At 60.2% G+C, this 55,893-nt stretch carries 56 protein-coding genes (2 of these 56 running past the window's edge); 25 read left to right on the plus strand and 31 right to left on the minus strand.

Features of this window, described 5'->3' with window-relative positions:
* From ptsG to ACVDHI_RS02880, 3 genes are all read right to left on the minus strand, one after another.
* Window positions 1–849, minus strand: partial view of a PTS glucose transporter subunit IIBC gene (gene ptsG / locus ACVDHI_RS02870; protein WP_277856155.1) — the 5' portion only. Its footprint begins 585 nt before the window's first position; only the first 849 of its 1,434 coding nucleotides appear in the window; its start codon is at window positions 847–849; its stop codon lies off the left edge, out of view.
* A gap of 429 nt (window positions 850–1,278) precedes the next feature.
* A complete protein-coding gene (locus tag ACVDHI_RS02875; protein ID WP_277856156.1) occupies window positions 1,279–2,250 on the minus strand; it encodes a MalM family protein in 972 nt (323 codons plus the stop codon).
* A gap of 90 nt (window positions 2,251–2,340) precedes the next feature.
* Complete coding sequence (locus ACVDHI_RS02880) at window positions 2,341–3,663, minus strand: maltoporin (protein WP_041214686.1); 1,323 nt, start codon at window positions 3,661–3,663, stop codon at window positions 2,341–2,343.
* 315 nt (window positions 3,664–3,978) lie between these two features.
* On the opposite strand from ACVDHI_RS02880, the gene ACVDHI_RS02885 reads away from it, so the two are divergent.
* The gene (locus ACVDHI_RS02885; RefSeq protein ID WP_010673395.1) at window positions 3,979–4,119 is read left to right on the plus strand and encodes a hypothetical protein; all 141 of its coding nucleotides are present in this window, start codon (window positions 3,979–3,981) and stop codon (window positions 4,117–4,119) included.
* Between the two features lie 71 nt (window positions 4,120–4,190).
* Here ACVDHI_RS02885 and ACVDHI_RS02890 read toward each other — a convergent pair whose 3' ends face one another.
* From ACVDHI_RS02890 to ACVDHI_RS02900, 3 genes are all read right to left on the minus strand, one after another.
* The gene (locus ACVDHI_RS02890; protein WP_210556118.1) at window positions 4,191–4,631 is read right to left on the minus strand and encodes a flavodoxin; all 441 of its coding nucleotides are present in this window, start codon (window positions 4,629–4,631) and stop codon (window positions 4,191–4,193) included.
* A 184-nt stretch (window positions 4,632–4,815) separates the two neighbouring features.
* On the minus strand, window positions 4,816–5,592 hold the full coding sequence (truC, locus tag ACVDHI_RS02895) for a tRNA pseudouridine(65) synthase TruC (protein WP_324046314.1): 777 nt from the start codon (window positions 5,590–5,592) through the stop codon (window positions 4,816–4,818).
* Entirely contained in the window at window positions 5,592–5,927 is a 336-nt protein-coding gene (locus ACVDHI_RS02900) for a YqcC family protein (protein ID WP_134997583.1), read from the minus strand. The genes truC and ACVDHI_RS02900 overlap by 1 nt, the downstream gene beginning before the upstream one ends.
* A 197-nt stretch (window positions 5,928–6,124) precedes the next feature.
* Here ACVDHI_RS02900 and ACVDHI_RS02905 point away from each other — a divergent pair, with 197 nt between their 5' ends.
* The 5 genes from ACVDHI_RS02905 (at window position 6,125) to ACVDHI_RS02925 (ending at window position 9,073) form a co-directional block, all read left to right on the plus strand.
* On the plus strand, window positions 6,125–7,153 hold the full coding sequence (locus tag ACVDHI_RS02905) for a DUF3549 family protein (protein ID WP_447211663.1): 1,029 nt from the start codon (window positions 6,125–6,127) through the stop codon (window positions 7,151–7,153).
* A 68-nt stretch (window positions 7,154–7,221) separates the two neighbouring features.
* The gene (locus ACVDHI_RS02910; RefSeq protein ID WP_039039421.1) at window positions 7,222–7,518 is read left to right on the plus strand and encodes a DUF3301 domain-containing protein; all 297 of its coding nucleotides are present in this window, start codon (window positions 7,222–7,224) and stop codon (window positions 7,516–7,518) included.
* Between the two features lie 59 nt (window positions 7,519–7,577).
* Window positions 7,578–7,814, plus strand: coding sequence for a DUF2789 domain-containing protein (locus ACVDHI_RS02915; RefSeq protein WP_042877865.1), 237 nt, complete (start codon window positions 7,578–7,580; stop codon window positions 7,812–7,814).
* Window positions 7,815–7,972: 158 nt separating this feature from the next.
* A complete protein-coding gene (locus tag ACVDHI_RS02920) occupies window positions 7,973–8,278 on the plus strand; it encodes a hypothetical protein (RefSeq protein WP_447211664.1) in 306 nt (101 codons plus the stop codon).
* A gap of 9 nt (window positions 8,279–8,287) precedes the next feature.
* A complete protein-coding gene (locus ACVDHI_RS02925) occupies window positions 8,288–9,073 on the plus strand; it encodes a Zn-ribbon-containing protein (RefSeq protein WP_103244422.1) in 786 nt (261 codons plus the stop codon).
* A gap of 73 nt (window positions 9,074–9,146) precedes the next feature.
* Here the strand turns inward: ACVDHI_RS02925 and syd are convergent, their stop codons facing one another.
* On the minus strand, window positions 9,147–9,695 hold the full coding sequence (gene syd, locus ACVDHI_RS02930; RefSeq protein ID WP_010673386.1) for a SecY-interacting protein: 549 nt from the start codon (window positions 9,693–9,695) through the stop codon (window positions 9,147–9,149).
* A gap of 105 nt (window positions 9,696–9,800) precedes the next feature.
* Here syd and queF point away from each other — a divergent pair, with 105 nt between their 5' ends.
* From queF to ACVDHI_RS02965, 7 genes are all read left to right on the plus strand, one after another.
* Window positions 9,801–10,649: an NADPH-dependent 7-cyano-7-deazaguanine reductase QueF gene (gene queF, locus ACVDHI_RS02935; RefSeq protein ID WP_042864268.1), complete on the plus strand. Its 849-nt coding sequence runs from the start codon at window positions 9,801–9,803 to the stop codon at window positions 10,647–10,649.
* A 116-nt stretch (window positions 10,650–10,765) separates the two neighbouring features.
* A complete protein-coding gene (locus ACVDHI_RS02940; protein WP_324057219.1) occupies window positions 10,766–13,036 on the plus strand; it encodes a hypothetical protein in 2,271 nt (756 codons plus the stop codon).
* Between the two features lie 85 nt (window positions 13,037–13,121).
* Complete coding sequence (locus ACVDHI_RS02945) at window positions 13,122–14,723, plus strand: GGDEF domain-containing protein (protein ID WP_041214681.1); 1,602 nt, start codon at window positions 13,122–13,124, stop codon at window positions 14,721–14,723.
* 158 nt (window positions 14,724–14,881) lie between these two features.
* A complete protein-coding gene (gene ppnN, locus ACVDHI_RS02950; protein ID WP_010673382.1) occupies window positions 14,882–16,237 on the plus strand; it encodes a nucleotide 5'-monophosphate nucleosidase PpnN in 1,356 nt (451 codons plus the stop codon).
* A 127-nt stretch (window positions 16,238–16,364) separates the two neighbouring features.
* Window positions 16,365–17,162 (plus strand): flap endonuclease Xni, encoded by a 798-nt coding sequence (gene xni, locus ACVDHI_RS02955; RefSeq protein WP_323892891.1) that lies wholly within the window; start codon window positions 16,365–16,367, stop codon window positions 17,160–17,162.
* A gap of 142 nt (window positions 17,163–17,304) precedes the next feature.
* Complete coding sequence (locus tag ACVDHI_RS02960; protein WP_010673380.1) at window positions 17,305–18,312, plus strand: isocitrate dehydrogenase; 1,008 nt, start codon at window positions 17,305–17,307, stop codon at window positions 18,310–18,312.
* Between the two features lie 120 nt (window positions 18,313–18,432).
* Window positions 18,433–18,876 carry a hypothetical protein gene (locus ACVDHI_RS02965; protein ID WP_041211281.1) on the plus strand — a complete coding sequence of 148 codons (444 nt, stop codon included), beginning with the start codon at window positions 18,433–18,435 and terminating at the stop codon, window positions 18,874–18,876.
* A 66-nt stretch (window positions 18,877–18,942) separates the two neighbouring features.
* Here ACVDHI_RS02965 and rlmM read toward each other — a convergent pair whose 3' ends face one another.
* The 6 genes from rlmM to dinB all read right to left on the minus strand — a co-directional run bounded on the left by rlmM (window position 18,943) and on the right by dinB (window position 25,570).
* The gene (rlmM, locus tag ACVDHI_RS02970) at window positions 18,943–20,037 is read right to left on the minus strand and encodes a 23S rRNA (cytidine(2498)-2'-O)-methyltransferase RlmM (protein ID WP_042864272.1); all 1,095 of its coding nucleotides are present in this window, start codon (window positions 20,035–20,037) and stop codon (window positions 18,943–18,945) included.
* The gene (locus tag ACVDHI_RS02975) at window positions 20,030–20,416 is read right to left on the minus strand and encodes a DUF423 domain-containing protein (RefSeq protein ID WP_010673377.1); all 387 of its coding nucleotides are present in this window, start codon (window positions 20,414–20,416) and stop codon (window positions 20,030–20,032) included. Before ACVDHI_RS02975 ends, rlmM begins: the two co-directional genes overlap by 8 nt.
* 43 nt (window positions 20,417–20,459) lie before the next feature.
* Window positions 20,460–21,095, minus strand: a complete 636-nt coding sequence (locus tag ACVDHI_RS02980) for an alpha/beta fold hydrolase (protein ID WP_447211665.1) — start codon at window positions 21,093–21,095, stop codon at window positions 20,460–20,462.
* A 12-nt stretch (window positions 21,096–21,107) separates the two neighbouring features.
* The gene (locus ACVDHI_RS02985; protein WP_029313926.1) at window positions 21,108–22,028 is read right to left on the minus strand and encodes a transcriptional regulator GcvA; all 921 of its coding nucleotides are present in this window, start codon (window positions 22,026–22,028) and stop codon (window positions 21,108–21,110) included.
* A 286-nt stretch (window positions 22,029–22,314) separates the two neighbouring features.
* A complete protein-coding gene (locus tag ACVDHI_RS02990; RefSeq protein WP_447211666.1) occupies window positions 22,315–24,450 on the minus strand; it encodes a methyl-accepting chemotaxis protein in 2,136 nt (711 codons plus the stop codon).
* Between the two features lie 67 nt (window positions 24,451–24,517).
* Complete coding sequence (gene dinB, locus ACVDHI_RS02995; protein WP_447211667.1) at window positions 24,518–25,570, minus strand: DNA polymerase IV; 1,053 nt, start codon at window positions 25,568–25,570, stop codon at window positions 24,518–24,520.
* A 218-nt stretch (window positions 25,571–25,788) separates the two neighbouring features.
* On the opposite strand from dinB, the gene ACVDHI_RS03000 reads away from it, so the two are divergent.
* Window positions 25,789–26,001 (plus strand): hypothetical protein, encoded by a 213-nt coding sequence (locus tag ACVDHI_RS03000; RefSeq protein ID WP_039040708.1) that lies wholly within the window; start codon window positions 25,789–25,791, stop codon window positions 25,999–26,001.
* An 80-nt stretch (window positions 26,002–26,081) separates the two neighbouring features.
* Here ACVDHI_RS03000 and nqrM read toward each other — a convergent pair whose 3' ends face one another.
* From nqrM to ACVDHI_RS03045, 9 genes are all read right to left on the minus strand, one after another.
* Window positions 26,082–26,306: a (Na+)-NQR maturation NqrM gene (gene nqrM, locus ACVDHI_RS03005; protein WP_010673371.1), complete on the minus strand. Its 225-nt coding sequence runs from the start codon at window positions 26,304–26,306 to the stop codon at window positions 26,082–26,084.
* A gap of 11 nt (window positions 26,307–26,317) precedes the next feature.
* The gene (locus ACVDHI_RS03010) at window positions 26,318–27,355 is read right to left on the minus strand and encodes an FAD:protein FMN transferase (protein WP_029313924.1); all 1,038 of its coding nucleotides are present in this window, start codon (window positions 27,353–27,355) and stop codon (window positions 26,318–26,320) included.
* Window positions 27,356–27,358: 3 nt separating this feature from the next.
* Window positions 27,359–28,582, minus strand: coding sequence for an NADH:ubiquinone reductase (Na(+)-transporting) subunit F (nqrF, locus tag ACVDHI_RS03015; protein ID WP_010673369.1), 1,224 nt, complete (start codon window positions 28,580–28,582; stop codon window positions 27,359–27,361).
* 17 nt (window positions 28,583–28,599) lie between these two features.
* Window positions 28,600–29,196: an NADH:ubiquinone reductase (Na(+)-transporting) subunit E gene (nqrE, locus tag ACVDHI_RS03020; protein WP_005303538.1), complete on the minus strand. Its 597-nt coding sequence runs from the start codon at window positions 29,194–29,196 to the stop codon at window positions 28,600–28,602.
* A 3-nt stretch (window positions 29,197–29,199) separates the two neighbouring features.
* Window positions 29,200–29,832 carry an NADH:ubiquinone reductase (Na(+)-transporting) subunit D gene (locus ACVDHI_RS03025; protein WP_005303545.1) on the minus strand — a complete coding sequence of 211 codons (633 nt, stop codon included), beginning with the start codon at window positions 29,830–29,832 and terminating at the stop codon, window positions 29,200–29,202.
* Window positions 29,825–30,613, minus strand: coding sequence for a Na(+)-translocating NADH-quinone reductase subunit C (locus ACVDHI_RS03030; protein WP_039040709.1), 789 nt, complete (start codon window positions 30,611–30,613; stop codon window positions 29,825–29,827). Before ACVDHI_RS03030 ends, ACVDHI_RS03025 begins: the two co-directional genes overlap by 8 nt.
* Window positions 30,603–31,832 carry an NADH:ubiquinone reductase (Na(+)-transporting) subunit B gene (locus tag ACVDHI_RS03035; protein ID WP_010673367.1) on the minus strand — a complete coding sequence of 410 codons (1,230 nt, stop codon included), beginning with the start codon at window positions 31,830–31,832 and terminating at the stop codon, window positions 30,603–30,605. The genes ACVDHI_RS03030 and ACVDHI_RS03035 overlap by 11 nt, the downstream gene beginning before the upstream one ends.
* 3 nt (window positions 31,833–31,835) lie before the next feature.
* Window positions 31,836–33,179 (minus strand): Na(+)-translocating NADH-quinone reductase subunit A, encoded by a 1,344-nt coding sequence (locus ACVDHI_RS03040; protein ID WP_029313920.1) that lies wholly within the window; start codon window positions 33,177–33,179, stop codon window positions 31,836–31,838.
* Between the two features lie 418 nt (window positions 33,180–33,597).
* Entirely contained in the window at window positions 33,598–33,906 is a 309-nt protein-coding gene (locus ACVDHI_RS03045; RefSeq protein WP_010673364.1) for a BolA family protein, read from the minus strand.
* A gap of 207 nt (window positions 33,907–34,113) precedes the next feature.
* Here ACVDHI_RS03045 and ACVDHI_RS03050 point away from each other — a divergent pair, with 207 nt between their 5' ends.
* The 6 genes from ACVDHI_RS03050 (at window position 34,114) to ACVDHI_RS03075 (ending at window position 39,306) form a co-directional block, all read left to right on the plus strand.
* Window positions 34,114–35,247, plus strand: a complete 1,134-nt coding sequence (locus tag ACVDHI_RS03050; protein WP_010673363.1) for a methyltransferase — start codon at window positions 34,114–34,116, stop codon at window positions 35,245–35,247.
* 24 nt (window positions 35,248–35,271) lie between these two features.
* Complete coding sequence (locus ACVDHI_RS03055) at window positions 35,272–35,844, plus strand: YajG family lipoprotein (RefSeq protein ID WP_010673362.1); 573 nt, start codon at window positions 35,272–35,274, stop codon at window positions 35,842–35,844.
* 14 nt (window positions 35,845–35,858) lie between these two features.
* Window positions 35,859–36,410, plus strand: coding sequence for a peptidylprolyl isomerase (locus ACVDHI_RS03060; protein ID WP_010673361.1), 552 nt, complete (start codon window positions 35,859–35,861; stop codon window positions 36,408–36,410).
* 114 nt (window positions 36,411–36,524) lie between these two features.
* A complete protein-coding gene (locus tag ACVDHI_RS03065; RefSeq protein WP_214002747.1) occupies window positions 36,525–36,854 on the plus strand; it encodes a hypothetical protein in 330 nt (109 codons plus the stop codon).
* 85 nt (window positions 36,855–36,939) lie between these two features.
* Window positions 36,940–38,343, plus strand: a complete 1,404-nt coding sequence (locus tag ACVDHI_RS03070) for an AmpG family muropeptide MFS transporter (RefSeq protein WP_447211668.1) — start codon at window positions 36,940–36,942, stop codon at window positions 38,341–38,343.
* A 156-nt stretch (window positions 38,344–38,499) separates the two neighbouring features.
* Window positions 38,500–39,306: a nucleoside-specific channel-forming Tsx family protein gene (locus tag ACVDHI_RS03075; RefSeq protein ID WP_039040713.1), complete on the plus strand. Its 807-nt coding sequence runs from the start codon at window positions 38,500–38,502 to the stop codon at window positions 39,304–39,306.
* 104 nt (window positions 39,307–39,410) lie between these two features.
* Here the strand turns inward: ACVDHI_RS03075 and ACVDHI_RS03080 are convergent, their stop codons facing one another.
* A complete protein-coding gene (locus ACVDHI_RS03080; RefSeq protein WP_010673357.1) occupies window positions 39,411–39,893 on the minus strand; it encodes a YajQ family cyclic di-GMP-binding protein in 483 nt (160 codons plus the stop codon).
* 358 nt (window positions 39,894–40,251) lie between these two features.
* On the opposite strand from ACVDHI_RS03080, the gene ACVDHI_RS03085 reads away from it, so the two are divergent.
* Window positions 40,252–41,199 carry a ketopantoate reductase family protein gene (locus tag ACVDHI_RS03085; RefSeq protein WP_048208192.1) on the plus strand — a complete coding sequence of 316 codons (948 nt, stop codon included), beginning with the start codon at window positions 40,252–40,254 and terminating at the stop codon, window positions 41,197–41,199.
* Between the two features lie 30 nt (window positions 41,200–41,229).
* Window positions 41,230–41,805: a DJ-1 family glyoxalase III gene (locus ACVDHI_RS03090; protein WP_201894478.1), complete on the plus strand. Its 576-nt coding sequence runs from the start codon at window positions 41,230–41,232 to the stop codon at window positions 41,803–41,805.
* 117 nt (window positions 41,806–41,922) lie between these two features.
* Here ACVDHI_RS03090 and ACVDHI_RS03095 read toward each other — a convergent pair whose 3' ends face one another.
* Genes ACVDHI_RS03095 through ACVDHI_RS03110 form a run of 4 tightly spaced genes read right to left on the minus strand, consistent with a single transcriptional unit; the run spans window position 41,923 to window position 48,756 of the window.
* Window positions 41,923–42,666, minus strand: coding sequence for a hypothetical protein (locus ACVDHI_RS03095; protein ID WP_201932704.1), 744 nt, complete (start codon window positions 42,664–42,666; stop codon window positions 41,923–41,925).
* The gene (locus ACVDHI_RS03100) at window positions 42,666–45,845 is read right to left on the minus strand and encodes a toxin VasX (protein WP_447211669.1); all 3,180 of its coding nucleotides are present in this window, start codon (window positions 45,843–45,845) and stop codon (window positions 42,666–42,668) included. Before ACVDHI_RS03100 ends, ACVDHI_RS03095 begins: the two co-directional genes overlap by 1 nt.
* The gene (locus ACVDHI_RS03105) at window positions 45,842–46,711 is read right to left on the minus strand and encodes a DUF4123 domain-containing protein (RefSeq protein ID WP_447211670.1); all 870 of its coding nucleotides are present in this window, start codon (window positions 46,709–46,711) and stop codon (window positions 45,842–45,844) included. Before ACVDHI_RS03105 ends, ACVDHI_RS03100 begins: the two co-directional genes overlap by 4 nt.
* On the minus strand, window positions 46,711–48,756 hold the full coding sequence (locus ACVDHI_RS03110; protein ID WP_447211671.1) for a type VI secretion system Vgr family protein: 2,046 nt from the start codon (window positions 48,754–48,756) through the stop codon (window positions 46,711–46,713). Before ACVDHI_RS03110 ends, ACVDHI_RS03105 begins: the two co-directional genes overlap by 1 nt.
* Before the next feature lie 45 nt (window positions 48,757–48,801).
* Between ACVDHI_RS03110 and ACVDHI_RS03115 the strand changes: the two genes are divergently transcribed.
* Window positions 48,802–49,047, plus strand: coding sequence for a hypothetical protein (locus tag ACVDHI_RS03115; protein WP_041211262.1), 246 nt, complete (start codon window positions 48,802–48,804; stop codon window positions 49,045–49,047).
* A 62-nt stretch (window positions 49,048–49,109) separates the two neighbouring features.
* On the opposite strand, the gene hcp1 is transcribed toward ACVDHI_RS03115, so the two are convergent.
* Together hcp1 and ACVDHI_RS03125 are read right to left on the minus strand one after the other, a co-directional pair.
* Window positions 49,110–49,628 carry a type VI secretion system effector Hcp1 gene (gene hcp1, locus ACVDHI_RS03120; RefSeq protein WP_005332563.1) on the minus strand — a complete coding sequence of 173 codons (519 nt, stop codon included), beginning with the start codon at window positions 49,626–49,628 and terminating at the stop codon, window positions 49,110–49,112.
* 231 nt (window positions 49,629–49,859) lie between these two features.
* Window positions 49,860–50,624 carry a LuxR family transcriptional regulator gene (locus ACVDHI_RS03125; RefSeq protein WP_041214665.1) on the minus strand — a complete coding sequence of 255 codons (765 nt, stop codon included), beginning with the start codon at window positions 50,622–50,624 and terminating at the stop codon, window positions 49,860–49,862.
* Window positions 50,625–51,199: 575 nt separating this feature from the next.
* Between ACVDHI_RS03125 and ACVDHI_RS03130 the strand changes: the two genes are divergently transcribed.
* Window positions 51,200–52,690 carry a SulP family inorganic anion transporter gene (locus ACVDHI_RS03130; protein WP_042877848.1) on the plus strand — a complete coding sequence of 497 codons (1,491 nt, stop codon included), beginning with the start codon at window positions 51,200–51,202 and terminating at the stop codon, window positions 52,688–52,690.
* Window positions 52,691–52,835: 145 nt separating this feature from the next.
* On the opposite strand, the gene ACVDHI_RS03135 is transcribed toward ACVDHI_RS03130, so the two are convergent.
* Window positions 52,836–53,915: an ATP-binding protein gene (locus tag ACVDHI_RS03135; protein ID WP_447211672.1), complete on the minus strand. Its 1,080-nt coding sequence runs from the start codon at window positions 53,913–53,915 to the stop codon at window positions 52,836–52,838.
* Window positions 53,912–54,640 (minus strand): response regulator, encoded by a 729-nt coding sequence (locus tag ACVDHI_RS03140; RefSeq protein WP_042864283.1) that lies wholly within the window; start codon window positions 54,638–54,640, stop codon window positions 53,912–53,914. Before ACVDHI_RS03140 ends, ACVDHI_RS03135 begins: the two co-directional genes overlap by 4 nt.
* Before the next feature lie 155 nt (window positions 54,641–54,795).
* Between ACVDHI_RS03140 and ACVDHI_RS03145 the strand changes: the two genes are divergently transcribed.
* Window positions 54,796–55,893 carry the 5' portion of an efflux RND transporter periplasmic adaptor subunit gene (locus tag ACVDHI_RS03145; RefSeq protein ID WP_447211673.1) on the plus strand. The gene runs 60 nt beyond the window's last position, so only the first 1,098 of its 1,158 coding nucleotides appear in the window; the start codon lies at window positions 54,796–54,798; its stop codon lies off the right edge, out of view.

Here is a 55,893-nt window from a genome sequence, read left to right on the forward strand (position 1 = left end):
AGCCATGATACCTACGATCTTGGCGCGGTTTTCCGGCTTGGCGGAGTGCGCAATGGCGAATGCAGCAGCAGGCAGACCGAACATCTTGAACAGGTAGCCACCCGCCAGCTGACCGAAGCCGTTGCCGGCAGCACGGGAAGCGTCATCAGCAGTCAGGAAACAGGTCATGATGCCGTGTACGGTTTCACCGGCGGCGTTGACGCAAGTACCAGCCTGATAGAAGAACGGCACGTTCCAGATGTGGTGCAGACCGAACGGGATCAGGGAGCGCTCAACCACGCCGTAGATACCGAAGGCCAGGACCGGGTTCTGGTTGGCAGCCCAGTCGGAGAAGGCACCGATGGCACCACCAATCGGCGGCCAGATGAAGGAGAGCACGACACCCAGACCGATGGAAACAAAACCGGTGATGATGGGCACGGCACGCTTGCCAGCGAAGAAGCCAAGGTACTCTGGCAGCTGGATCTTGTAGAAGCGGTTGAACGCCCAGGCAGCCACGCCACCGGCGAGGATACCACCCAGCACACCGGTATCGATCTTCTCGACACCCATCACAGGCGCCATCACGGTCAGGGTAGCGGTCATGATGCCGTAGCCGACGATGGCGGACAGGCCGGACACACCGTCGTTATTGGTGAAGCCAAGGGCGACGCCCACGGCGAACAGCAGAGCCATCTGGCCGAATACGGAACCACCGGCCTGCTCCATCAGTTGGGAGACGATCTCCGGCAACCAGCTGAAGTGGGCAGCACCCACCCCCAGCAGAATACCTGCAACGGGCAAGACCGATACGGGCAGCATCAGCGCCTTACCGACCTTTTGCAGATTAGAGAAAGCATTTTTTAACATGTGTGCGCTCCTGAATGGATTTTTTTCCGACAACGACTCAGGGCAGTTTATTGATGACGATGTGCTTCATCCGTCACTGCGCCAAGTGCGTTTTCCGGGTTGCTTATTTTGACCAGCAGAATATAACCCAGCGGGGGTGGAAATGCCTCCGTCGGAAACAAGGGAATAATAAATTTGGAGGAGAGATCACAAGATAATAAATAAGCAGAGAGGGGACTGTCTTGAATATTATTTCGAATTGTTATAGCTTCGCCGCAAAAAGAAATAAACCACTTCAAAATAAATCACAAAGAAACCAAATAATACCCAACGATACTCACTGTAACTGAATGTAACTTATTGCGGATTTATATTATCCAGTCTACCGATTAAAAAGGCCTCCAACAAGGGAGGCCTCCAATAAATATCGATTTTAATAAACCGAGATATTTAGTTCTTCTGTGAACGTTTCACTGCGTCAATAAAGACCGATTTCGCCTTGGTTGAACCGGCACGCTCGGCTTCATTCACGAGTTGCATCGCCTTGTCGATGTCACCGGCCTTCACCGCTTTCTCGATCTGGGCGTTGTAGAAGCTCTCGGTCTCGCTCAGCATGGCGGGAGCCGGTTTGCTCGGCGCTGCGGCAACGGCTGCCGTGGTAGCCGTCGCAGCCACCGCAGTGGTAGCAGGCTTGGCCTGGCTCATCGCCACCTTGTCGGCGTATTCAGGCTTGAACACGGCTTCCAGGCCTTGTCCCTTGGCCATGTCCGTGACCTTGATCTGTACCAGACCCCAGGGCGAATGGGGGATCACGGGGTCCTTGATATCCGGCTCGACCGTGCCGTTGGCACGAGCAAAGGCCTTCGCGGGGTGCAAGATGGTGGTGCTGCCCGCCGTCTCGTTGGCCGGCGCATAGACCACCATATAGGTTTCAGTGGCGGGATTGCCCGGCATGCTGCGGTCCACAAACACACGCCCCTCAATCCTGTCGTTGTCGAGCAGGTGGGCTGGTTGATAGGCAAAGACCGACTCACCCAGCACGCGAGTCACCTTGAACTGGGCATCCAGCATGATCACCTTGGGAACCAGGACCGTCTTGCTGACCTGGGAGGCCAGGGTGATGGCCAGATTGCCGGTATTGGCCGGCAGACGATAAGCGGCAAAATAGCTCATGCCCTCGTCAAACTGATAACTGGGCTGCTTGCCGTCGATGGCCAGCAGCGTCTCGCCTTCCGGCAGGGAGACATAATTGAATTCGTTGAACCCTGTGCAACAACTGGTTGCCTGGGAGAGCGCCTGCTTGGCCTGATCGGCATTACTCAGAATGGAGGCGTGCTCCTGCACGGGCACCACCATGCTACCGGAACAACCGGCCAGCAGCGCGGTAACCATGGCCGCGATAGACATCTTTACCAGTTTCATTCTTCTTATCTCCATAACCCGGTTGCCACATCATGCGAAACAAAACTGCCCCCATAAGGGGGCAGTGACTAACTTAACTGAAGATATTGCTTACCACCAGGCTTCTGCTTGTACGCCAACCTGATAGGTGTCTTTGGAGGTGTTGCCTTCAAAGGCGTTCTGGTCTTCGGTGTTCTTCAGGTAGGTGGCGAACACGCGGATTTCCGGACGGGCCCAGAAGCTGGAGCCGGCAGACCAGGCCTGAGCCAGGGTCAGCTTGTAAGCGCCATCTTTGTCGGTGGTACCGGAAGTGGACTTGTTCTTGTCCTGGAAGTAGCCGCCTTCGAAGATGGTCTTGTTGAAGTCATCCCACTTGTACATCGGGCGAGCGACGACAGACATGGTTTCGTACTTGTCGTTGCCGTTCCACATCTCGTTGCCTACCCCGTAGACCAGCTGGTGACCCATTTCCCAGGAGTTGCCCATCGGGATGACGCCCCAGTTGATGATACGGTAGCCATCGGCACCAGCTTTGGCTTCGGCACCATACCAGGAACCGTCACCGTAGAAGGCCATGGTCTTGGAGTAGCCTTCGGTACCGTACTGCAGCACGGTCTTGTTGAAGCCACCGAAGATGCCTTGGGTCAGTTCGGCGGTCAGCATGACGCCGTTCTTCATGTTGTCGTTCTTCAGATCTTTCTGGGCGTCTGTCTCATTGACCAGGGCATACATGGCGCCCACTTCCAGAGAACCGTCCTGCCACAGCGGGATGCCGGCATAACGCACGTCCAGGGTGTTGACGTTCAGATCTTCGTTCTTCTGATAAACCGGATCACCGTTGCCATCTACACCGGTCTGGGTGTACTGACCGAAGACATCACCCGCGCTGCGGTCGTTGCGGACCCAGGCCAGGGAGAGCTTGCCAGGACCAGCCTGGATGCCTTCGATACCGGCACCGGCACCGGAGATGTTCCAGTAGTAGAAGTCAGAGATGTGGATGTCGTGACGTTGGTAGTAACGCTTACCGGCCCACAGAGTGGCTTCCGGCGCGAAGCCCAGCAGCCCCTTGGCTTGCACGTTGAACTGACGCAGGGCGAAGTCGGAGTCGCCGTTGCACTGCTTGGCATCGAAGTTACAGACGGTGCCGGTACCTTCCCAGTCGTTGGAGCCGTTGGACGCCATGGCGAACATGGAGTCTACGTAGAAAGTCTTGCCATCTTTGTTGAAGACTTCCTGACCCAGCTGGACTTCGCCGTAGGTATCATTTTCGTTACCCAGACGACCAACCTTGTTGACGTTGTATTTGACCATGTCCCCGTCACCGGAAACACCGACACCTGAACGGAAGTAGCCGTGGAAATCAACGGCGAAGGCGGCTTGGGAAGCCAGGGCTGCGGTTACTGCTGCAGCGATCGGGAGCCACTTTGCTTTCATTTTCATTTTCCTTATTCCCGCTGAGAGGAGTGTGATCCTGATATTCAAGTTCTTATCACCGGAAAAACGTTTTGGTGATAACCGAGGTCGATTATATGTACCCAAATTCCCTGCAAACATGAGCTGATTCACAAAACGATGACAAATCGCACGCCACCCGCAACCGCAGCAACAACAACCCAATAAATTTTCACTTTATGGCATTAAAAACCCCATGAACAACAAAAAGAGGAGCAACAACACCAAAGAAAGCGCTTTCAAATATTAATTCGCGACGAGAGTTAAGTGATAAATCCGTGTCGCAGTAGCAAAAACATGACTGAAATCGCTTTCAATGCGGAACTTTTAATTTTTCAATTTGTCGTGGGTGATGATGAATATGGCCAACCGGTTATCATCATTGGCGAGAAAAATAACCGGACGAAAGAGAGGATATATTTGGGGGCTGAGGCGTGACGCCCCAAAAATAAAACACCCCCGTCAGCACACTCACGGAGGTGAATTTATTCTCGGGGAGAAGGGTCTGGCTACAGTCTATTTTCCCAGGTTTTCAACCAGGCCAGCGCTGCCACTTCAGGCTCATCCTCCACCGTTGCATCTATCTCCAGACGCGGCACCAGGGCGTCGGCGGCCAGCTCCTGCAGCAGTTCATCGAGCCGGCGCCCTGCCCCGCAGAAATGTTCATAGCTGCTGTCCCCCATGGCGATGAGGGCATAGCGCCATCCCTTCATATAAGGAGCACGATCGGCCAGGGCACTGGCAAAGGGCTGCAAATTGGGCGGTATATCCCCCTGCCCCGTGGTGGCGGTCACGATGAGCAGAAAGCGGGAGGCATCGATGTCGGTCAGCGCCGCGTCATCGAAGATCTGGCAGACATGGCCATTGGCTTGCAGGTGGTCACAGAGGGTCTCGGCCACCAGCATGGCAGAGCCGTAGACGGTGCCGACCAGGATGTCGATCTCGGCCATCAGCGACTCCTCAGGGACAGATATTGGACCCGGCAAGACCGGGATGGGTAGGAAGAGCCCCCCTGAACAGGCGGGGGGCACGCGATTGCGCAGGCGATATCTCGTTGAGCCATAAGTCATTCCTCTGACGTACCTGGGCTACAGCATGCCACAGCCCGGTCAGAGGCAACAGATGGAAAGAGGCTCAGGCGCCGTAGTCTTGCTCGCTGGCAGGCCAGCCCAGACGGGCGAACAGACCCAGCACCTCGGGGCCCAGGGGCGCCTGGATCCGCATCGGCACCTTGAGCACCGGATGCTCGAAGCTCAGACGGTGCGCGATCAGCAGCAGGCGGTCGCACCCGTAATGCTCGCGAAAGAAGCGGTTGTGCCGGCCATCCCCGTGGGTGGTATCACCAACGATGGGGTGGAACAGGTGATCCAGATGGCGGCGCAGCTGGTGCTTGCGCCCCGTCTTGGGAAAGAGGCGGACCAGGCTGTAGCGACTGGTGGGATGCTTCTTGGAGACGGCGAAGGGCAACTCGACCTGATGCAGACGACGAAACGCGGTCACCGCCTCCTGGGCGGGGCGATCCGGGTCGCTGAAGGCATCGGCAATCTTGTCCAGCTGCTCCTTGAGCGGATAGTCGATGAGCCCCTCTTCGGGGGCCCATCCCCGCACCAGTGCCAGGTACTCCTTGTGGACCTGACGGGCAGCAAAGGCCTCGGTCAGGGTGCGGGCCACGGCAGGATCGAGAGCAAACAGCAGCACACCCGAAGTGGGCCTGTCCAGTCGGTGCACGGGGTAGACATGACGACCCCCGATCAGATCCCGGGTCATCTGCATGGCGAAACGGGTCTCGGCCTTGTCGAGCCAACTGCGGTGCACCAGGAGACCGGACGGTTTGTTCACCGCCACCAGCCAGTCATCCTGATAAAGCAGTGTCGGCTGCAAGGCATCCGCTGTCCGGGTCTGCTCGTCCATCATTGTTCGACCACTTTGCCGGAGAGCAGCAGATCGAAACGGGCGATCAGACGAAGCAGGGCCTCGACCTCCGCCAGCTCCTCTTTATAGACCTCACTCGCCATGGGATAGAGGGAGACGCTGGTCGGCAGCGGTGCCTGCAGCACCACCAGCTGCTCCATGCGCGGGATCAGCACGAACTGCAGCCACTGATCGAAACTCAGGGTATCGACACAGAACGGCAGCTCGCTTGCCAGCGCCTCGCTCCCCGGATGGTCGGCTTGCCAGCGTTCCAGACGTTGCAACTCGGCAGTCAGCTCTCCCAGCAGACCGGCAACCAGCAGATATTGATTCATCTCGCTCACTTCCTCATCGCGGGCCCGGTCTGCGACGGGGCCCCACTCAATACGGCCATCCAAAAGGGGCGCTACTATACACCGACCCCGCAATGGCTGCCATGTTGCCGTCACCTTCATACCCTGCATCACCGCCTCTGGCTATCTGGTGCAGCCCCCTTATAATCGCCCGCATTATCTTCAAGCAGGATCTCTTCATGTCTTCCATCAACACCCTGACCGAGTTTCTGACCCAGGCCGATACCCAGTTCCAGCTGTTCGATCTGGGCCGCCAGGTGCGCCCGCTCCCCAGCGACCTCTTCGTGCGCATCGAGCAGCAGCAGGAGCCCTACCCCTGGCCGTTGCAGCAGCACGCCTGGCTCGGCGTGCACTTCTTCCAGCCAACCGAATCCAGGCACTACCTCTGGTTCCTCAAGTTCGCCCTCGATGAACGCGGCCTGCTCATCTCCAGCGGCCCCAAGCATTTCATGGATCAGGTGGTAGAGACTCTGGGCTACAAGCTCACCGGTGAACTGGACGAAGAGAAGGCTCAGCGTCTGGCGGACAACCCCTACACCTTCCGTCCGGCCGAGGCCAAGATGGCCAGTGTGCACGCCAAGCTGGCCCGCCAGCTGGAACAAGCCCCTTCCGCTTACTACGAGGCCCTCTGCCACTATCTGGCGGCACCGGGGGAAGAGGGGTGGCAGGCCCTGGGACTGCAAGGGTTTGCAGATCTCGCGGAGCGGCTGCAGGTTGAACGCAACCAGGCACTGGTCTGCAAGGCCTTGCCCGTACTGCCGCAGGCCCCCCTCTACGCCCTGTGCCAGAGCCTGGAGAACGCCCCCCTGCCTCCTGCCCTGCAAGGCGCATTGCTGGAGCGCATCGGCAAGGAGCAGGAGTGCGCCGAGCCTGACCCCGAAACCCTGGCCTATCTGTGCCGGGCACTGGCCTCCTGCCCGGGCAACGGACTGCGCACCAACAAGCTGCTGACCCTGCTGCAAACCCGGCCAAGTCCCTCCCTGCTCCTCGCCATCGCTGGCCGCCTCTGGCCCGATCTGAAACACCCCGAACTGCTCGGCCTGTTTCTGGAGCAGCTCGCCCTGCAACCCACCCAGTTCTTCAACCAGGTATTTGCCGAGCTCGTCACGCTACCGGCCTTGCGCAATGATATGCTGGCAAAACTGCGTGACCCCGAACGCAGCGAGGCCCTGGGTCTGGCCATCGGTCGCCTGTTCGCTGCCACCTAGGCCCGGCACGACGGCCCTGTTGCCTGAGGTGAACAGGGCCCCACACACATCACAGAAGGAACCCGCTGATGGGAGAAATGCTTGGGATCTTGCTGCTCGGCCTCGTTGGCTGGGCCTTCTGGCAACAGCGCCGCCAGGCGGAGCTGGCCTGGCAATACATGCGCCGCTACTGCCAGCACCACGACCTGCAACTGCTGTCGCTGGCGCGGACACACCGCGCCCTGGGGCACAAGCCCCTGCGCCTGCTCACCTACTACCAGTTCGAGTTCTCCAGCGACGGAGAGAGCCATTATCAGGGGCAGCTCTGCATGCAGGGGCTGCATGTCGCCGGTGTCGAGCTGCCACCCCATCGTCTCCCCTCCTAGATTTGAGAGCACGGGGGCTGGCTATACTCTTCCACAGCCCCCTTCCAAGGAGTACCGACATGGAATTGCTCACCCATGACATGGCCGCCCTGTTTGCCCAGCTGGGGCTGGCCAGTGACGACATCAGCCAGCAGCGTTTTATCCGCAACCATCCCATCGATCGCCATACCCAGTTGCCCGACGCGCCGTTCTGGACGCCTTCCCAGGCAGGCTTTCTGCGCGATGCCCTCAGCCACGACGCCGACTGGGCGGAAGCCATCGACCAGCTGGATGTGATGCTGCGCCAGGGGACCTGATCCCCGCACTCCCGGCGGCCAGCGTTGGGTAGACGCGGAGCCGCCAATCCCCTCCCTCTCGCCACCCACGCCCTTCGCTCCGCTTTCCTGATGGACAGGCTTTGATTAAGCTCTGTGCCACTATCCACCCGCAGCAAGACGGCCGTGCAGGAGCCAAGATGTCAGCCCAAGAGATCATCCAGATAGCCAACGAACTCAGTGCCAGGGGGATCACCCCCTCTACCGCCATGGTCAAGGCCCGCCTCAGCCATCCCGTGCCCATGGCCGAGCTGCTCAAGGTGTTCAGCCAGTGGAAGCAACAACCCCAGCCCGCGGCGACAGCGCCCGCCCCCGCCAGTGCCCCCGAGGCGTCCCCCTTGGCCACGGAAAGCGTCACTCTTCAGCAACTGAGTGAACAGCTCGCCCGGCTGGAGCAGAAGGTCGATCGCCTCACCGATCTGCTGCTCAACCAGAAGCCGGATTGACCCATCGCCATGTATATCCTCGAACTCACCTTTGAGTGCTACCGCGATACCTCCCTCGGGGAGGCCGAACGGGCCATCGTCCACTACCTCGACATGCTGCGCTATCAGGGGCAGATCCTGGGGCGGGAGTTTCCCACCAGCATGCACGAAGGCTATTTCGTCAGCCGGGTGGTCTGCCCGGAGCAGGACAGCCTGCACCCTGACAACCAGAGCGAGCTGGTCACCCTTGCCGAGCAAGGTCTGCACCAGGCGGGCCTGCTCGCCCCCAAACTTCACCTGCAAGGGGCGGATCTGCTCTCGGACAGCACGGACCCGTGCGCAGAGCAGGGGGAGCGTCCCAGCTGGATGCTGCTCTACACCAGCTTCCTGCACAGTTGCTCTCCCCTGCGCTGCGGCGATCACTTCTCTCCCATCCCGCTCTATCGGCTGCCCGCCGTCGCCAACGGTGACCACAAGCAGATCATCAAGTGGCAGGAAGATTGGGAAGCCTGCGATCAGTTGCAGATGAACGGCTCCATCGCCGAGCACGCCGCCCTGCACGAAATCGGCGAGGTGGGCAGCCGCCTTCATCGCCGGGGCAGTGATCTCGCCAGACGGCTGGAGGTCCTGAGCGGCATCCCCACCTATTACTATCTCTACCGGGTAGGTGGCCTGAGCGCTGCCGAAGAGCGGGCTCGCCCCTGCCCTGGCTGTGGTGGCCCATGGGCGCTGGCCGCCCCCCTGCACGAGATCTTCGACTTCAGGTGCGAGCCTTGCAGGCTGGTGTCCAACCTCTCCTGGGACTTCAAGGAATAGGAGCCTACCGCGCACAATGGCGCAATAAAAAGAGAGGGCCTTACCAGGTGGCAAGGCCCTCTCTTTTGGAGCATCACTGGGGCAAAGTTTCCAGTCGCGCCAGAAAGGCCGGCAACGAGGGGGCCAGCGTCAGGCGCCGCCCGGAGTCCAGCCACTCCAGCCACACCTGGCCGCTCTCGTTATCGAGGGACACCAGCGTCATCTCGTTGCGGGTCGTGGCAATGAAGAGTGAAGGGGATCGCTTCAACTTGCGCAGCATCAGCAGGTGGCCGATGAGGTTCTCCTTGAGCAGATCCAGATCGGCGTCGTTCCACGGCAGGATGAGTTCGATGCGCAGCCCCTTGAAAGAGCAGGGCAGAGGGCGGCTGAACCAGTGACCAAACAGGGCGATGGCGCTGGGATGCAGGGTCAGCTCCAGGGCGTTCGCCATGGCCGTGAAGTCGGCTGCCTGCTCCCGCTGGAACGGACGCCAGGCGACCCGACCCTCCCTGGGTTCATCCAGCTCGCAAGGAGAGCGCCAGTCGGCCTCCCAGTCACACAGGGGCAGCCCCCGCCTTCCTTCGCCATCGCGCTGCCAGCGTAAAAAGAACTGCTCCAGGGCAGACAGGACTTGATCCGACATCGATATTCCCCACAATAGCGGCCTCTGATGGCCGCAAGTACCTGATCGAAAAATCGGGCCATTGCACCATCAAACCCCTTATCAGACAAGCGTGAGCAAACCAGCATGAGCAAACAAGAGAGATACGCCGGCGCCAGTGCGCTGCAAGGCCTGAGCCTGGGGCAGCAGTCCGCCTACATCAGCCAGTACACCCCGAGTCTGCTGCAGCCCGTGCCACGCAGCCTGAACCGCGACGATCTTGGCCTGAGAGGTGAACTGCCCTTCCAGGGGTGCGACGTCTGGACCCTGTATGAACTCTCCTGGCTCAATGCCAAAGGCAAGCCCGTGGTTGCCATCGGGGAGGTCTTTGTGCCGGCCACCAGCCCGAATCTCATCGAGTCCAAGTCGTTCAAGCTTTACCTGAACTCCTTCAACCAGACCCGTTGCGACTCCCTGGAGGCGGTGCAGGCGCTGCTGGTTCAGGACCTGAGTGGCTGCGCTGGTGCCCCGGTGAGCGTCACCCTCTTCACGCTCGACCAGGCCCCCCACCAGATAGCCCAGTTGCCCGGTGAGTGCATCGACAGCCTGGATATCGAGGTGGACAGCTACGAGTTTGACGAGACCCTGCTGCAAGGGGCCGCCGGTCACGAGATCGTGGAGGAGACCCTGCACAGCCACCTCCTCAAGTCCAACTGCCTGGTGACCAGCCAGCCGGACTGGGGATCCGTGGTGATCCACTATCGCGGCCCGCGCCTCGACCGGGAGAAGCTGTTGCGCTACCTCATCTCGTTCCGCCAGCACAACGAGTTCCACGAGCAGTGCATCGAGCGCATCTTTACCGATCTCAAGCACTTCTGCGCCCCGGAACAACTGACCGTCCATGCCCGTTACACCCGCCGCGGCGGCCTGGACATCAACCCCTTCCGCAGCGACTGGGAGCCAGTTCCGGCGAACCTGCGCCTCATTCGCCAGTAATCACCGGCGCCGCCATCCTGCGGGCTGCGGCCCGCTGCGCATCACCTCAGTAAACTCTGGACGGGCGGGGGTGGGCTTGGATAACATGCCTGCACCTCCGTGCCGTTCTTAATCCAATGAATCAACTGTTTTTTCTGGCAATGATGATGTCCTCCCTGTCGGCTCCTGATCTGGATCTGGCCAAGGAGCAGTTGTCCATCGACCTGCAGCAGGCCCAGACCCTGGTGCTGACCGATCCCGCCAGATGTGCCCAGATTGCCACCTCCTTCCTCGAACGCACGGCCAACAATCCCAAGCAGATCATCAGCAACCGTCAGGAGTACGGCTATCGCGAGCCGATGCTGAACTACGGTACCGCCACCCAGACCACGGGCGCCTATCTGCTCAAGGGGGAGTGTCTGCAGCAGCTAGGGCAGTTCGCCCAGGCACAGGAGTCCTTCGAGCAGGGCATCGCCATGGCCGAGAAAGAGCAGCAGTTCGAGCTGCAGGCCCATGGGCTCTATCTGCTGGTTCGAAGCCGCAACCTGCAACAGCATACCCATGGCGCCGCGGCCCCCCTGCTCGACAAACTCGACAAACTGCTGGCCAATCCCGACCTCAAGGAGAGCCAGTTGCAGGTCTACAGCCGCTTGCTGCGCGTCAACGCCAGCATAGAGGAGCGGCAATTCGATCTCGCCAAACAGCAGCTGGCCGAGACCCGCAAATGGGCGGATCACGCCAAACAGCCTCTGGCCAGGGCCTGGACCAGCGCCGTGGGCGGGGATCTCTATCAGGCTCTGGGTCAGCCCCAGCTTGCACTGGGGGAGTACATCGAAGCACAACAGCAAGCCAAGCCCCTGCAGGATCCCCTCTTCCTCGGCCTGCTCTCGAACCAGATGGTCAGCCTCTATCAGGAAGAGCAGGAGCCACAAAAAGCGCTGCAATACGCCAGCGAGGCGGCCAACTATTTTCATGCTCTCGGCAATCCTTCCATGCTGAGCGACGCCCTGATCGTGCTCGCCCGCCTCAACCGGGATCAGGGCGAGATGAACATGGCGCTGGTCTATTTCTTCAATGCCCTCGACCTTCTGGACGAGAGCAGCAACCGCACCCGCATCGCCCACCTCAAGTTCGAGATAGGCAAGACCTACCTGCAGACCGGCAATCTCAACCTGGCGCGAAACTACCTGAACGCCGCACGCCAGTCCCATGAGCTGGGGGATGACAAGGAGTCGCTCATCGACACCCTGCTGTTGCTGGGAGAGCTGCACCTCAAGCAGCAGGAGGCGGGCATCGCCATCCTGCAGTTGGAGAACGCTCTCACCCTGGCCAACCGGATTGGGGACATCCGGCGCCAATTCGAGATCTTCCGCCTGCTCTCCGTCGCCTATGAGCAGAAGGGTTACCTCCAGCAGGCCCTGGAGAGCTACAAGAATTACCACCAGCGCAGCGAACTGGTTCGCCAGCAACAGCTGGCGCTGGAGCAGGAGGCGGTGCGCGACAACTACGCCCAGGTGGAGCGGGTGCAACAGGTCAAGGAGCTGGAGCAGCAACTCGACGTCAGCCAGCACCAGCAGGAACGATACCTCTGGACCAGCGTCAGCACCGGGCTGCTGCTGGCACTCTTCATCTATCTGTTCTTCACCCTCTGGCTGAAACTGCGGGTCGCACGCCTTCATGCCAAACAGCTGGGAGAGGCCCTGCTGGTAGAGCCGCGCAGCGGCCTGGCCAACTGGCAGCGACTGATGAGCCGCTGGCCGCGGGAGATGGCCAAGCGCCAGCAGAAATCCGAGCGCTGGTACCTGAGCGAACGCCCCACCAGCGAATTTGACGACAAGCTGCACTACCTGCTGTTCCGGGTTCCCTTCCTGATCAACAGCCTGGAGCAACACGGCTATCAGGTCAGCCGCGAGATAGAGCAGGCCTTCGGCCGCTACGTCAACGAACTGACCCCGCAGGATGGCCGCATCTACGACCTGCGCGAAGGCCACCTGCTCTATGTGGTGCCCCAGCGTCACGTGGCCCAGTTGCATCAGCTGGCCCAGACCCTGCTCGACACCCTGGCAGCCTTCCCCTGCGAGCACCCGCTGGACAGGCGCATCAGCCTCGGCATCGTCAGTCATCCCTTCCTGCCCAAGGCGGCCATGGCCCTCGATCACCACGGCCTGTTCGATCTCTGCTACCTGGCCCTCTCGGGTGCCATTCAGCTCAGCGAAAAATGCCAGCAGAGCGTCTGGCTTGAGCTGGCCGCCATCGATTGCCAGCAGGCCGCATTTTTTAACGGAGATGTGTGGCAATGCTGCTTGATGGCAATTGACAAGGGACTGGTAAAAGTAAATTCTTCTCATGAAAAGCAATGGGTTAACTGGCTTGCGCTTTCACGGATGAAGGTTGCGGACAATCCGTGACAAAAAGGTACTCAACGGGGTCTTTGATTGGCTTTCTGTTGCTGGACGAAACAAAAACGATAATGACAACAGGGCGACCTGAAGAATGAATGATATGGCTGCCGTAACAGGACAACTGGCAAGACTCAGGGAATCCCTCCAGCAGAAACAGCAGGAGCTTGACGGCATGGCGAGCTTCTCCGATGCCGAACGCACCCGCAGTATCCAGTTCATCGGCAAGCTGATGCAAGCCTGTCGCGGCCACGATCGCGAGCTAGACAACCGGCTCGCCAAGCTCAAGCAGAAACTTGAAGGCAACCCTCCTCTTACCTCCATCGATGCCGATCTGAACGCCATCGAGAAGCTGTTGCAGCAGCACAGCCACACCATGGAAGAGTCCATCAGCCTGACCCGGGCAGCCATTGATCTCGGCAGCAAACAGCTCAAAACCATCAAAGGGTTTCCGGAAGATACCCGCCGCGCCCTCAAGGAGTTTCTCGCCAGCCCGGAGAGTTACGGCATCGGCGATCACCAGAAGAAGGTGATCCGGCTGCTGGAGTTCTACCAGCAGGCGATCAAGATCCAGCTGCTGCCGCGCAAGCCGCTGATCCCCCCTTCGGCGGAGATCCCCACCGAGCTCTCCAGCCCGGCCCCTACCGACTCCTTTGACATCAAGGCACATGCCCAGATTTCAGACGAGTTGCAGCGTCTCATCACCGAGCTCGACTTTGCCGGCGCCGTGGGCGAGAGCCTCGCAGACATCCGCCGCCAGTTGCTCGGGGGCATCACCCCTGCCCTGCTGGCCGAAGTCTGCCTGCAGATCATCGAACTCATCATCGAGGGTACCCGGGAAGAGCGCAAAGCCTCCCAGGCGTTTCTCAGCACCCTGAACGAGAGTCTCTCCTCGGTCCATTACAGCTTTACCGAATCCCTGGATGAAGGGCGGGCGCTGCAAAATGCCGCCCATCTCAGCGGACAGGCGCTGGAGCGGGAACTCGCCGCCATCGATCGCGCCATGGCAGCCCATGACTCGCCACAAATACTCAGGGGCGCCATTTCTGGGCATCTGGACACCATCCGCCGGCTGCAGCAGGAGCGGGAGGAGATGGCCAACCGCGAGCGCCACCTGCTCACCCACCTCTCCAACATGGAAGCCAAGCTCAGGTTGATGAAGGACGAGACCGCCGAGTACAAGAAGCGGCTCACCATCCAGAAACACAAGCTCTTCCTCGACAGCCTGACCCAGGTACACAACCGGGCGGCCCTGGACGAGCGGCTCGAGCTCGAATACAAACGCTGGCTACGCTATGGCACCCCCCTGTGCCTGGCCATCATCGACATCGACCACTTCAAGCACATCAATGACAATTACGGCCACATGGCCGGCGACAAGGCATTGAAGGTGGTTGCCAAGGCCCTGCAGAACGCCTTGCGCGACACCGACTTCATCGCCCGCTTTGGCGGTGAGGAGTTTGTGGTCCTGCTGCCGAACATCAATCCGGACAAGTACCAGAAGCCGCTGGAGAACCTGCGTCAGACCATCAAGAGCATCCCGTTCCGCTTTCGCGATGCCAGGGTCGAGATCACCATCTCCATCGGTGCCACCCTGTTTCGGACCGGCGACCATACCACGGATGCGTTCGAGCGCGCCGACAAGGCGCTCTACAGTTCCAAGCACTCCGGCCGGGATCAGGTCAATCTCGCCTGAATCCGCTTTGAGGGGCGGCTAAAAAAGCGGCAAACGCACAGTCCCCCTATTCCCCTGCCCACCCCCTTGCCTCTACTATCGAACCCGAGGGATGCCAAAGCATCCCGTTTTCTCCCCAGGGAAAGCACAACGATAACAAGCGAGTGAAAGGGGAAATTATGATTACACACATCAATCCCGTGGGCAGCATGGACCTGCTGTCCCAGCTCGAGGTGGATCGCCTCAAGCAGACGGCCTCCAGCGATATCTATCAACTGTTTCGCAACTGCTCGCTGGCGGTCCTCAACTCCGGCAGCCATACCGACAGTTCCAAAGAGATACTGGAACGTTTCAAATCCTTCGATATTCACGTGATCCGGCGCGAGCGCGGGGTCAAGCTCGAGCTGTTCAACGCCCCCGAGCACGCCTTCGTCGACGGCGAGATCATCCGCGGCATCCAGGAGCACCTGTTCTCCGTGCTGCGGGACATTCTCTATGTGTCGACCCAGCTCGAGTCCAATCGTCTGGTCAACCTGACCAGCTCCACCCATATCTCCAATGTGGTGTTCGCCATCCTGCGCAACGCCAAGGCGATCCTGCCCGGCGCCGATCCCAACCTGGTGGTCTGCTGGGGCGGCCACTCCATCAACGAGGTGGAATACCAGTACACCCGGGCGGTGGGTAGCGAGCTGGGTCTGCGCGAGCTCAACATCTGTACCGGTTGCGGTCCGGGTGCCATGGAGGGCCCCATGAAAGGGGCCGCCGTCGGCCACGCCAAGCAGCGGGTGCGCAACGGCCGTTACATCGGTCTCACCGAGCCTTCCATCATCGCCGCCGAACCGCCGAACCCCATCGTCAACGAGCTGGTGATCCTGCCGGACATCGAGAAGCGGCTGGAAGCCTTCGTGCGTCTGGGTCACGGCATCATCATCTTCCCGGGCGGGGTCGGAACTGCCGAGGAGCTGCTCTACCTGCTCGGCATCATGATGCACCCGGCCAACGATCGCCAACCCATCCCCATCGTGCTGACCGGCCCGAAAGAAAGTGCCGACTACTTCCGCGCCATCGACGACTTCGTCAAGGCGACCCTGGGGGAAGCCGCCACCAGTCTCTACCGGATCATCATCGGCGATGCGCCCGAGGTGGCCCGCGTGATGAAGGAGGCGATGCCGAAGATCCGCGAATACCGCAAGTCGGTGGGAGATGCCTACTCCTTCAACTGGTCCCTGCGGATCGAGCCCGAGTTCCAGCTGCCGTTCGAGCCGGATCACGCCAGCATGGCCAGCCTGGATCTGCATCGCAACCAGCCGCCCCAGCTGCTGGCAGCCAACCTGCGCCGCGCCTTCTCAGGCATCGTCGCAGGCAACGTCAAGGAAGGGGGCATCAGGGCCATCGAGAAGAAGGGTCCCTTCAAGCTGCACGGCGACAAGGAGCTGATGCACCTGATGGACAGGTTGCTGGAAAGCTTCGTCAAGCAGCAGCGCATGAAGCTGCCGGGCAGCCAGTACGTTCCCTGCTACGAGATTGTCAAATAGTCGGGACATCACAATGCACCGCACCTGAGGGGCCCATGGGCCCCTCTTTCATTGACTGGTCTTCTACGGGGTTAGCAGGAGACGCCACCATTGTTACAATGGCCTCCCCCGACGCCCGGAGTGCCCCATGCCACACCTGCTCATCATCGATGCCCTCAATCTCATCCGCCGACTGCACGCGGTGCAGAGCCAGCAGGGACTGACCCCGGCCCAGGCCCTGCTCGCCACCCGTGCCAACCTCATCCACACCTGCAAGAAGCTCCTGGCGGCCAGCGAGCCGACCCACGCCATCGCGGTCTTTGACGGTGAGGTCCACAGCTGGCGCAAGACGCTCTATCCCCCCTACAAGGAGGGCCGCACCCCCATGCCGGATGAGCTGAGAGAAGGACTTGCCGACCTGCAGGACGCCTTCTGGGAGTGCGGTGTGGATGCCCTGCTCTCCCAGACCGACGAGGCGGACGATCTCATCGCCACCCTGGCAAGCGGCATTGCCCAGCACGGCGCCAGCGCCACCATCATCTCCACCGACAAGGGGTTCTGCCAGCTCATCTGCCCGCAGATCCGGGTGCGGGATTACTTCAACAAACGCTGGCTGGATGCCGCCTTCGTCCAGCAGCAGTACGGCGTTACACCGACCCAGCTCGTGGACTTCTGGGCCCTGACCGGTATCGGCGGCTCCAACATCAAGGGGGTGCCCGGCATCGGCCCCAAGACCGCCACCCAGTTGCTGCAGCAATACGGGGACCTGGCTGCCATGCTGGAGGCCTGTGAGCGGGAGGAGGCCACCAGACCCCTGCTCAAGCTGCGCCAGCACCGGGAAGAGGCCCTGCTGGCCCAACGCCTGGTCCGGCTGCAGCACGATATCCCGCTCGGGTTCAACCTGCGGGAGATCCGCTACCCTCCCGTCCCTGATGCCGGGGCGTGATCCCCAGCACACCATTTCCCAGGACAGGCCGTACCTGTTGACATAAATGGGTAAAATGTAAAGAAACATGGAGGATGTGGTGCAAAAATGGTATAAAGCCGACGAATCCTCCCCCTCTGTTCCCTAGAAGTGGATACGCCTCATGTCAAAAAGAAAGATTACCGTCATCCCGGGCGACGGCATCGGCCCCAGCATCATCGAATCCGCCATCCAGATCCTGACCCACGCGGGTTGTGACTTCGACTACGAATACGCAGACGCCGGTCTGGTAGCCCTGGAAAAACATGGCGAGCTGCTGCCCCAGGCCACCCTCGACCTGATCGAGAAGAACAAGGTCAGCCTGAAAGGCCCGCTCACCACTCCGGTCGGCGGCGGCTTCACCTCCATCAACGTCTCCCTGCGCAAGAAGTTCAATCTCTACGCCAACGTGCGCCCCGTCCTCTCCTTCAAGGGCACCAAGAGCCGTTACGACAACATCGACATCATCACGGTGCGCGAGAACACCGAAGGCATGTACTCCGGTGCCGGCCAGAAGCGCAGCGATGACAACCAGAGCGCCGAGGCGATGAGCATCATCACCCGGGAAGGGGCCGAGCGCATCGTCACCTTCGCCTTCGAGCTGGCGCGCCAGGAAGGACGCAAGAAGGTCACCATCATCCACAAGGCCAACATCCTCAAGTCCACCTCCGGCCTGTTCCTGGAAGTGGCCCGTCAGGTCGCGGCCCGCTACCCGGACATCCAGAACGAGGAGATGATCGTCGACGCTGCCTGCATGAACCTGGTGATGTACCCGGAGCGCTTCGATGTGATGGTCACCACCAACCTGTTCGGCGACATTCTCTCGGATCTCTGTGCCGGTCTGGTGGGGGGGCTGGGCATGGCGCCGGGCGCCAACATCGGTGAAGGGGCCGCCATCTTCGAAGCGGTACACGGCTCTGCGCCGGACATCGCCGGCAAGAACATCGCCAACCCCACCTCGGTGATCCTCGCCTCCATCCAGATGCTGGAGTATCTCGGCATGCAGGACAAGGCGGAGCGCATTCGCGAGGCCGTGCGGGCGACCATCGAGTCCGGTGATCGGGTGACCCGTGACCTGGGGGGCACAGCGTCTACCAGCGAATTCACCCAGGCCATCATCGACCGTCTATAAATAGAGTCCAACCATATGATTTTAAAAGGGAGCTTCGGCTCCCTTTGTTTTATGCCAACGCCTCCCTACCTCCCTCGCCAGATGAATACTATGTTGATATGAGGGATAAGGAGATCCACCATGCGTGCTACTTTCATCTTGCTGATTGTCAGCAGCAGTGCCACGGCATTAGACAGACCAGTCGACAATGCCTGGTTGACGCCGCCCCCCCAGCACGAGGCGCCAGCCAAGCAGACCTGGCAATCCACCCTGGATACCAACGATCTGCTCAAACAGCCCAAGCCGCTCTCTCTGGGGGTGGATATCACCACCGACAGCAACGGCAATCGGCAGGTCACCCCCTATCAGAAGCTGAACCTCACGGCAGAGAAGAGCGTCAGCCTCTCCTTCGAAAAGCAAAAGCCCAGGATCAAGTTCAACGCTGGCGGCATCAACACCTCGGTCAAGCTTCGCGGGGATGGCGTCAAGATGCAGTTCAACCCCAGTGACAAGACCATTCCCCTGCAAATTGAGCTGAAGATCACCGACGACGAGTCCATGATGCGTCTGGACTACCGCTTCTGATGACCTAGACACAAAAAAACCGGACGTCGCCGTCCGGTTTTTTCATGCCCTGTTCCCGATGCTGCTTCAGGACTTGGGGGACAGCTTGGAGACCCAGAACTTGTTGTAGACGTGCACCGTGATCTCTTCGCGATCGTGATAGAGCTGCTTGGCCTGAATGATGAAGCCGCTGTCGATCTCCGCCAGCAGTCCGCGCAGCACCTCGATGTTGTGCACCGCCTCGGCATAGCGCTTCTTCATCGGCAGCTTGAGGTTGAACATGGCTTCCTGACAGTCGTTCTCCCTGAACCAGTCGGCCACCATGTGGGTCACTCGCGCAGGCTTGTCCACCATGTCGCACACCAGCCAGTAGGTATTCTTCTTGCTCGGCCGCCACACGAAACCATCGTCACGGATGTGCTTCACCTGACCTGTGTCCATCAGGGATTGGGCCATCATGCCGTTGTCCACCGCCGTCACCATCATGCCGCGACGCACCAGCTGATAGGTCCAGCCACCCGGGCAGGCGCCGAGATCCACAGCCTTCAGGCCGGAGCACAGGCGCAAGTCCCACTCTTCCTTCGGCACGAAGACGTAGAACGCCTCTTCCAGCTTGAGGCTGGAGCGGCTCGGGGCATCGGCCGGGAAGCGCAGGCGCGGGATCCCCATGTGGAAGGCGGAGTTGTTGAAGGAGTAGGAGTACCCCAGCATCAGGTGGTCATTGGCCAGGAAGAAGGCGTGGAACACGGGACGGTTCGGGGTCTCCTTCTTGGTCAGGATCTCGTTGCTGCGCAGCGCCTGGCGAAGCGGCACGGTGAACTTGCGGCAGAAGGCGGAGAGCTCCTTCGCCTCGTTGGTGTCGGCCGTCTCCACCCGCAGATCCCCGCAGATGGCGTAGCCACTCGCCGCCTCCAGGATGGGAGAGACCCGATCGCTTATTTCCAGATCTTTCAGCTCGTGGGTCACCACCAGCATCTGGCGAATGAAGATGAGCTCGCGGAACGGCAGCTTGCGCGCCAGCAGATCGGCCTGCTCCTCGTCATACAACTCGAAGATCACATAGCCGCTGTCGTCCTTGACCCGGGCAAAGCCGTAGCACTGCATGTTGCCGGCACGCTCGGTGATCTCTGCCGCCGCCTCTTTCTCAAAACCCGGGCGGCAATAAAGCAGCAGATTATTCATTCTTTCCTCCAAGACGACAGCCGGCCCACATCAGAGCCGCCCATCCCAACATAAAACAGAGGCCACCGGCCGGGGTGATGAGCCCCAGCCCCTTGCTGCCAAGCAGCACCATGGCGTAAATACTGCCGGAGAATCCCAGGATCCCCAGCACAAAGACGGCGCCCGCGAAGGTGATCACCTTGCCGCGCACACCGCACAACCCCAGCACCAGCAGGGCCAGGGCGTGGAAAAACTGGTATTGCACGGCGGTGTTGAACGCCGCCAGCAACGAAGGGGCGATGCCGGTCGCCGCCAGCCCGTGAGCGCCGTAGGCCCCGAGCATGGTGGCCGTCAGGCCGAAGAAACCCGCCAGCACCAGCCAATGTCGTTGGATCTGCATCTTCTCTCCTTGCACGCTTCTTCTATCGACCCGCTCGAGATGGTCAGGAGCGGCCCACCGCCGCGATAAAACCCTTGATCCGCTCCGCGGCCAGTCGCAGGTTCTCCTGCTCGCTCATGCCGCTCGCCTTTCTCGGTTTGAAGCCATGATCTCCGTCGGTCAGCCAGTGGACCGATACGGCGGGTGAGAAGGGGAAATCGACCAGCTCGGCGCGGGAACCGAAGGTATCGCGCTCCCCCTGCAGCAGCAGCGTGGGCGTCGTGATCTGCTTGAGCACCTCGCCCCGCCATGCGTCGGGCTTGGCCGGGGGGTGGAAAGGATACCCGAGAACGATCAATCCTGCAGCATCCATCTCGTCGCCCCCCTCGCAAAACAGCTCGGCCGCCATCCTCCCCCCCATGGACTTGCCCGCCAGAAACAGCCGGGGATGGGCAAACTGACGCACCATCTCGCGCCAGTGAGCCAGCAGCACGGGTTGTCTGTCCGGCGGCCTGCGTTTGCCGTCCTGAGCTCGTGTGGTCATATAGGGGAAGTTGAAGCGCACCACCTCGATATCCGGCCCCGCCAGCAGTCGCGACAACTCGGCCAGGAAGCTGTGCTCCATGCCCGCCCCCGCGCCGTGGGCCAGCAGAATGCGAACGGGGGCGTCACTCGCCCCCTCTCTTGTCAGGTCAGTCACCAGGTCAACTCCTCAGGCATCGGCAAGGCGGGCACGCCTGCGGGCCTCTTCCTGCTCCACCAGTTCCAGCATCCAGTCGCGAAAAGCCACTATCTTGCCCTGATCGGACTGCTGCTCCTGACACACCAGATAGAAAGCGTTCTTGCTCACCAGCACCTGTTCGAACGGGCAGATGAGACGACCCGCCTCGATCTCCGGCTGGGCCAGCACGCTGTGGCCGAGCGCCACCCCCTGACCGTGGATCGCCGCCTGGATCACCATGGTGGAGTGGCTGAAGATGGGCCCCTGGTTGACGTTGGGCGCGTCAATGTCGAGCTGGCGGAACCAGGCCTTCCAGTCGCGCCGGGAGGTGTCGTGCAGCAGGGTGTGGCGGGTCAGATCGTCCGGGGTGCGCAGGGGCTTGGGGCCGGTCAGCAACAGGGGCGAGCAGACCGGGATCAGATATTCGGTGTGCAGCTTGTCCGAACGAAGACCCGGCCAGTTGCCGCGGCCGTAGTAGATGGCCACGTCCACGTCGTCGGTCAGCGACCCCTCGTCCATGTCCACCGCCTTGATCCGCACATCGATGTCCGGGTGGCGTTCGCTGAACTTGACCAGGCGGGGCACCAGCCACTGGATGGCGAAGCTCGGCTGCAGGGAGACGGTGAGCGCCCCCTTGGCGCTGCGGGCCAGCAGCTTGTCGGTCGCCTCGGAGATGGAGGCGAAGATGTCCTTGATGTCGAGGAAGTAGCTCTGCCCCTCCTCGGTCAATAGCAGGGAGCGATTCTTGCGGCGAAACAGCTTGATGCCGAGATACTCCTCCAGCGCCTTGATCTGGTGGCTGATGGCTGCCTGGGTCACGAACAGCTCTTCTGCTGCGCGGGTAAAGCTCAAGTGACGAGCCGCGGCTTCAAACGCTTTCAGTGCATTGAGCGGAGGTAAACGACGAGACATGGAATCGGCCGACGATGAATTTTTCTAATGGGGCGCATTATAAATTGTCGGTTGCGGGTCGACCAGTGAATAAACATAATTCGCCACGCAATTCGTTGTCATATGGCTCACACCTTCTCTTCCATGTTGGTTTACATGTGGTTTTTGTGAGTGAGTCGACAGTGATTGTGGTGTTGTGTTTCTTCCTCTGCGGGAAGAAGGGCTAAATCAGGTCGATTTAACCCAGTCTGTCATCTGAATGTGTTTGGCGCCTCCGGTTGGATGGCGCCTTTTTTCTTATCCTCCCCTACACCCGGAACTGGCCCACCAGTTGCTGCTGCTTGTCCGCCAGTTGCGACAGCTCGCGCCCGTTGTCGGCGGAGGTCGCCGCTTCCGCCCGAATGGTATGGCTCACATCGCGAATGTTGCTGACGTTGCGATTGATCTCGTCCGCCACTCCGCTCTGCTCCTGCGCGGCCCTCGCGATCTGCTCGTTCATCTGGTGGATGGTGCCGACAGCCTGGATGATCTGCTCCAGCACGCTGACCGACTGCTCCACCTTGGTGAGGGTCAGATCCGCCTGGTGATGACCGGTCAGGATCGCCTTCACCACCGCCTCCGTCCCCGACTGCAACTGGCCGATGAGGTTCTGGATCTCGACGATGGCGTTCTGGGTTCGGCCCGCCAGGTTGCGCACCTCGTCGGCGACCACCGCAAAACCGCGCCCCTGCTCACCGGCTCGGGCCGCCTCGATGGCCGCGTTCAGGGCCAGCAGGTTGGTCTGCTCGGCAATCCCCTGGATCACCACCAGGATGTCGTTGATGTTGTCGCTGTTGGCAGAGAGGTGTTCCACCACTGGTTTGGCATCGCTTATCACCGTCATCAGTCTGGACATGGCCTCCTGGGTCTGCGCCACCACGGACTTGCCCTCCTGGGCCGCCGTGTCGGCCTCATCGGCCGCCGCCACCGCCGCATTGGCATTGCCGGCGACCTGCAGGGCGGTAGCGCTCAACTCTTCAAACGCGGTCGCCACCAGATCCACCTCCTGATACTGGGACTGCATGCCGGCGCTGGTACGGGCTGCCCCTTGCGCCGCCAGGGCCGCACTGGCCCGGGTGCCCGCAACGGTGTCGATCACCTGGCTGATGGTGGATTGCAGCTTGTCCAGAAACTTGTTGAACCACTTGGCCAGCTCGCCTATCTCGTCATCCCTGCGCAGATCGATGCGCTGGGTGAGATCCCCCTCCCCGCTGGCGATGTCCTTGAGGCGTGCCACCACGGCGCGGATGGGCGCCACGATGCGCTGGGCCATCAGCCAGATGCAGAGCAGAGCGAGCGCCGAAATCCCGCCACCTATGGTGAGCTGGGTGGCCACGCTGCGCTGGGCCTGATCCTCAAGCTCCCCTTGCAGTTGCAGGGCCGAGGCGAGCACCACGGCGCGGGGCAGCTCGATATAGATGCCCCACTTGCGATCCGTACCGCGCATGCTGACCGGCACGAAGGTCTGCAACAGTGCGCCATCCGGGCTCCAGCGCGTCACCACATCTCCCTTGGTCAGCCACCCCTTGAGATCCTGCGCCAGCCCTTGCTGCTCCAGCAGATTGCCAAGGGCGACCGGGAACCCTTCCACGCCGGCCACCCGCCCTTCACTGCTGAGCAGGAGCACCTTGCCCTGCCCCTTGTAGAGGGTCCGGCCCATCTCTTCCACCAGGCTCTGCAAGGTCCCCAGAGAGATGTCGACCCCCACCATGCCAAGCAGGGAGCCCTGGTCCAGCAGCGGCACGGTCACCGAGGTCATCAACACCTGCTGGGTCCCCACCTCGTCCACATAGGGTTCGAGCAGACAGAGCGCCTTGCTGCGGATGCTGCAACTGTACCAGTCGTTCTCAAGACCGCCGTGTCCGGAGGGCTTGTCGTTGGCAAGCATCGTCTCGTCCATCACCTCCAGGTTGACCTTGCCGTCGACCCTGGCCCAATAGCTGGAAAAACGCCCCTTGTCGTTGGCGCCGAGTGCCGTCGACCCCTGATAGTTGTCATCCTCCCCGTCGAGCTGGTTGGGTTCGAATACCGCATAGACACCGAGCAGGTTCGCTGACGACTCCGCCGCATCCTGCAACTGCTGGTTGACGGCATTGCGCAGCGCCTCGGAGTGAACGAAGTTGTCGGCCGCGTTCTTGCGCTGGAACAAGATGCCCTCGGCAAGCAGGGTCGCCCTGAAGTAAGCCTCATCGAGGTAGCTGGTCACCCGGGCTGCCTGGGTCGCCCCCATGGCCTGCATCCAGTTTTCTGCCGCGTGCTGCCCCTCCAGGGTGGTGGAGGTGAGCACCTGCTCCTGCATGCGGGCCGCGTTGAAAAGAGAAGAAGCCACCAGCGCGACGGCACTGGCCAGCAGACAGCAACCGGCGATCAGGGTGATCCGTCCCTGAACAGAAAGAGAACTCATGCCACTATTTCCTAACGTCTACAGATGTGAACACTGTATCGGTTTTGGATACAAAAACTTAACTAAATCAGCAGAGATCCAGGCTTAATTGATTGATTTCACCCGCTCCGGGCAAACCAACGACCAGACCGAGCAGGCGAATGGGCTTTCCTTGAGCCCGTTGCAGTCCCTCGTGCAGCAGATCGTGGAAACGGGCCGCCTGATAACTCCCCTTGCGGTAGACGGTGGTCTGGTGAAAATCGGCAAACTTCAGCTTGATCCCCTGCCCCATCAGCATCTCCGCAGAGCAGGCCTTGGCAAAACGCTGCTCCAGCTCGGGAATGAGCCGGCTGAGCACCTGCCAGCAGGCGTCCTCGTCCAGCACGTCGCTGGCGAGCGTCGTCTCCACACCGATGCTCTTGCGCACCCGCCGGGCCTGCACCGGCTGATCATCATGCCCCCAGATGCGGCCGGCCAGCATCTCCCCGAGCTTGCCGAAACGGGCGATCAGCTCCTCGTTGCCGAGCTGGCGGGCATCTTCGCACGAATACAGCCCGAGGGACTCCAGCCGCTCTGCCGTCTTGCGGCCAATGCCGGGCAGCTTGCCAAGAGGGAGCTGGCGCACGAACTCGTCCACCTCCTGGGGGCGGATGACGAACAGGCCGTCAGGCTTGCGCTGCTCCGAGGCGAGCTTGGCCAGAAACTTGTTCGGCGCCACACCGGCCGAGGCCGTCAGCCCAAGCTCGGCGCTGATGGCGGCGCGGATCTCCGCCGCCATCAGGGTGGCGCTGCCACCGCAGCGGGGACTCTGGGTCACGTCGAGATAGGCTTCATCGAGGGAGAGCGGCTCCACCTGCTCGGTGTAGCGCAGGAAGATGGCGCGCAACTGGCGCGAAGTTTCTTTGTAGATGGCCATCCGCCCGGGGATCAGCACCAATGGCGGACAGAGCTTTCTGGCCAGGGCGCTCGGCATGGCGGAGCGCACTCCGAAGCGGCGCGCCACGTAGTTGCAGGTGGAGATGACCCCGCGTCGGTCGGCGGCGCCACCAATGGCGAGCGGCACCTCCCTGAGGGCCGGGTTGTCCCGCATCTCCACCGCGGCGAAGAAGCAGTCCATGTCGATGTGAATGATCTTGCGCATGGCCGTGTCTGTTGCTGTGTCGACAGCCTCCCGAACAGATCATAGGGATAGACCCTGGGCATCCGGCGAGGAGACATGTCGAACGCCAAAAATACTGTATGGATAACCAGTTGGACGTTCCATGCTACCCCAAGCCTGTCATTTCTGCCAGTCTGCGCGCGGGCGCGGCGGCATAGACTCTCAAGGCCACATCCACACGAGACTCAAGGAGGAGAAGCATGAGCATCATCCGGGCGGGGCTCTGCCTGCTGCTGTTGCCGCTAGCGACCATGGCCAAAGATCACCCGACAGCCGAATGCAGCTGGCTGTACAAGCGCATCGAGATACTGGAAACCGCCATCAGGCAGGGGGATGAACTGGGCACCAGGGAAGAGCTGGCAAAGCGAAAGAAAGAGTTCAAGGCAAAGGCATGCAGCCAATATGACTACTGACCCCATGCCACATACAAAACGAGCCGACCCAGGGGTCGGCTCGTTTCGTTGCAAGGCTGCCTTCAGAGCGATATCCGCCGTTAGATGATGCGGTTGTCCACCAGCATCTTGCGACGGGCCTCTTCTTTGGCCATCTTCTTCTTGCGGTTGTCACAAGGCTCGGGGCAGTCGCACTCCTTCTCGATCCCGATGGAACCCAGGCCGCCACAGGAGCCGGAGATGGACTTGCGCTGGAAAATGTAGCCGATGGCCATGGCCACCACGACCATCAGAAACACCCCGAAGGTGATCAGAAAGATCTGCATGTAGTTACCCCTTACTTCTTGACCAGATATGGTTTGAAGGCATCCGAATAGGCCTCTTCGAACCCGTCATCCGTCTTGGTGATGGTGAAGATGGCCAGCCCCCGTTCCTTGGCATAGGCCAGGCTCTTCTCCGGCCCCATGACCATGAACACGGTCGCCAACCCGTCTGCAGTCATGCAGGAGGGGTGGATGACGGTCACCGACACCAGGCGGTGCTGGATGGGCTTGCCCGTCAGCGGATCCATGGTGTGGGAGAAGCGCTTGCCGTCCAGCTCGTAATAGTTGCGGTACTCGCCCGAGGTGGCCACCCCGTTGTCACCGGGCAGGATCACCTCCTGTACGGAACCGGCATTGACGGTCGGCTTCTCGATGGCGACACGCCAGGGATGCCCCTTGCCGTTGACACCATTGATGCGCAGCTCGCCGCCGATCTCCACCAGATAGTTGCGCGCCCCCTGGGACTCCAGGTACTCGGCCACCTTGTCCACGCCAAACCCCTTGGCAATGGCGGAGAGATCCACGTAGAGGTCCGGGATGTCCTTTTGCAGGGTATCGGCATCGGCAGAGGTTATCACATGCAGATTGCCAAGGCCCGTCTTCTGCCGGGTCTGGGCGATCAGCTCGTCGGACGGCACCTTGGTCGGTCTGGCATCCGGCCCAAAGCCCCACAGATTGACCAGAGGACCGACGGTGACGTCCAGCGCCCCACGGCTCTCGCGGCCAATGTGAATGGCCTCGGTCACCACCCGCGCGGTATCGCGGGAAACCACCACAGGGGTATTGCTCTTGTGCTGGTTGAAGCGTGACAGCTCGGAATCCGGGCGATAGGTCGACATCTGATCGTTGACCCGCTCCAGCAAGACGTCGACCTCGGCTTGCAGCCTGGCGGCATCCTGAACGGCGCTATCTGCCACCTTGATGGAGTAGTAGGTACCCATGGTGCTGCCGGTGATGTGGATCTCCGGCTTCGATTGGACCGTTTCCTGACCGCACCCAGTCAAGAAAAAGGCTAGCCCGAAGGCTAGCCAGGTCTTTACAACGCTGTGCATGGATTAACCACCGAAGTCATCCAGCAGGATGTTCTCGTCTTCAACACCGAGGTTCTTCAGCATGTTGATGACGGCGGCGTTCATCACGGGAGGCCCGCACATGTAGAACTCGCAATCCTCAGGCGCCTCGTGGTTCTTGAGGTAGTTCTCGAACAACACGTTGTGGATGAAGCCGGTGTAGCCATCCCAGTTGTCTTCCGGTTGCGGATCGGACAGGGCAACGTGCCACTGGAAGTTGTCGTTCTCGGCCTGCAGCATGTCGAAGTCTTCGACATAGAACATCTCGCGCTTGGAACGGGCACCGTACCAGAAGCTCATCTTGCGCTTGGTCTTCAGACGGCGCAGCTGGTCGAAGATGTGGGAGCGCATCGGCGCCATACCCGCACCACCACCGACGAACACCATTTCGGCGTCGGTGTCCTTGGCAAAGAACTCACCGAACGGACCGGAGATGGTCACCTTGTCACCAGCCTTCAGGCTGAAGATGTAGGAAGACATCTGGCCGGGAGGTGCAGTCCAGTTGCTGGGCGGCGGAGTTGCGATCCGCACGTTCAGCATGATGATGCCGAACTCTTCCGGATAGTTCGCCATGGAGTAGGCACGGATGATCGGCTCGTTGACCTTGGACTCCAGCTCGAAGATCTTGAAGCGATCCCAGTCGCCACGATACTCCTCGGGAATATCGAAGTTCTTGTACTGCACGTGGTGGGCAGGCGCTTCGATCTGGATATAACCACCGGCGCGGAACGGCACGCTCTCGCCATCCGGGATCTGCAGCTTGAGCTCCTTGATGAAGGTGGCCTTGTTGTCATTGGAGATGACGGTACAGTCCCACTTCTTCACGCCGAAGATCTCTTCCGGCAGTTCGATGTCCATGTCGGAACGAACGGTGACCTGACAGGCCAGACGCTCGCCGTGACGGGCTTCGCCCTTGCTGATGTGATCCAGCTCGGTCGGCAGGATATCGCCGCCACCGGATTTCACCCGTACCTTGCACTGACCACAGGAGCCGCCGCCGCCGCAGGCGGAGGAGACGAAGATACCGCTGCCGGCAAGCACGCCGAGCAGCTTGCCACCCGCCGGGCTGGTCACAGCCTTGGCCGGGTCGCCGTTGATGCTGATTGTCACGTCACCGGCGGTCACCAGCTTGGACTTGGCGAACAGAATGACTGCCACCAAGGCCAGCAGGATCACGGTGAACATGACCACACCCAGAATAATTTCCATCTATATTTCCTTTCCGATTACAGGGAAATACCAGAGAAGGACATGAAGCCCAGCGCCATCAGACCCGCGGTGATGAAGGTGATGCCAAGGCCGCGCAGGCCTTCCGGAACATCGGAATACTTCATCTTCTCGCGGATCCCCGCCATCGCGACGATGGCAAGCATCCAGCCTGCACCCGAACCCACGCCATAGACCACGGACTCAACGAAGTTGTAGTCACGCTGCACCATGAAGGAGACGCCGCCGAAGATGGCGCAGTTCACGGTGATGAGCGGCAGGAAGATACCGAGGGCGTTGTAGAGGGCCGGGAAGTACTTGTCCAGCGCCATCTCCAGGATCTGTACCAGGGCCGCGATCACCCCGATGAAGGTGATGAAGCTCAGGAAGCTCAGATCCAGACCGGATACCAGGGCACCGTCTTTGAGCACGTAGTTGTAGATCAGGTTGTTGGCCGGGACGGCAACGGTCTGAACCACGATAACGGCAATCCCCAGGCCCATGGCGGTCTTGACCTTCTTGGACACCGCCAGGAAGGTACACATCCCCAGGAAGAAGGAGAGCGCCAGGTTCTCGATGAAGATCGAGCGAATCAACAGACTGATATAGTGTTCCATACCTTAATCCTTCGCCTCCACCTGCTTGGGATCCTTGGTGCGCACGCCCCAGATGATCAGACCAATGATGAAGAACGCACTCGGCGGCAGCAGCAGCAGGCCGTTGGGCACATACCAGCCACCATTGTTCACCAGCGGCAGCAGCTCGATGCCGAACCAGGTGCCGGAACCCAGGATCTCGCGCACGGTGGCCACGGTCAGCAGCACGGCGCCATAACCCAGACCGTTGCCGATACCGTCCAGGAAGGAGGGCAGCGGGGCACTCTTCATGGCGTAGGCTTCGGCACGACCCATCACGATACAGTTGGTGATGATGAGACCGACGAACACCGACAGTTGCTTGGAGATGTCATAGGCATACGCCTTGAGCACCTGGTCAACCACGATAACCAGCGAGGCAATCACCGCCATCTGGGCGATGATCCGCACGCTGTTCGGGATCTGGTTGCGGATCAGGGAGATGAACAGGTTGGAGAAGGCGGTGACCGCGGTAACGGCCAGCGTCATCACGAACGCCGTCTTCATCTGGCTGGTAACGGCCAGCGCGGAACAGACACCCAGCACCTGCAGTGCGATGGGGTTGTTGCCGAGCACAGGCGTCAACAGCAACTTTTTCATTTCGCTCTTGTCAGCCATTGTTGATTTCTCCTGCACGTACCTTGGCCAGGAAGGGACCGAAGCCCTTGGGGCCCATCCAGAAGTCGAAGGTGTGCTGTACACCATTACCGGTCAGGGTTGCACCAGACAGGCCGTCGATTTCATGCTCGGAACCAGCCGGAGCATGGCCCTTGATCACCCGCAGCGCAGGCTGACCGTTCTGGTCGAACAGCTTCTTGCCGACGAACAGCTCGCGCCAGGCCGGGTTCTCGATCTCGCCACCCAGACCCGGGGTTTCACCGTGGTCATAGTAGGTGATGCCCTTGATGGTCTGACCGTCGGCCGCGACCGCTACGAAGGCATACATGGTGGACCACAGACCCTGGCCGTAGATCGGCAGGATGATGTTGTCCACCTTGCCTTCGGCATCTTTGGCGAAGAACACGGGAACCAGCTTGGAGATCTGACGCAGGCCGGCCTTGTCGTCGGCCGGGGCCAGACGGATGCTCTTGGCCGGATCCTTGGCGGCAACCTTGGTGTCGAAGTTGTCGGCGTCGCCGTCAACGAACTCACCAGTAGTCAGATCCACCAGACGCGCTTCAATCTTGTCGCCATAGAGCTGGGCCAGATCACGCTTGGCCACGGCGCTGATGTCGACGCCGGCGACGGACAGGATGTTGCTTTGCTTGTCCAGTGCCTTGTTTTCCAGCTGGGCCGGACGCAGACCCACGGCAGCCACGGAGACCACGATGGAGCAGACCAGACACAGACCGGTCACTACGGCGAGGGTGCCGGTAGTAGAGTCTTTATTAAACGCCACGTGCGATCCTCCGCTTGATGTTCGCCTGCGCCACGAAATGGTCAAACAAGGGGGCAAACAGGTTGGCGAACAGAATGGCCAGCATCATGCCTTCCGGGAATGCGGGGTTCACTACCCGGATCAGCACCACCATCACGCCGATCAGGGCGCCATACCACCACTTGCCCTTGTTGGTAAAGGCAGCGGAAACGGGGTCGGTCGCCATGAAGGCCATGCCGAACGCGAAGCCACCCAGCACCAGGTGCCAGTGCCACGGCATGCTGAACATGGGGTTGGTATCGGAACCGATGACGTTGAACAGCAGGGAGGTCGCAACCATGCCGACCATGACGCCGGCGATGATGCGCCAGGAGGCGATGCGCATGTAGACGATCATGGCCGCGCCGATGAGGATCATCAGGGTGGAAACTTCACCGATGGAACCGGGCAGGTTGCCAAGGAAGGCGTCCATCCAGCTGATGGCTTCACCGGTGGCACCGTTGATCAGCGCCATCTGACCGCCCTGGGCCCACTGGCTCAGTGCGGTTGCGCCGGAGAAGCCGTCAACGGCAACCCAGACCGCATCACCAGAGATTTGACCCGGGTAGGCGAAGAACAGGAAGGCACGACCCGCCAGCGCCGGGTTCAGGAAGTTTTTGCCGGTACCACCGAACACTTCCTTGGCCAGCACCACACCGAAGGTGATACCCAGGGCAGCTTGCCACAGGGGCAGCTCGGGCGGCACGATCAGGGCGAACAGGATGGAGGTCACGAAGAAGCCTTCGTTGATCTCGTGCTTGCGCACCATGGCGAACAACACTTCCCAGAAACCACCGACGATGAAGACGGTGATGTAGATCGGGAAGAAGTGCGCCGCACCGATCAGCATCTTGCTGCCGATGCCGGCGACGGCCGGATCCAGCGAGGCACCGAACAGGGTGGCCAGGGCGTATTGCCAGGAATCGGCACCGGCCGCGCTGCCCATGTGGGCGATGGCGGCGATGGACTGGTTGCCGACGTTGTACATGCCCCAGAACATGGCCGGGAACACAGCCAGCCACACCATGATCATCATGCGCTTCAGATCGATCGCATCACGGACGTGGGCGGCATTGCGGGTCACGGAACCCGGGGTATAAAACAGGGTGTACGCCGCTTCGAACAGGGCATAGTACTTGGCGTACTTGCCACCCGGCTCGAAGTGATGTTCCATATTTTCAAGAAGTTGCTTGAAACTCATCGCTTAACCTTCCAGTTCGATCTTGGTCAGGCACTCACGCAAGACGGGGCCGTACTCTGTCTTGCCGGGGCAGACGAAGGTACAGAGCGCCAAATCTTCCTCATCCAGCTCCAGGCAGCCGAGCGCCTGCGCGCTGTCGGTGTCACCGGAGATCAGATCCCGCAGCAGCAGGGTCGGCAGGATGTCGAGCGGCATCACACGCTCATAGTTGCCGATAGGCACCATGGAGCGATCACTACCGTTGGTGGTGGTAGTGAAGTTGATGAGTTTGCCCTTCATCAGGTGAGAGAGGGTGGTACGGGTGATGGAGAACTTGTTGGCACTGGGTTTGACCCAGCCCATGAACTCTTTCTCACGGCCTTCGCCCAGCACGCTCACCTGGTTGTGGAAGCGACCCAGGTAGTCATGGACCCCTTCGGCCTTGGCACCGCTCAGCAGGGAACCGGAGATGATGCGATTTTCGTCCGCACGCAGCTCGTTGTTGGTCAGCTGGCTAAGGCTGGCGCCCAGGCGGGTACGCAGCAGACGCGGCTTGATGACGTTCGGGCCAGCCAGGGAGATCACCTTGTCGGTGAAGATCTGGCCGGTGGTGAACAGCTTGCCGTAAGCGATCACGTCCTGATAGTTGATGTGCCACTGCACCTTGTTGGCACCGACCGGATCCAGGAAGTGGATGTGGGTGCCCGGCAGACCGGCTGGATGCGGACCGACGAACACGGCTTCCTTGACCTGGGCCAGGGAGGAGTGCGGCAGGCTGGCTTCGCCCTTGCAGACGTGGACGGTACCATCGGTCAGGCGGGTCAGCACGGCCAGACCGTCGAGGAAGGCCTGGGCCTGTTCCTTGATGATCAGCTCCGCACTGGCGGCCAGCGGGTTGGTGTCCATGGCGGTCACGAAGATGGCGCGCGGGGTGGAACCCACGGCCGGCACCTTGCTGAACGGGCGGGTACGCAGCGCGGTCCATTGGCCTGATGCGACCAGGATCTCCTGCACCTTGCTGCGCTCGAGCTGTGCCAGCTCGGCGGAGGCAAAATGCTCAAAGGTCACCTGCTCGTCGGACCCATCGATGTCGATGACGACGGACTGGAGAACACGCTTGGCACCACGGTTGATCTCAGAAACCACACCGGTGGCAGGGGCCGTGAATTTAACGCCGGGATTCTTCTTATCTTCGAAGAGCTCCTGACCTTTAATGACGCGATCACCTACTTTGACAAACATAGTAGGACGCATCCCCACGAACTCTTCGCCGAGTGTAGCAACACGGGTGATGGCCGGGCCATCGTAGATTACTTGCTCCGGAGCACCCAGCACGGGGATGTCCAGTCCTCTTTTAATTGTAATCATACTCACTTGCACTACCGTTAAGGGAAGACAGGTTGGTTAGCGCCGAGAAATACATCACGACGAGTTGTTGAATGAGCCCGTCAACATCGCGGAAAGCTGTCGAAGAAATAAACAAATCAGCAACATACAGGATCATTCAAAAGCGCCTGAGTTTACCACCTTAGGCGAGTTAGCCGCCACGCCAAATGGGGAAAATCCCCGCCCTATCACAAAATTAACCTTCACTGAATATTTCGCGCACGTCCTTGCAAGCCGTGGTTTTAAAGGACTTTTCGCAAAACTAACCATATAGAGGTATTTTTCAGGCATAAGGAAAAGGATTAGAAAAAATAATGCTACACCCCTCATCCCTGGCAGCACACCATTCGTGATAGCGCTGTTAATGGCCCGAGGAAGGCGCCATCAGAAGGTCCAACGGCTACGCAAAGGGGGATTTGCTGACGCAACCCGGCGTCTTTGGCGCCTGCTCCCTAGCCTGCCACTCGGATTCGGTATAGGTATGCAGCGCCAATGCATGAATGGCTCCCGCCAGCTCGTCGGCCAGCACCCCGTTCACCTGACGATGGCGCCCCAGCAAACGCTGTCCCTCAAACGCCTGGCTCACCACGACTACCTTGAAGTGGCTTTCGGAGCCCGGTGCCACCCTGTGCATGTAGCTTTCATTGATCACTTCCAGGTGGCTCGGGGAGAGCGCGGCGGCCAGCTTGGCCTCTATCTGTTGTTGCATGCTCACGGTAAGGACTCCTCGTTGAATATCCGGCCATTGTAGCCAGGGTTGTGCGCCCGATGCATCAGGTACGAAGGATCCGCTCGCTCTCGCCGTACCGGACTGGTGAATTTCTCCGCCGCCGCTAGAATAGCGCCACTTTCACCGCTGCCGGGCAACACGGGGCAGACGGTCGCCATTCATCAATCACACGTTGGACTCTTGCCTATGCAAACCCTGCTCGACACGGCCCACTGCCGCCTGACCCTGTATCGTTACCCGCGGCAGAGCCAGGACCCTCTGCAGGCCTGGGATGCGGCGGACGAGTACCTGATAAGCCACCTTGCCGAATCGCAGCAGGCACCTGACGGCCCCGTCATCATCATGAACGACGGCTTCGGCGCCCTGGCAGGCTACCTGCATGCCCACGCCCCCGTCTGCGTGACCGACTCCCACATCAGCGAGCGGGCCACCCTGGCCAATCTGGCGGAAAACGGGCTGGATCCCCACGCCATCACCCTGCAGGATGCGCTGGCCCCCCTGCCCGATGCCCCCGCCCTGGTGGTGATCAAGGTCTCCAAGTATCAGGCGCTGCTGGAGCAGCAACTGCTTGCCCTGCGCGGGGTCGTCACCCCCGCGACCCGCATCATTGCTGCCGGCAAGGCCAAGGACATCCACACCTCCACCCTCAAGCTGTTCGAGAAGTATCTGGGGGAGACCCGCACCTCACTCGCCTGGAAGAAGGCACGCCTCATTCATTGCACCCCGGCCGCCGAGCGCCCGTCCCTGACCAGTCCCTTCCCGACCGTCTGGCCGCTGGAAGGCACCGACATGCTCATCCACAACCATGCCAACGTGTTCTCGCGCACCAGCCTGGATATCGGCGCCCGCTTCATGCTGGACAACCTGCCCATCCACAGTGCCCGCAGAGTGATCGATCTGGGATGTGGCAACGGCGTGCTCGGGCTCTCCCTGCTCGCGCGCGACAGCGAGGTGGAGGTGACCTTCATCGACGAATCCCGGATGGCGGTAGCGTCCGCACGGCTCAACGTCGAGCACAACCTGCCCGATGCCCTGCCCCGTGCCCACTTCATGGTCAATAACTGTCTCGATGACGTTCCCGTCGGGGCAGCGGACAGGATCCTCTGCAATCCCCCCTTCCATCAGCTGCAGGCGATCACCGATCACATCGCCTGGCAGATGTTCAGCGATGCCCACCGGGTGTTGCCTCAGGGGGGCGAACTCTGGATAGTAGGCAACCGTCATCTGGACTATCACAACAAACTCAAGCGCCTGTTTGGCAACGCACAAGTCGTTGCGTCGAACAGCAAATTCGTTATTTTGAAAGCCATCAAACGCTAAAGATAAAGCTAAAGGAAACCCATGATGAAAAAGTCACTCTTGCTGCTAGCCGCTCTGGTATTGGGCGGTTGTGCTACTCACTGGCCCGAGAGCGCCCTGCTCAACCCGCAAGTCATCCCCTCCAACCAGCAGTACTACTCCGGCAACCGCATCACCATGGAAGGGGTGGACAAGCGTGAAGCCGCCTATGTCTTCTCCATCAAGAAGAAAGAGAAGGCGCCTGTGCTGGTGAACAGCAGTCAGCCTCTCAACAGCCTGCTGGCTGAAAAACTGGCGGAAGGGCTGCGCAGCCAGGGCCTGGAAGTGGGCAACAGCGGCACCACCAACCTGACGCTGGCCATCTCCACCGCCGCCGTCACCGTGGAAGAGAAAACCTTCACCTATGTCACCAAGTCCCGCGTCAGCCTGCAGGTGATTGCCGACTTCCAGGGCAGCAAGCTGACCAAGCAGTTCAACATGTCCTCCAGCAAAGAGAGCCCGGGCGAGCCGAGCATGGCCGATCTGGAATCCACCCTGAACCAGCAGCTGGGCAGCGTGCTGCAGCAGATCATGGCCGACGAGGCGCTGCGCGGTTATCTCAAGGGTCAGCCGAGCTGAGCGAGGACATATAAATGAAGAAACTCTGGTTACTGGTCACCCTGATCGCCCCCCTGGCTTTTGCCGGTCAAAAAGTCCAGATGGAGACCAACCATGGCACCATCGTCGTGGAGCTGGCCCCCAAACAGGCACCCCAGACCGTGAAGAACTTCCTGCGCTACGTGGCAGACGGCAGCTATGACGGCAGCCTGTTCCACCGGGTGATCCAGAACTTCGTGGTGCAGGGTGGGGGCTACAACCAGCAGTTCCAGCCCCTGCCGACCTTCGATCCCGTGGTCAACGAGTCCAGAGGCGGCCTGCCCAACAAGCGCGGCACCATCGCCATGGCCCGCACCCAGGCGGTCGACAGCGCCACTCGCCAGTTCTATTTCAATCTGGTGGACAACGACAACCTCAACGCCAATGCCGGCGCCGGTTACACCGTGTTCGGCCAGGTCGTGAAGGGGATGGAGGTGCTGGACAAACTGGCCCAGGTCCAGACCGGCTACAGCTCCATCCTGCGTGCCAACGACGTCCCCACCAGCCCCATCATCCTGAAGAAAGTGGTGCTGCTCGCGGACAAATAACGCGGCCCGGATCACATTCCACCGCGTCCCTGAACGGGTCACCAATCTCTTTTTCTATACTCTGCTCCCCGATGTGTGCCACGCATCGGGGAGCAGAACCAGAAGGAGGAGCCGGTGACCTGTCATGATTACATAACCCAACACGCCGGCCCGCTGGCCCAGGCGGTTCGCCATTTTCTGGCACGCAAGATTCCCTATCAGCAGCTGGAAGACTTGAGTTGGCAGCTTCTCTCCCATTGGCAGGCGCTCTGCGTGATCCCCATGGACAAAACCCCCGCCAACGCACAGGAAGGGGTGTTCTGGCATCTGCTTCACAGCCTGCACCTGTGGGATGAGCAGCACCTCCTCTGTGATGACGCGCTGCGCCTGCAACTCATGGCCTGCGCCAATTTTCTCGCCGACGGGGGCCCCTGCCCGCACCACTGCATCGGCTCACGCCCCTGAAACCTGCCGCTCCCCCCTCGGCTTGCCTTGGCTACGCCTGCCGAACCTGACAAAATGACCCCCTTTTCCCCGAGGAGTCAGGCAGTTGAACAATCTCCGCCCGCCCAGCCACACACCGGGCCGCGCCACCCGCTGGCGAGATGCCCTCGCCGTCTATCTGGAAGCGCGGGTACTCATCCTGTTTGCCATGGGATTCTCCTCCGGCCTGCCCTTGCTGCTGGTCTTTGGCACCCTCTCGTTCTGGCTGCGCGAAGCGGATGTCAGCCTGACCGACATTGGCTACATGAGCTGGGTAGCGCTGGCCTACGGTTTCAAGTGGCTGTGGTCGCCCCTGGTGGATCGGCTGCCCCTGCCCCTGCTGTCACGGCTGCTTGGGCGACGACGCAGCTGGATGCTGTTCTCCCAGGTGCTGATCGCCCTCTCCCTGGTGGGGATGGCCTATTGCGATCCCAAGACCCAGCTCGCCCAGCTGGCCCTCTTCGCTCTGCTGGTGGCCCTCTCCTCTGCCACCCAGGACATCGTCATCGACGCCTATCGCATCGAATCCGCTCCCGAGCGGCTGCAGGCGGCCATGGCCGCTTCCTATATGACGGGGTATCGACTCGCCATGATCATGGCGGGAGCGGGGGCGCTGGCGCTGGCGGCCTGGCTCGGCAGCAACAACGGCTATGACTATCGCGGCTGGCAGCTCACCTATCTGCTGATGGGAGGGCTGATGTCTCTTGGCATCCTCACCACCCTGATGAGTCACGAGCCGCAGATCGATCTCAAGAGTCAGGACGAGCAGCAGATGGCGCGCAAGACTACCCTGCTGGCACGGGGTTGGTCACCCACGCTGGCTGGGCTGGGGGCCTGGACCTACGAGGCCATCTGGTGTCCCTTCGCCGACTTCTTTCGCCGCTACGGCTCCTCGGCCCTGCTGATCCTCGGGCTTATCGCCTGCTATCGCATCTCGGACGTGGTGATGGGGGTGATGTCCAACAGCTTCTATGTGGATCTGCAGTTCAGCAAGACGGAAGTGGCCACCATCACCAAGGTCTATGGTGTCATCATGACGCTGGTGGGAGCCGCGCTCGGGGGCGTGCTGGTGATGCGCTTTGGCACCCTGCGCATCCTGTTCCTCGGCGCCGTGCTGACCGCCAGCACCAATCTGCTGTTCGCTCTCCTCAACGAAGTGGGCCACAACCTGGAGCTGCTGACTCTGATCATCTCGCTGGACAACCTCAGCGCCGGCATAGCGACGGCTGCGTTTGTAACCTATCTATCGAGCCTCACCAACGTCGCCTTCTCCGCCACCCAGTACGCCCTGTTCAGCTCCATCATGCTGTTGCTGCCCAAGTTGCTGGCGGGGTTTTCTGGTCGCGTGGTGGAGCAGATCGGCTACAGCCACTTCTTCATCGGCACCAGTCTGCTCGGCATTCCGGTGATGATCCTGATCATCATGGTTGCCAAACGAGGCAGCACCTTGTCACCACAAACGCACAAATAGCAAGCGTTTGCGCATTTTAGGGGGTGATTAGATTCACAAATCCTGACAAAGTTCCCTGGTGCTTGTTTATCCGCTGAATTTATTTGGCTAGAATCCCTTCCGCTCCTTGTGGGCAGGCTACGGAAAACCTCAACTAACGCACAAGAGACCAATAAAATGGCCAAATTTACCAAGACTCTGATCGCTGCCGGTCTGCTGGCTGCCTCCGCCACTCCGGCCTTCGCTGCCGACTACAGCGGCGACATCCACAAGAACGACTACAAGTGGTTCCAGTTCAACGTGATGCACACCATCGATCAGCTGCCCTACGCTGAGTCCGAAGGTGGTTACAACGATACCTACTTCGAAATGGAGTTTGGTGGCCGTTCCGGTATCTTCGATCTGTACGGTTACGTCGACGTATTCGACATCTTCCAGAACCGTCACGACGACAAGCACAACCAGGACAACCTGTTCATCAAATTTGCACCGCGCATCTCCATCGATGCCATGACCGGCAAAGATCTCTCCTTCGGCCCGGTGCAGGAAGTCTACATCGCCAACCTGATCAACGTCGGTGGTCCGGATGGTCTGTTTGAAGCCATGACCGGTCTGGGTGCAGACGTCATGGTGCCCTGGTTCGGCAAAATGGGCATGAACCTGTATGCCCGTCACGTCAATGAAGGCGGTGGCGAGCAGGGCTGGAACGGCTATCAGTTCTCCATGAACTGGTTCAAGCCTTTCTACACCTTCTCCAACGGCAGCTTCGTAGCCTATCAGGGTTACCTGGATCACCTGTTTGATGCCAAGGACACTTCCACCGACGGTACCGCCATGTTCAACGGCCTGTACTGGCACTCCGACCGCTACGCCGTCGGTTACGGTCTGAAGTACTTCAACGACATCTACGGCATCCAGAACGGTTCCTACGGTCTGAAGACCACTGGTTTCGGCCACTACTTCTCCGTGACCTACAAGTTCTAATCGAACTCGTCACACGGACACAAAAAAACCGGAGCAGCTGCTCCGGTTTTTTTTATGCCCTCATGCTGGCAGTGGGGCGAGAGCCGCGCCCTCCCCGTTCGCCATCAATCGCGGAAGTTCTGGAACTGCATCGGCTGGCCCAGTTCGGCGCCACGCACCAGCGCCATGGTCTCTTGCAGATCGTCGCGCTTCTTGCCGGTGACCCGCACCTCGTCGCCCTGGATGGCGGCCTGCACCTTGATCTTGGAATCCTTGATGAGCTTCACCAGCTTCTTGGCCACTTCCTTGTCGATCCCCTGCTTGAACTTCACGGTCAGGTGGAAACGCTTGCCGGAGTGGACGCTGTCACCCACGTCCATGGAACTGTTCTCGATCTGGCGCTTGAGCAGGGCGCCACGCAGGATCTCGACCATCTGCTTGAGCTGAAAATCGGCGTCGGCTTCCAGCTTCACTTCTTCCTTGTTCAATTCGAAGCTGGCTTCCACACCACGAAAATCGAAACGGGTCGCCAGTTCACGGTTGGCGTTATCAACGGCGTTCAACACCTCGTTCATTTTGACTTCAGAGACAATATCGAATGACGGCATAGCCGGGCTCCTCATGCTGTACTTCAGGTTGTGCTGACAGGTGGGCAAATCTACCAGAAAACGGGCAAATTTGCTGATTTCGATGGGATTGCTCTGCTAGAATCCCCTGCGCACAGGAATGGTGAGACCCGTTAGAACCCGTTCAGGAGCGGTCGCGAGAGGTCCGACACTCGGTGAAGTGCAGCCCAGGAACCCGTATGGTCATGCATACATGAGGCTCCCTGGCTGCGCATGAACCTTGAGCACGACCCGGCAACCAGCTCATGCACCGGTTCCAGGTATTCACCAAGCGACATCTTCCCTTATCCCGGGTTGGCGGTTGACAGGATGGCAGCCCTTCCCATGATCGAGCCTCTTCATGCCAAGCGGATTACGCGACAACAACCTGAAAACACGCCGTCACCCTGTCTCTCCCGAGTGGACCTTGCTGGGCTGCGGCGCCCTGGGCGGCGTCTTCGCCTCCCTGTTGACCCAAAGCGGCCAAGCAACCCGCCTCCTGCTGCGCGAGCGCCATCGTGCCACCTTGCACCCCGGCGTCGACTTTACCTCCCTTGAGGGGCATACCCAGCTCCTGGCCATCGAACGCGCCTTCATCGACAAGCCGGGCTGCATCAAACGCCTGCTGGTGATGACCAAAGCGGGGCAGGTGATATCGGCCCTCACTCCTCTGGTCGGGCAACTGGCGGCAGGAGTGCCCATCGTGCTGCTGCACAACGGCATGGGGATCGCCGATCAGGTGGTTGCACTCTTCCCCGACAATCCGGTGATCGCCGGCGTCACCAGCCATGGCGCCATGCAGAGCGGCCACTTCGTGTTCCGCCACACCGGCAAGGGGGAGACCTGGTTGGGCCCAATCAACGAAGCGGCCCGTGCCCATGCCCACCTCGCCGACGAGCTGGCCAGCGCCCTGGGTCAGGCCGGTTGGGATGAGCAGATCCTGACACGCCAGTGGCAGAAACTCGCCGTCAACTGTGCCATCAATCCCCTCACCGCGCTCTACAAGCTCAAGAACGGCGAATTGGCCGGTCCGCGTTTTGCCGATGCCCTGCAGCAAATCTGCGTGGAAGTGGCTGACGTCATGCGGGCCGAAGGTCAGCCTACCGGCAGCGAAGAGCTGTTGCGCCGTGTCATGATGGTGGTGGAGCTCACCGCCGACAATTACTCTTCCATGTATCAGGACATGGAACAGGGCCGCGAGACCGAGATAGAGGCCATCACCGGCTTCCTGCTGGGCAAGGCCGCCCTTCACGGTATCGCGGTACCGGTCAATCAGGGCCTCTATCAGGCCGTCAAAGAGAAGCGCTGAGCAGAGCAGCTGGCAAGCAAGGAGTGCAGGATGAGCGTACTGGTACTGGTGGCCCCCGGGTCGGAGGAGATAGAGACGGTTGCCATCGTCGATACCCTGGTTCGGGGTGGCATCGATGTGGTGCTGGCCTCCTGCTGCCCCACTGGAGCGCGCCAGATCCGCGCCTCTCGCGGGGTGCAACTGGTGGCGGATTGCCATCTCGACGAGCTGACCACCCGTGACTTCGATGCCATGGTCGTGCCGGGCGGTCTGCCCGGCAGCGAAGTGATCCGCGACACCCCCCTCGCCATCGACCTGCTACGGGAGCAGGCAGGCCTCGGCCGCTGGCGCGCCGCCATCTGCGCCGCCCCCGCCGTGGTACTGCACCATCACGGCTTGCTGGGGGATGCGAGCACCACCTGCCATCCGGGCTTTCAGGCCCGTCTGCCCGAGACACAATTGAGCACGGCGCGGGTCGTGACCGATGAAGCCCATCGCCTGATCACCAGCCAGGGCCCAGGCACCGCCATCGAGTTCGCTCTCGAGATAGTACGGGTACTGCGAGGTGACGAGGCCGCTCACGCGGTCGCCGGTCCCATGGTGTTGCCCCCTTCGGTGTTGCCATAATCGCACCGATCACTTCTCTGAAAACGGCAGAGCCCCTTTGCCACAGGCAAGGGGGCTCTGTTTTGGAGGCTCAGACGGCATGGAGATGGTCCTCACCTGACAGGTGGAATATAAAAGTCAGGTCATTGGATGACCTTTAATATACTTTATTTCGGCACATCGAATCTGCCCTTTTATCAGTTCAACAATCTTTTCAAAATCTTCAGATTTACAATATAAATTATCGCTATGTGAAATCTTAAATGGCGTTGATTCAAACCTTAATGCTTTCTTTCTATTGGAGATGATTAACGTATAGTCCCAATCTTTTTTAAACATGGTTTCATGCTCTGTTACTTCACTTTTAAAATCAGTGAAAAATATCGCAAGGAGTGCCATCCCACCAGCACCGACCAGAGAAAATGGTCCCAATACAGCCACTGCAAATACACAGACCACCACGCCAAGCCAAGCCAAACCACGGACTATCGTATAAGCTACTTCTGGAATAACATCCTGATAAGTGACAATAACGCCTTCTGTTGTAAGACGGTAATGATAGTTTTTATCTGCCATCACTAAATAACGAAAATAAGGGATCATTGCTATAGCAACACCGAATGCTAGATAAGCAAACCCCCAATCAACATCACCTGTAAGTAATACACAACCTACAGCAAATAACGTCATAACTGCAGTGACTAGAAAAATAATAAGCCAAGCAAATGGTGTAGAAACCCGAATATTCCACTCCTGAAGAATTGGGGCCTCACGCACTTTTTTTTGATTGGCATCGAGAATACGTTGTTGCTCTTCCTGTGGTAATAGACGAAAAGGAATCTCCTGCTCATTCACATCAACTTCCTCGTTTGACTTATCCATTATTTATTCCCTTGCTTGCCGACCACCAACGCGGGCATTGTACCCAGATCGCCGCTGCAGCTATTCAATGTCACAGGGCCGCCACTACTACTGTTGCCCTTGAAAATAAACTCCCGCTGAACCATGCCCCCGAGATACCCCAGTTCCAGTTTGATGGCCGAGTTGGTATCAACCTCCAGCGGCAGGGAATAGACCATGTCCTCCCAGCTCCCGCGTAGTGTATCTATCATCTTGGGTTTCATTGCAGCCAGATAGCGGTCAAGCTCCTCTTTGGAGCGCGCGGGGATCATCTGACCAGCACTGGCAAGTGGTTGAGAAGTGACATTTAACCCTATGGTTTGTCCTCGCAAATGGGCAGGGAGTGAAAGTTGCAACTGCCACTGGGAACGACCGGTATCCATCCACCCCTGAGGTGCGGTGCGTACCACAGTCAAACTGGCCCCAGGCTTATTGACCAACATTTCAAAGCGAGCCAATTCATCTTCGGCGGACCAATTGGCAGGCTGCTTTCCCCAGATTGATTTCAGCAACCATTTTTCCAAATCCGAGCGTTTAAAAATATTCAGCAACATAGTTAAAGCCAGATAGGCAATACCCAACACAAAGAGCCCGACAACCATCCAAGGCGCAAAAATAGCAGCGATGGATGAAAAACCTAAACCATTGGCACCTAAATACGCAAGCTGGATAAGGAAAATGCCACTTTGCCCAAATAGCACCCCTGCTTTCATCTGCAAAAGCGTTTTTTCCATACCACTTATCAGTGGATCTTGGCTAGCCTGCCAACTGTCCAAGGCTTCAAGCCCTGCCGCAGCCAAACCTAGACTAGAAAATGCCAGCATCCGTAGAGAGAAGGCTTTAACCCAGACCGCATGCTCACCTTCTTTTATTGCTGCTTTTATCGAGATTGCTGTCAGGGCTCGTTTACCTCCATCAGTAGTGAGCGGCTTTAACTTCTCCCACGCCGCCCCCTGATAGAGCGCGGCGATGGCATTACCCGTCCAGGCGAAGGCCGAGCCCAACTGCATATTTGCCCGTTCCCGGCCGATGGACTGGGCGTTTTGCGCCGTCCCTGCGATGACCACAGTCAGATTCCAGAGGTTGAGCAGGGCAACCAGCCCGCCAAAGGTCGCCAGATTGGGAATTCTCTCGTTCATGGCCGTGATGCGTTGATTCACGCCGCTACGCACGCCCGCCAGATAGTCACCAACATATTGTCTGGCTTGTTGCTGGTAGAGATCGCCTTTCAGTTTCACCAGCAGGGGCATTTCGCTGGCAATCAGGGTATCAAGCTGTTGCTGCAAGGTTTTTAGCTGACCGTTGATGGCCTTCACCGTGGTGCTGCGCCCAGGAGGGGGGGAGCTGATGGCCGACATCTCCTTCACAATGATCCAGACCTTCTGCTGGAAGCGGTTGTGGAGCATCCGATAGTCTCGGTTGACCTGCAGCGGCTGGTCGCCGAGCAGGGATTCCAGCAGTACCAGTCTGAGGTTGCCCGCCAGGCTGTTCTTCCAGGCATGGGGCAAGATGGCCGCCATGATCTGGGCGTGAGCCCCCTTGGCCATGGACTTTCCAGCCATTTTCATGGCTTCAATGACGGCTTCGATCGTCTGGAACCAGGACTTTTGCTTGAATCTCTCGTCCCCCAATAGCGTCTCCAGATCAGCCGTTCTGCCATAGAGGGCTGTCATATCCCCAGAGGAGGTGCTGAGCCAAGCATTGTCTACCGTCAGCTCGCTCAATCCCTTGTGCAACGCGGCATCAAAGCCATAAGGGGCTAGCGCCAGCAAGTTGTCGCGGCTCTTTTCGCCCAGCAGCTTCTCCAGCGCTTTCTTCCTCTCCTCCGTGCGGCAGCTAAGAGAGAGAACCGGCCCGGCCTCGGCAAACAGGGTCTGCAGATAGGCTTGTCCTTGGGTCGTTCTGTTGTCCAGACCAAAGGGCAGCGGATCGGCCTTGAGGCGGGTCACACCGTTGAACAGGTCTTCATGAGCCCGCGTCAGGGCCAGCTCCAGCTCATTGAGTGGCACCTGATACTGCTTGATAAAGGCATTGAGCCCGCTCCAGTTGACCTCATCCTGGAAGGCGGCGCGCTCTTTCCATTGGGAAACCTGTTTTTGGGATGGGTTGAAACCATATTGTTCCCGCAAGATTTTCAGCTTCTCATCAGCCCGTTTCTCCATGGGGGAGTTGAACCGCACCATCCCGGGCTCTGCCGTCATGCTCTCCATGTCGGCGAGGTAGCGATCCCCAAGATAATCATCCAGCGCCTCTTCAAAGGCCTGGGTCCTGGCGACATTGCCCCTGACGGAGGCGGGCAACTCCTTCTCGTCGAGCCGCACCCTGGCCAGGTTGCGCGTGACCTCCGCCATCATCAGCTTGTGGCTGTTGACCTTGATGGTGGCATCATCTTTCCCCAGCAGAGCTTCGCGCTTGGCGAGCAGTTGATTGACCTTCATGGAAAGGTCGGCAAGGTCGGCCAGCGGGTCCTCCAGAGCGACCACCATGGCGCTCTTGGGATCCGGTATGCCCGCCTTGTAGGCAGTCGCTGAACTCGCAGGTTTGTGAGCCAGCAACTTGATCCCCTGCTTGTCCTCTTCGGCAGGCTTGGCAAGGGGGGTAGAAGAGAGCACAAATCCCTTGTTGGACATCCCCAGGTCAGCAACCTTGTCGAGCACATCTGGCAGACCGCAATGAGGGGCCTTCATGGTGCTGGCAAAACTGCCCAGTTTCACCTGCCGCATCCAGGTGGTGCGCAAACCGCCGCTCTTTTCCATCTCATGCTTGATGCGCCCCGTCCAGCGCTGGGGAGAATAAGCGAGGGAGAGGGTATGGCTCGCCGGGTAGAGCAGATGCCCCTTGCTTCCCTTGCTCTGGCTGATGAAGGTCGCTCCTTTTATCTCGTACTCATCAAATGTCTTGGCCTTTTCGTCATAGACATAGAGCCAGCCATCACGAAGTTGGCGCAAGGCATAACCGCTCTCTTTCAACTTGAGAGGCACCACAAAGCCTGCTCCGGCGGGGACTGGGTGAGGCTGCTTTTGTGGCGGGGAGAACGGCTCATCCAGGGCATAACGCACCGGGATGATGGCAATCTTCTTGTTCTTGAGCGGACAGACTCCTGCCGGGCTCTTGCTGTCGGTCGTGTTTGCACACTGGGCGGCTTGATTGGGCGTACTCATGCGTCTTGATCCTTGTTGCTCAATGCGGCAGCAAGCTCGGCGGCCTGCTCGATACGTTGCGAAGGGGTCTGGGGCGAACGCTGGGTAATCAACGCCTTGATCCGGAGATGCTCATCTTCGTCAAACCAGTCACTGCCGAGATACCCCATCACATTGAAAAACAGCAGCAGATCCCGCTCACTCTCGAATCCCTGGGCATAGGCGTAATCAGCCCAATGGGCAATCCAGGCCATGGGTTCTGGCAGCGTCAGCATGCGAGCCCCAAACCAGGTGTGCATGTGCGCTCTTATCCCATCGAGGGTGTTCAACCAGCTCACCTCTCCCAGATGGCGCCACTGCGCGTCGGAAAGTCGCAGGCGCTCCCCCATGGGGGACCCCATTCCAGGCGCGGCAACCTTGTGCTGCCACACCAGCCCCTCCCCCTGCCGGGTCGGGATCCAGACTTGAGCCACCCCCTGCCAGAGCCAGGGTTCATCATCCATAAACAGCCGCCACATGGTCTCCGGCATGGCCAGCTTGAGCAAAATCCTGCTGCCATAGGGACTCTCCACCTCGATAAGCCCACGCAGTCGCTCGGCCAACAGCAACAGAGAAAGAGGGGACGATAGCAGGTAACCCCATGATGCATCGCGGTTTTGCATAAACCAATCCAGCAAATTGGGCGTTGCACAGACCAGACAGGGGCTCACTTCTCGCAAGCTGTCCCAGGGGGCGTGAAGGTAAACGGGCTGATAGGAAGGCGACGGGTCCTGCTCGAACAACGCGCGCTCCAGCGCGGGAATGCGCGCCCCATCGAGCAACAGATAGAGTTGCTCACCGCTGTTCAGCTCGATGTCGGGACGCTCTGCGACGAAAGCCATGGCCATCAGCCACCACCCTCCTGTCTGGCCAGTTGCTCACAGATCTCGCACACAGGTTCGGCAGACTTGAGCGTCGCAATCTGACGTGCAGGGTCCATGGGAGGCGGGGGCGCCACCACTTCAACCGCTCCGGGTTGGATCGGCATCTGGCCGCCCCAGCCAGAGCCAGACCCCGGGCTGCCGCCTGAGTTCATCTTGATGGAGCCGCCCGAGAGGGTGACACCGCTCGGGTCGATTTTGACAAAACTCCCCCCCACCTTGAGGGTCAGCTCGGCACCCGCCTCCATCACTATCTTCATGCCCGCCTTGTGGTGTACCTCGCTTCCCGCTTCCACCAGCAGGGATTGCCCCAGCTTCTGGTGCAAGCTGGCATCCACGGTCAGGGAATAGCCGGCCTTGATGTGATCCCGTTTTTCACCGTTCACAGTGAGGTGATCATTGGCCTTGATGCGGGTCACCCGCTCATTGTCGATGTCCCTGTGTTCGTCGTGCTTGATATGCCAGGCGGCATCATTTTCGATAAGCACGTTCAGGTCTTTCTGACCGTGGATATAAATCTCTTCCTGCCCCGACTGGTCTTCAAAGCGCAGCTCGTTGAAACCCTCCCCCTGGTGGGTTTCGGTGCGCAGCACTGTGCGGGTCTTGTTGGCAGGCAGCTCGTAGGGCGGCCGGTTGGTGGCGTGGAAGGTGCGACCGGTCACGATGGGCTGGTCCGGGTCCCCCTCCAGGAACGAGACGATAACTTCGTGACCGATGCGTGGGATGGCCATCATGCCGTATTGACCGCCGGCCCAGCCCTGGCTCACCCGCACCCAGCAGGAGCTCTGGTCGTTGGAGCTGCCATATCTATCCCACGGGAATTGCAGTTTCACCCGGCCGTGCTCGTCGCAGTAAATCTCCTCACCGTCGGGGCCCACCACCATGGCAATTTGCGGGCCATCCACCATCGGCTTGTAGGGTGCCTCGGGGCTGCCGATGCGCGCCCGCCAGGTGGTGCTCGCTTTCACCACGCCGAATTCGTTGTGGTAGACGGTGGGGCCGCTCCCCCCCTCCTCTTCCAGCGCCTGCGGCTGCAGGCCGGTGTGCTGGATGCGCACAATTTGCCAGTCGGTGTTGAGGCTACCGTTGGGATGTTCGGTGAGCGAGAAGCTCTGCCCCGGCATAAGGGCTGTGCTATTCGACTTGCCACTGCCCGCCACAGCATCATTGCGCAGGGCATCCAGCCGATGCTGGGCAAACGCCTTGCCGCTCGGGTCCTGCTTATAGCGGCCCGGGTAGTCAAAGTGCTGGTAGGTATCGCGCTGGTGTTCGAGCTCAGCGCCCTGCTTTTTGTGAGAGAGGCCGTAAGCCGGGGTCTTGAAGCTGTAGTCCTTGAGCTCCACATCGCTCGGACGCACTGCCTCCCGGTAGTGGAACTGACGGACGTAGGGGCCCTGCTCCAGCGAACGGTTGCCGAGGTTGAAAAAGAGCTCGGGGCCGGCCGTCAGGGCAGCCGCATCGTCGGCAAACACGATGCGGTGCTTGCCTGCTTCAAACTCGTGGAAGTAGAACATCCCCTCTTCGGCGGCGAGGCGGTTCACGAAATCGAGGTCGGTTTCCCGATATTGAACGCAGTATTCCCGCTTGGCGTGCTCGTTTTTCAGGGCAAAGGCATAGTCGGTGATGCCATGCTCTTGCAACAGGATGGAGAGGATTTCATCGGGTTTTTGCGCCTGGAAGATGCGGGAGTTGTGGCGAAGTGACAGCCGCCACAGGGCTGGCTGCACCATGAGCTGATAGCGGGTGCGGCGAAAGCCGCTGTCACCTTGCGCCATGTCGCTCACCACCCCGCACACCCGGCGTTGCAGCTCGCCGTTGTACCACACCAAGAGCTCGCACGGCTGGTCCAGCACGGCGCCAACGTCGATGTCGGGCTGGGCGCTTGCCAACTCCAGGCGCAGGTTGAAGGGCCGGTTCAGCCCTTCATCCAGCGCAAATTCGGCCACCACGAAGGTGCTCTCGGGCAGAGCCCCTACCTTGACGGTGAATTGTAATCCTGTGCTGTCTGCCATTAGGGCTCCTTAACCTGCCAGTTCGCAGCCCCGGGAGCTGCACGGATGACGTCTGAGATCAGGCGCGTCGCAAGATGGGTCACCATCGCCATCAGCATCGCGAGGGAAGGCACGGTGCAAACTGAGAAGCGCCGCTTTCATCTGACAAGGCAATCATGGGAGATGGCGCGACCGGCCTTCGTTGTGCTTTGCCATCCAGCCGCCATGCAGCCGGATGGCAAAACACAAAAGCTCCGACCACATCCGGTTGAATGGGTCGGAGAAAGCTTGCACGGGTCTGGTGACGGCTGACACGGCAGTCATCAGGCCCTGGGGTGCACTACAAGGAACAACGGCAATCAATAAATCGGTGATCAGGCCTCGATCGGCGCGCGCCAGTCATCCGCACCAGAGGTACCGGCAACGGTGTGCTCCCAGTCGATCTTGCGGTAGGCCATGGAGACCTGGATCAGCTGGGTGAAGTCGGACTTCGCCGGATCCTGGCAGTGGGGCATCTGGCAGTCGATGTCAACGATGGTGGCATCGGTCAGCACAGTGCTGAAGAAGTGCTCCTGCTTGCCCTCGACGGAGGTGCGGTACCACTTCAGGGTCACTTTCGGCAGCATCTCGCCGGAGGCCAGGGAGTTGTACATCAGCGGCACGGCCTTGTTCAGGGCAACGGTGAACTTGAACGGCTTGTGGACGCGCTGACCCGCCGGCTGACCGGATTGCGGATCGGTCGGCACGGTGACGACGTGCTGGAACTCTTGTACCAGCATCTCGTCTTCGTGGCCCTGCACGAAGATGTTGCCGACGGAATCGGAGGTGAAGGCACCGGCGGTGATGTTGCCCTGGGTTTTACCTTCGATGCTGATATAACATGGGGTTGGCATGGAATTGCTCCTGATGGTTGAACGGTTATGACACTCGCCCGAATCCGTTAGCAGCGTCCATGCCACTCTTTTTACCCATTACATTTCAATCAGTTATAAAAAATCTCCCCATAAGGCAGTACGCTCGGCGCAATAAGTTGTACTTTTCAACACGTTTGACCATCAGTCATTGCACTGGCAGTTCAATCTTCTGGTATGTGCGCAATTTTTTGCGCCAATCCGACGGGAACACTACTGTTCATCCACATTGGCGACGGCGGCCAGCTCTACATTCAACCTCACCACCCCCTGTTTCAGCGCCCAGGAGATCGCCTGGCACTTGCTGCTGGCCCCCAGCTTGGTGACCACATTGTTCAGATGAAAGGTCACCGTGCGCGGGGTGATCCCCAGGATCTGCGCAATATCGCTCGTCTGCTTCCCTTCCGCCGCCCAGCGGCATACCTCCAGCTCGCGCAGGCTCAGGGCATCATGAGAGGACTCCCCTACCAGACAGACCCTCACCACCGCCTCGAAGATATGCATGGATAGCCAGCTGAGAAAAGGCACCGCGGAAAGCCACTGCGCTCTGGTGCGAGGCGTGCTGGTGATCAGGGAGAGCAGGCCCACATGACCGTTGGCTCCGTGCCAGGGAAACGTAATGCCGTCGCGCAATCCCGCCTGCTGCGCGAGCGTCATCACCGCAAGGCGCTCATCGTCACAGACCCCCTGCACCATGAGATCCGCCCACAGGATGGGGGTGCTCTGCTCCATGCCGCGCTGGACGACGGGATCGATGGCAAAGAAGTTGGCCTGGGTATAGGCGTCAACCCACTCCTGAGGACAACCATTGAAGATGGTGACATCCGGTCGCTGTATGGTGCTGGGAGACATCAGGGCCAATCTGAAGTAGTCAAATCCCGCCTGTGTCGTCAACTGGCGCAGCAACGCCACTATGGTGTGCTCATCGTCGGCCTGTTCGAACCGGGAGATGAGATCTAACGCGTAGCTTGTATCCATGTTGTCGAATTGTTTTCAAATGGTGTCGGCATTGTTTTTCATGAAACCCAATGGGAGCTGAATCACGTGCCAACAAATAGAAACGGAACCCGTGAAACCCTGATCTCAGGGCCCGCCACGAGCCTCGGGGGCTCGCTCTCGGCGGGATGGAGGGCATGACGCAGAGCGAAATACCAATAACCAGAACTTAACTGCATTAAAATCACGAGTTTTTGCAAAAAACATCGCAATCATATAACAGCACTCGACGGGGAAGGGATAATAAACTTTCCAGATGAGACCTTGGTCACTGACAGGCCGATCGTTTTGTGTCCCGTCCCCCGTTTCTGGCCCTTTACGGGCTTCCCCGGCCTGGCACCGGCTGTTAACATGCGCCCCTTATGCCTGTTATGTGCTCTGGGGTGGCCGTCACGCCGCCCTGACCCTGCCCTGTGCAGCCTCTGCCGCCTGACTCCGGTTATGCCGACCGGTCGGTTTACCCGGCCACCAACAGCCAATGCAACCCTGTGATCCCCGCCATTTCCCCTGATTTGCGGGCCTGTGGCCATGGACCCTCAACGAGCGAGAAAATCCCCATGCTGGAACGTGCAAGACAAGAGTGGTTCTCCAACATACGGGGCGATCTGCTGTCGGGCATCGTCGTCGCCCTGGCGCTGATCCCGGAGGCCATCGCCTTCTCCATCATTGCGGGCGTCGACCCCAAGGTCGGCCTCTATGCCTCCTTCTGCATCGCCGTGGTCATCGCCTTCGTCGGCGGTCGTCCCGGCATGATTTCCGCCGCCACCGGCGCCATGGCGCTCCTGATGGTGACCCTGGTCAAGGAACATGGCCTGCAGTATCTGCTGGCGGCCACCCTGCTCACCGGCCTCTTCCAGATAGCGGCGGGCTACCTCAGGCTCGGCAGCCTGATGCGATTCGTCTCCCGCTCCGTGGTGACCGGCTTCGTCAACGCCCTGGCCATCCTTATCTTCATGGCCCAGCTGCCCGAACTCACCAACGTCACCTGGCAGGTCTACGCCATGACCGCGGCCGGGCTTGGCATCATCTATCTGTTCCCGCTCGTTCCCGTGGTGGGCAAACTGCTCCCCTCCCCCCTGCTGTGCATCGTCGTCCTGACGGCGGTGGCCATCACCCTGGGCATCGACATCCGTACCGTGGGCGACATGGGCGAGCTGCCCGATACCCTGCCGGTCTTCCTCTGGCCCGACGTGCCCCTCAATCTGGAGACCCTGGCCATCATCTTCCCCTACTCAGCGGGGCTGGCGGTGGTGGGACTGCTCGAGTCCATGATGACGGCAGCCATCGTCGACGAGATGACCGACACCCCAAGCGATCGCAACCGCGAGTGCAAGGGTCAGGGGATCGCCAACATCGGCGCCGGTCTGCTGGGAGGCATGGCGGGGTGCGCCATGATTGGCCAGTCCGTCATCAACATCAAATCCGGTGGCCGCGGCCGCCTCTCCACCTTCGTGGCGGGGACCCTGCTCATCCTGATGGTGGTCTTCATGGATGAGTGGATCCGTCAGATCCCCATGGCAGCCCTGGTGGCCGTGATGATCATGGTCTCCATCGGCACGTTTTCCTGGGAGTCGGTACGCAACCTGAAGAGCCACCCCCTCTCCACCAACCTCGTGATGGTGACCACCGTCGCCGTGGTGGTCGCGACCCACAACCTGGCACTCGGGGTCTTCGTGGGGGTGCTGCTCGCCTCTCTCTTCTTCGCCCACAAGGTTGCCCGCGTCATGCTGGTCAAGAGCGACAGCGAGCGCAGCGGCGCCGTGCGTACCTATCTGGTGCGGGGCCAGGTCTTCTTTGCCAGCGCCGAGCAGTTCCTGGCCAGTTTCGATTTCAGGGAGGAAGTGGAGAAGGTGGTCATCGACCTGACGCACGCCCACTTCTGGGACATCACCGCCATCACGGCCCTCGACAAGGTGGTCATCAAGTTCCGCCGCGAGGGGAAAGAGGTGGCGGTCATCGGCCTGAACGACGCCAGTGCCACCCTGGTCGATCGCTTTGCCATCCACGACAAACGCCAGGAGGGAGAGCCCCTGCTGGCCGAGCATTGATCCCGGCGCCCCCATGAGGGCGCTGCCTGCAAGCCATAAAAAAAGCCCGTCTCTCACCATGAGATGGGCTTTTTTTGGGCTGTTGGATCACAGTCAACACACGCGCCTCGGCGCGCCCATCCCGAGCCGATGCGGCAACGCGGGGTCATGACCTGCCGTCAGGGTGCAAGAGGGGCCATGAAAGCAGGAACAGGGTGCCGCCCCGCCCGCCGGGTTGGCAAACCGCGCTGCCGCCGTGGGCCTCGGCAATCGCCTTGACCACCGCCAGCCCGAGCCCGCTGCCGCCACTCTTGCGCGAGCGTGACGGATCCCCTCGGCGAAACGCCTCGAAGATATGGGCGGCGACCTCCTCGCTGATACCAGGCCCCTCATCCTCCACGCTCAGGATGCACTGGACGCCCGAACGATGCAGGCGCACGGTCAGCATGCCCGGCACCGCGTGCTTCTGGGCATTTTCCAGCAGCGCCATCAGAGCCTGACGAATGCGAAGTGCATCGCAACAGACACAAAGCTCGGCATCGAGCTCCCGCTTGAGGGTGAAACCGCTCGCGGCCAGAGGAGTGGCAAACGCCTCAAGCACCACGGCAAGCTCGTCGGCCAGCCTGATCGCCTCTCGTTGCAACTCCAGGTGGCCGCTGTCGTTGAGACTGAGTACCCGCAAGTCTTCGATCAGGTGGGTCAATCCCTCCACCTGGCGCAACAAACCTTCAAAGAGCGCACGCTCTGGCGGAAATACCCCTTCGGCCAGCCCCTGCAATCGGCCACGCAATATGGTCACCGGGGTGCGCAATTCGTGGGCGATGGCGGCATTCCAGAACTCCCGCTCGCGGGTCATGCTCTGCAGTCGCTCGGCCATGGTGTTGAAGTCCCGCACCAGTTGCGCCGTCTCCCCGATCGCCTGTTCATCCAGCGGCACGCGCGCATCGAGTTTGCCCTCTGCCACCTCTCGCAGGCTGTTCGCCACCGAATTGAGCGGGGTCAGGATACGCCGAGAGAGGCGCACCGCCACGTACAGCGCCATCCCCAATGCAATGAGAATGGTCGAGCCAATCCAGATCATCTCGACCCTGGAGGGCATCCAGCTCTCGGAGATGCTGCCAGGCACATAGGTCACGGCAATGGCGTAGAACACATAGGTGCCGATCACCGCGAGGCAGATGATGCCGAGTGCCATCAGCCCCAGGGAGCGGATGATTTGCCTGCGCAGGCCGGGTGCCGATGTCACGCATCGCCCCCGAAGCGATAGCCGACGCCCCAGACACTGGCGGGCACCCCCTGGATGCCCTGTGCCTCCAGCTTCTTGCGCAGCTTGCTGATGTGGCTGTCCACCGTGCGCTCCTGGGTATCCCCCTCCGGCAGGCAGTGGGTCAGCAGCTCGGCGCGGCTGAACACCCGCTTGGGTGCCCGCATCAGGGAGGCGAGCAACTTGAACTCGGTCAGGGTCAGATCCAGCACCTGCTGCCCCTCATCGCGGCAAATGCTGGCCTCGTGGCTCTCCAGATCGATCTGGAAGGGGCCGACCCGCAGCACCCGGGCCGTGGTCTGTTTCGCAGCCTGGCTGCGTCTGAGCACCGCCTGTACCCGGGCCACCACTTCGGCCGGGTTGAAGGGTTTGACCACATAGTCATCCGCCCCCATGCGCAGCCCCATCAGCTTGTCGAGGTCCTGATCCAGGGCGGTCAGCATGATCACCGGCGTGTCGCCACGGGCCCGGATCTCGCTGAGCACCTGCCAGCCATCGAGCTGCGGCATCTGCACATCCAGCAACAGGAGGTCGGGTTTGCATGTCTGGTGCATGGCCAGGGCTTCGCGGCCATCGGCGGCATGCAGGGTGCGCAATCCGTGGCGTTGCAGGTAAGCGGCGAGGATGTCGGCTATCTCGGCTTCATCCTCTGCAATCAGTACCAGTGACTGGGCCGCCGGGTTGGCGGAAGCAGGAAGATACGACATGGTCGGACTCGAAAATGGTGGGCTTGAACTTTATCACCGCCTCCATGGATTCTCCACAAAGCCTCGAATCATTCGCAATAGCCCCTCGCCATAATGCCCGTTCGATGTGCTTTCGCGGCAACACCATGCCCGGGAGGCGGTTTAACGAGGTGAATATGATGTTTGTCAAACAGCGGTATGCGGGCGCTTTGCTCGCCGTCATTGCCGTATTCGGATTGGCAGGTTGCGATGGGGCGACGCAAGCGCAAGATGCGCCGGCCCTTCCTCAGGTGTCGGTGATGACGCTGGCAGGTCAGGACCTGGTCATCAGCGAGGATCTGCCCGCCCGGGTGGCCGCGGTGCGCAGCGCCGAAATTCGGGCCCAGATTAGCGGCATCGTGCAGCGCCGCCTGTTCGAGCAGGGCGCCGAAATCGGCGCAGGCACCGTGCTGTTCCAGATAAATCCGGCCCCCTTCAAGGCGGATGTCGACAGCGCCGCCGCCGCATTGCAGCGCGCGGAGGCCGTGCTGGCCCGCGCCCGTATCCAGATTGACCGTCTGGTGCCGCTGCTGCGCACCGAGGCCATCAGCCGCCAAACCTATGACGATGCTGTCTCCCAGCGTGATCAGGCGGCCGCCGACGTGGCTCAGGCCAGGGCGACCCTGGCCCGGCACCAGCTGAACCTGCAATTTGCCAGCGTGGAGGCCCCCATCGCCGGGCGCATCGATCAGGCGCTGGTGAGTGAAGGGGCCCTGGTGTCCCCCACCGACGCCACCCCCATGGCTAGGATCCAGCAGATCGATCAGGTCTACGTCGATGTGCGTCAACCCGCCTCTGTGCTCGACACCCTGCGCCAGCAGGCTGGCTCGACGGCACCGGAACTGACGGTGGACATCCTCGGCAGCGACGGCAAGCCGCTCGGCATGCAGGGGCACATCCTCTTCTCCGGCATCGAGGTGGATGCCGGGACCGGTGACGTACTGCTGCGGGTACTGGTGGACAACCCGGAGCGGCGGCTCTTGCCCGGCCTCTACGTACAGGCGCGCATTCCCCGTGCCCGCTATGCCAACGCCCTGAGCGTGCCTCAGCAGGCGGTGGTGCGCACATCGGGCCAGACCAGCGTGTGGGTGGTGGATGGCCAGGGGCAGGCACAACTGGTTCCGGTCAACACCGCTGAACTGGTGAATAGCCAGTACCGCATCGCGTCCGGGCTCAACGCCGGACAGCGGGTGGTGATCGAGGGGATCGACCGCCTGACCCCGGGGACGCAAGTC

It is taken from the genome of Aeromonas sp. 25-248, assembly GCF_053005425.1.

Excerpts from the sequence above, each read along its gene's own strand:
- ACVDHI_RS02875 (WP_277856156.1), bottom strand. The coding sequence starts at position 2,250 with ATGAAACTGGTAAAGATGTCTATCGCGGCCATGGTTACCGCGCTGCTG.
- ACVDHI_RS02880 (WP_041214686.1), bottom strand. The coding sequence starts at position 3,663 with ATGAAAGCAAAGTGGCTCCCGATCGCTGCAGCAGTAACCGCAGCCCTG.
- ACVDHI_RS02885 (WP_010673395.1), top strand. The coding sequence starts at position 3,979 with ATGACTGAAATCGCTTTCAATGCGGAACTTTTAATTTTTCAATTTGTC.
- ACVDHI_RS02890 (WP_210556118.1), bottom strand. The coding sequence starts at position 4,631 with ATGGCCGAGATCGACATCCTGGTCGGCACCGTCTACGGCTCTGCCATG.
- truC (WP_324046314.1), bottom strand. The coding sequence starts at position 5,592 with ATGGACGAGCAGACCCGGACAGCGGATGCCTTGCAGCCGACACTGCTT.
- ACVDHI_RS02900 (WP_134997583.1), bottom strand. The coding sequence starts at position 5,927 with ATGAATCAATATCTGCTGGTTGCCGGTCTGCTGGGAGAGCTGACTGCC.
- ACVDHI_RS02905 (WP_447211663.1), top strand. The coding sequence starts at position 6,125 with ATGTCTTCCATCAACACCCTGACCGAGTTTCTGACCCAGGCCGATACC.
- ACVDHI_RS02910 (WP_039039421.1), top strand. The coding sequence starts at position 7,222 with ATGGGAGAAATGCTTGGGATCTTGCTGCTCGGCCTCGTTGGCTGGGCC.
- ACVDHI_RS02915 (WP_042877865.1), top strand. The coding sequence starts at position 7,578 with ATGGAATTGCTCACCCATGACATGGCCGCCCTGTTTGCCCAGCTGGGG.
- ACVDHI_RS02920 (WP_447211664.1), top strand. The coding sequence starts at position 7,973 with ATGTCAGCCCAAGAGATCATCCAGATAGCCAACGAACTCAGTGCCAGG.
- ACVDHI_RS02925 (WP_103244422.1), top strand. The coding sequence starts at position 8,288 with ATGTATATCCTCGAACTCACCTTTGAGTGCTACCGCGATACCTCCCTC.
- syd (WP_010673386.1), bottom strand. The coding sequence starts at position 9,695 with ATGTCGGATCAAGTCCTGTCTGCCCTGGAGCAGTTCTTTTTACGCTGG.
- queF (WP_042864268.1), top strand. The coding sequence starts at position 9,801 with ATGAGCAAACAAGAGAGATACGCCGGCGCCAGTGCGCTGCAAGGCCTG.
- ACVDHI_RS02940 (WP_324057219.1), top strand. The coding sequence starts at position 10,766 with ATGAATCAACTGTTTTTTCTGGCAATGATGATGTCCTCCCTGTCGGCT.
- ACVDHI_RS02945 (WP_041214681.1), top strand. The coding sequence starts at position 13,122 with ATGAATGATATGGCTGCCGTAACAGGACAACTGGCAAGACTCAGGGAA.
- ppnN (WP_010673382.1), top strand. The coding sequence starts at position 14,882 with ATGATTACACACATCAATCCCGTGGGCAGCATGGACCTGCTGTCCCAG.
- xni (WP_323892891.1), top strand. The coding sequence starts at position 16,365 with ATGCCACACCTGCTCATCATCGATGCCCTCAATCTCATCCGCCGACTG.
- ACVDHI_RS02960 (WP_010673380.1), top strand. The coding sequence starts at position 17,305 with ATGTCAAAAAGAAAGATTACCGTCATCCCGGGCGACGGCATCGGCCCC.
- ACVDHI_RS02965 (WP_041211281.1), top strand. The coding sequence starts at position 18,433 with ATGCGTGCTACTTTCATCTTGCTGATTGTCAGCAGCAGTGCCACGGCA.
- rlmM (WP_042864272.1), bottom strand. The coding sequence starts at position 20,037 with ATGAATAATCTGCTGCTTTATTGCCGCCCGGGTTTTGAGAAAGAGGCG.
- ACVDHI_RS02975 (WP_010673377.1), bottom strand. The coding sequence starts at position 20,416 with ATGCAGATCCAACGACATTGGCTGGTGCTGGCGGGTTTCTTCGGCCTG.
- ACVDHI_RS02985 (WP_029313926.1), bottom strand. The coding sequence starts at position 22,028 with ATGTCTCGTCGTTTACCTCCGCTCAATGCACTGAAAGCGTTTGAAGCC.
- ACVDHI_RS02990 (WP_447211666.1), bottom strand. The coding sequence starts at position 24,450 with ATGAGTTCTCTTTCTGTTCAGGGACGGATCACCCTGATCGCCGGTTGC.
- dinB (WP_447211667.1), bottom strand. The coding sequence starts at position 25,570 with ATGCGCAAGATCATTCACATCGACATGGACTGCTTCTTCGCCGCGGTG.
- ACVDHI_RS03000 (WP_039040708.1), top strand. The coding sequence starts at position 25,789 with ATGAGCATCATCCGGGCGGGGCTCTGCCTGCTGCTGTTGCCGCTAGCG.
- nqrM (WP_010673371.1), bottom strand. The coding sequence starts at position 26,306 with ATGCAGATCTTTCTGATCACCTTCGGGGTGTTTCTGATGGTCGTGGTG.
- ACVDHI_RS03010 (WP_029313924.1), bottom strand. The coding sequence starts at position 27,355 with ATGCACAGCGTTGTAAAGACCTGGCTAGCCTTCGGGCTAGCCTTTTTC.
- nqrF (WP_010673369.1), bottom strand. The coding sequence starts at position 28,582 with ATGGAAATTATTCTGGGTGTGGTCATGTTCACCGTGATCCTGCTGGCC.
- nqrE (WP_005303538.1), bottom strand. The coding sequence starts at position 29,196 with ATGGAACACTATATCAGTCTGTTGATTCGCTCGATCTTCATCGAGAAC.
- ACVDHI_RS03025 (WP_005303545.1), bottom strand. The coding sequence starts at position 29,832 with ATGGCTGACAAGAGCGAAATGAAAAAGTTGCTGTTGACGCCTGTGCTC.
- ACVDHI_RS03035 (WP_010673367.1), bottom strand. The coding sequence starts at position 31,832 with ATGAGTTTCAAGCAACTTCTTGAAAATATGGAACATCACTTCGAGCCG.
- ACVDHI_RS03040 (WP_029313920.1), bottom strand. The coding sequence starts at position 33,179 with ATGATTACAATTAAAAGAGGACTGGACATCCCCGTGCTGGGTGCTCCG.
- ACVDHI_RS03045 (WP_010673364.1), bottom strand. The coding sequence starts at position 33,906 with ATGCAACAACAGATAGAGGCCAAGCTGGCCGCCGCGCTCTCCCCGAGC.
- ACVDHI_RS03050 (WP_010673363.1), top strand. The coding sequence starts at position 34,114 with ATGCAAACCCTGCTCGACACGGCCCACTGCCGCCTGACCCTGTATCGT.
- ACVDHI_RS03055 (WP_010673362.1), top strand. The coding sequence starts at position 35,272 with ATGAAAAAGTCACTCTTGCTGCTAGCCGCTCTGGTATTGGGCGGTTGT.
- ACVDHI_RS03060 (WP_010673361.1), top strand. The coding sequence starts at position 35,859 with ATGAAGAAACTCTGGTTACTGGTCACCCTGATCGCCCCCCTGGCTTTT.
- ACVDHI_RS03075 (WP_039040713.1), top strand. The coding sequence starts at position 38,500 with ATGGCCAAATTTACCAAGACTCTGATCGCTGCCGGTCTGCTGGCTGCC.
- ACVDHI_RS03080 (WP_010673357.1), bottom strand. The coding sequence starts at position 39,893 with ATGCCGTCATTCGATATTGTCTCTGAAGTCAAAATGAACGAGGTGTTG.
- ACVDHI_RS03085 (WP_048208192.1), top strand. The coding sequence starts at position 40,252 with ATGCCAAGCGGATTACGCGACAACAACCTGAAAACACGCCGTCACCCT.
- ACVDHI_RS03090 (WP_201894478.1), top strand. The coding sequence starts at position 41,230 with ATGAGCGTACTGGTACTGGTGGCCCCCGGGTCGGAGGAGATAGAGACG.
- ACVDHI_RS03095 (WP_201932704.1), bottom strand. The coding sequence starts at position 42,666 with ATGGATAAGTCAAACGAGGAAGTTGATGTGAATGAGCAGGAGATTCCT.
- ACVDHI_RS03100 (WP_447211669.1), bottom strand. The coding sequence starts at position 45,845 with ATGAGTACGCCCAATCAAGCCGCCCAGTGTGCAAACACGACCGACAGC.
- ACVDHI_RS03105 (WP_447211670.1), bottom strand. The coding sequence starts at position 46,711 with ATGGCCATGGCTTTCGTCGCAGAGCGTCCCGACATCGAGCTGAACAGC.
- ACVDHI_RS03110 (WP_447211671.1), bottom strand. The coding sequence starts at position 48,756 with ATGGCAGACAGCACAGGATTACAATTCACCGTCAAGGTAGGGGCTCTG.
- ACVDHI_RS03115 (WP_041211262.1), top strand. The coding sequence starts at position 48,802 with ATGACGTCTGAGATCAGGCGCGTCGCAAGATGGGTCACCATCGCCATC.
- hcp1 (WP_005332563.1), bottom strand. The coding sequence starts at position 49,628 with ATGCCAACCCCATGTTATATCAGCATCGAAGGTAAAACCCAGGGCAAC.
- ACVDHI_RS03125 (WP_041214665.1), bottom strand. The coding sequence starts at position 50,624 with ATGGATACAAGCTACGCGTTAGATCTCATCTCCCGGTTCGAACAGGCC.
- ACVDHI_RS03130 (WP_042877848.1), top strand. The coding sequence starts at position 51,200 with ATGCTGGAACGTGCAAGACAAGAGTGGTTCTCCAACATACGGGGCGAT.
- ACVDHI_RS03140 (WP_042864283.1), bottom strand. The coding sequence starts at position 54,640 with ATGTCGTATCTTCCTGCTTCCGCCAACCCGGCGGCCCAGTCACTGGTA.